The organism is Mesorhizobium sp. M0768 (assembly GCF_040320195.1).
In the GTDB taxonomy this organism is placed as follows: domain Bacteria; phylum Pseudomonadota; class Alphaproteobacteria; order Rhizobiales; family Rhizobiaceae; genus Mesorhizobium.
Window position 1 is genome coordinate 402228 of the sequence record NZ_JAMYPD010000002.1, and the last position, 55665, is coordinate 457892.

The window sequence follows — 55665 nt, forward strand, 5'->3', positions numbered from 1 at the left end:
GTCGCCACGGCCCTGGCACGTTCGCCCGACCAGGTTGCGGCGATGCAGGAGGCCGGCTGGGAGATCGCTTCGCACGGGCTGAAATGGATCGACTACCGCGACCATACCCCGGAAGACGAGCGCCGCGACATGGAGGCGGCGATCCGGCTGCATTATGAGGTGACAGGGGCGCGGCCGACCGGCTGGTACACCGGCCGCACCTCGATCAACACGGTGCGGCTGGCGGCGGAAGAGGGCGGCTTCGACTATGTGTCGGATACCTATGACGACGAGCTGCCCTACTGGTTCGAGCACGTGGTGCCGGATGGCACGGCGAAACCGCAGCTGATCATACCCTACACGCTCGACGCCAACGACATGCGCTTTGCCACGCCGCAGGGCTTCAATTCGGGCGACCAGTTTTTTGCCTATCTCAGGGATAGTTTCGATACGCTCTATGTCGAGGGCAAGGCAGGGCGGCCGCGTATGATGAACATCGGCCTGCACTGCCGCCTGGTCGGCCGGCCGGGCCGGGTCGCGGCACTGAAGCGCTTCATCGACTACGTCAAATCGCATGACAAGGTCTGGCTGGCACGACGCATCGACATTGCAAAACACTGGCAGGAGACGCATCCGTTCCGGTTGCCGGCGCTGCGCCCGTCGAAAATGGAATTCGAGGCCTTCGTCCACACATTCGGCGGCGTCTTCGAGCATTCGCCGTGGGTTGCCGAGCGCGCTTATGAGCTGGAGCTCGGCCCGGCCCATGACAGTGCCGGCGGCCTGCACAATGCGCTCTGCCGCGTCTTTCGCGCGGCAAGCGAGGCCGAGCGGTTTGCTGTGCTCAATGCCCACCCCGATCTTGCCGGAAAACTGGCACAGGCCAAGCGGCTGACGGCGGAATCGTCGAGGGAACAGGCTTCGGCAGGGCTCGACGCGCTGACCGAGAAGGAGCGCGAGCTGTTCGCAAAACTCAATGCCGCCTACGTCACCAGTTTCGGTTTCCCCTTCATTATTGCGGTGAAAGGAAAGACCAAGGCGGAGATCCTGGCCGAGTTCGAGGCGCGTATCGGCAACAGCCACGACGTCGAATTCGAAACCGCCTGCAGACAGGTCGAGTGCATCGCGCTGCTTCGTCTCAAGGACATGCTTCCGCAATAGGCTTTGGCTGCCGCCATGGGCCCTGGCTTCCGCAACAGGCTTGAATTTATGGATATGATGAAAATGGCCGAGCGAACCTATTATGCGCCGCAGGGCGGACATCCCGGCCAGAGTGAATTGCTGACCGGCCGCGCTGTGTTCACACAGGCCTATGCGGTCATCCCCAAGGGTGTGATGCAGGACATCGTCACCAGCGCCTTGCCGTTCTGGGATAGGACACGCGTCTGGGTGCTGTCGCGGCCGCTATCGGGTTTTGCCGAGACGTTTTCGCAATACATCGTCGAGCTCGCGCCCGGCGGCGGCAGCGACCGCCCTGAGCTTGACGCCGCCGCCGAAGGTGCCCTGTTCGTAGTCGAAGGCGAGCTATGCGTTTCGCTTGCCGACAAGAAACATAGCTTAAGGCCGGGCGGCTTTGCCTACCTGCCGCCGGCGAGCGGGTGGACGGTGCGCAATGAAAGCGGTGCCGCCGTCCGCTTTCACTGGATCCGCAAGACTTATGACGCAGTCGACGGCATCGACCAGCCGCAAGCGTTCTTCGCCAACGAACAGGAAATCGCGCCGACGCCAATGCCGGGTACCGAAGGCCGATGGACGACGACGCGCTTCGTCGATCCGGCCGACATGCGCCACGACATGCATGTCACCATCGTCACGCTCGAGCCTGGCGCGGTCATTCCCTTCGCCGAGACGCACGTCATGGAACACGGGCTCTATGTGCTGGAGGGCAAGGCGGTCTACCGTCTCAACCAGGATTGGGTCGAAGTCGAAGCCGGCGACTATATGTGGCTGCGCGCCTTCTGCCCGCAGGCTTGTTATGCCGGCGGGCCGGGCAAATTCCGCTATCTCCTCTATAAGGACGTCAACCGCCACGCCAAGCTTGGCAGCGCCGGCGTCGTGAGACCCACACCATGACCCGCATCGTCGCGCGGCCGCTGACCCGCGAGAATTTCGCCGAATTCGGCGACGTCATCGATATGGGCGGCGACAACCATTATCCGATCAATGGCGGCAAGGCTGAGCGCTACCATGACCTCGCCACGGCGGAAGCACGAGGGCCGAATGCGCGCGTGCTGATCTCGATGGTGCGTGGCACGCCCTATGAGCTGCCGTTGAAGCTTACCATGGTGGAGCGCCATCCGTTTGGCAGCCAGGCCTTCATCCCGCTGTCACCACGGCCGTTCCTGGTCGTCGTCTGCCATGACGGCGAAGAGGGCCCGGGCGAGCCGCATGCCTTCATCACCGCGCCCGGGCAAGGCATCAACTATCCGCGCAATCTGTGGCACGGAGTGCTGACGCCGATCGGCGATGTCCAGGATTTTGTGGTCGTCGACCGCGGCGGCGACGGCTCCAATCTCGAAGAGTGCCATTTCTCGCACGCCTACGAGATCGATCTTCCCGACGGGATTAGATGATGACCGACATTTCGCTGATCGACCGACTGCTCGACGTCATCGAGCACGACATCGTGCCGAAGACCGTCGAAGGCGTCGCGCACGGCAATAAGCTGTTCGGCGCGGCCATTCTGCGCAAGGACGACCGCTCGCTGGTGCTTGCCGAAACCAACAACGAGACCGAAAACCCGCTCTGGCACGGCGAGGTGCATTGCCTGAAGCGCTTCTACGAAATGCCTAAAGCCGAACGCGTCGACACCAAGGACGCGATCTTTCTTGCCACGCACGAACCCTGCTCGCTCTGCCTGTCGGCGATCACCTGGACCGGCTTCGACAATTTCTTCTATCTGTTCAGCCACGAAGACTCGCGCGACAGCTTCGACATCCCGCACGATTTGAAGATCCTGAAAGAGGTCTTCACCCTCGATCCCGGCGGCTACAATGCCGAGAATGCCTATTGGAAGAGCTTTTCGATCCGCAAATTGGTGCGCTCGCTGCCCGATGCCGAGCGCGAGCGGCTGGAAGCGCGTATCGGCGCAATATCAGCGCGCTATGACGAATTGTCCGCCGCCTATCAAGCAAGCAAGGCCGAAAACGACATACCGCTGAATTGACGCGGATTGACCAGCCGAATTCGTTGACTGGCCCATGACGCGCTCTCACGGGCTCCATCATCTGGCGCTCCTGGAGTTCGCCCGCATGAAAATCGTCACTGAATTCCCACGAAAGATCGTCGAATTTCCGGATATGGGGATCATCATGCCGGACGGCTGCCGGCTGTCGGCGCGGGTGTGGATGCCGGCCGATGCTGCCGACGATCCAGTGCCGGCAATCCTCGAACACCTGCCCTATCGCAAGCGCGACGGCACGATCTATCGTGATCAGCTGACGCATCCCTATTTTGCCGGCCACGGCTACGCCTCGATCCGCGTCGACATGCGCGGCAATGGCGATTCCGAAGGGCTGATGGACGACGAATATTCCGAGCAGGAATTGCAGGACGCTTGCGACGTCATCGCCTGGGCGGCGGACCAGCCCTGGTGCAACGGCAATGCCGGCATGATGGGCATTTCGTGGGGCGGCTTCAACTGCCTGCAGGTAGCAGCCAAGCAGCCGCCGGCGCTGAAGGCGGTCATCAGTCTCTGTTCGACGGTCGACCGCTATGCCGACGACATCCACTACAAGGGCGGCTGCCTGCTGATCGAGAATTTCGGCTGGGCCTCGACCATGCTGTCCTATTCGTCAAGGCCGCCGGATCCGTTGCTGGCCGGCGACAACAGATGGCGCGACCTGTGGCTGACCAGGCTGGAGAACCAGCCCTTCCTGGTACCGCTGTGGCTAAAGCACCAGCATCGCGATGCCTATTGGAAGCGCGGCTCGATCTGCGAGGACTATTCCGCCATCCATGCCGCGGTGCTGTCGATCGGCGGCTGGCATGATGGCTATCGCAATACGATTTCCCATCTCGCCGTCAATATCGAGGCGCCGGTCAAGGGCATCGTCGGCCCGTGGATCCACAAATACCCGCATTACGCCGCGCCCGAACCGCGCATCGGCTTCCTGCAGGAGGCCTTGCGCTGGTGGGACCGCTGGCTGAAGGATATCGACACCGGCGTCGAGGCCGACCCCGCCTACCGCGCCTATGTCATGGACAGCGTGCGTCCGGCGCGCTGGCATCCCGAGCGCCCGGGCCGCTGGGTCGCTGAATCGGAATGGCCGTCACCCAACATCAAGACCCAAGAGGTTGAGCTTATCGCTGAAGGTAACCACGCTATCGTCGCTTCGCCGCAAAGCTGCGGCCTCGCCGGCGGCGAATATTTCCCCTTCACCTTCGGCCCGGAACTGCCGGGTGACCAGCGCCCCGACGATGCGCTGTCGGTGTGCTTCGACCAGCCGGTGCTGACCGAAACGGTCGACATTGTCGGTGCTCCCGAAGTTGTGGTCAGCGTCTCGTCGGACCGGCGCCAGGCGAACATCGCGGTTCGGCTGTGCGACGTCCATCCGGACGGGGCATCGGAGCTGATCTCGTACGGCGTGCTCAACCTGACGCATCGCAACTCGCACGAATTTCCCGAAGCGCTGGTGCCCGGCGAAACCGTCAGCGCCCGGGTGGTGCTCGACCAATGCGCCTATCGCGTGCCGGCCGGCCATCGCTTGCGCGTTGCCGTTTCGAACGCCTACTGGCCGATGATCTGGCCGTCGCCGGAGCCGGTCCGGCTCGAATTGTCGGCCGCGACATTGATGCTGCCGGTACGCCCGCCAGCGACAGGCGACGAGGTCACCTTCCCCGCTCCCGAAGGTGCTGCGCCCTGGGCAACGGAGACGCTTCGGCCCGCCAATTCCGAGCGTCATGTCGATCGCGACGAAAAGACCGGAATGATTACGGTTTCCATCGTCGACGATTTCGGTGAGGTGCGCGACCTGGAGCATGGCCTCGCCCACGGGAGCCTCGCCAGGGAGACATGGGTGATCCATCCTGACAATCCGCTGTCAGCCTCGGGCAAGACGCATTGGAGCCAGACGCTGTCGCGAAATGGATGGTCGGTGCGCACCGAAACCTTCGCCGAAATGCGGTCCGACGCGCAAAGCTTCGTGGTTAGCGCCAGAATTGAAGCCTATGAAGGCGAGAAACTCGTCTTCGAGCGCAATTTCGAGGAGAAAATCCCGCGCGTGCTGCTTTGAGCGCTTATAGCGATTGGTCCAATTGCGACGCACGATTTACGCCACGGCATGTCGCATTCGGTCTTGCTTACCGCTTTCCCTTACGGTCATTATTCTCCCGATTGAAATGAGAAAAACGACCATAAGGTCGGACCAACAGAGTGAGGAACTCAACATGTCGAACGAACTGGAATATCTGAGCCGGCGCGTTGCGTCCGGCAAGCTGAGCCGTCGCGATTTTCTCGGCCGGGCAGCAGCGCTCGGCGTCACCGTAACCTTCGCCAATTCGCTGCTATCCAGCGCTTCCCGCGCGGCGGGTCCGGTCAAGGGCGGCACGCTCAAGGCTGGCCTGGTCGGTGGCGAGTCCACCAACAGCCTCGATCCGGCGCTGTTCATGACGCAGGTGCCGTTCGCCTTCGGCAAGATGTGGGGCGAACTGATCGTCGAACTGTCTCCCGAAGGCAAGCTCGAGAACCGCATTGCCGAGGAGATCGGCTCGTCGGACGACGCCAAGACCTGGACGCTGAAGATCCGCGATGGCGTCGAGTTCCACGACGGCAAGAAGGTGACCGCAGATGACGTGGCCGCCACCCTCGAACGCCATTCGGACGAGAAGTCGAAGTCCGGCGCGCTCGGTTACATGAAAGGCATCGAGAGCATAAAGGCCAGCGGCAAGGAAGTGGTGCTGACGCTGAAGGAGCCGAATGCCGACCTGCCCTACCTGCTTAGCGACTATCACCTGATCATCCAGCCGAACGGCGGCAAGGACAAGGCCGATGCCGGTATCTCGGCGGGTCCTTACAAGGTCACCACCAACGAGCCCGGCGTGCGCCATGGCGGCGAGCGCTTCGCCAATTACTGGCAGGGCGACAAGATGGGCCATGCCGACCAGATAGAGATCATCGTCATCAACGACGCCACGGCCCGCACGGCGGCGCTGCAGGGCGGCCAGGTCAACATGATCAACCGGGTCGAGCCGAAGATCGTCGATCTGATCAAGCGCGTGCCCGGCGTCACCATCCGCAACCATTCGGGACCCGGCCACTACGTCTTCATCATGCACTGCGACACCGCGCCGTTCGACAACAACGACTTGCGGATGGCGTTGAAGCTGGCGATCGACCGCGAGGAGATGCTGAACAAGGTGCTGCGTGGCTATGGCTCGCTCGGCAACGACTTCCCGATCAATGCATCGTACCCGCTATTCACCGAGATCGAGCAGCGCAAATACGATCCCGATAAGGCCAAGTTCCACTACAAGAAATCGGGCCATGACGGTGCCGTCCTGCTCCGGACGTCGGACGTCGCCTTCCCCGGTGCCGTCGATGCCGCACAGCTGTTCCAGCAAAGCGCGGCCAAGGCCGGCATCAAGCTGGAGATCAAACGCGAACCGGGCGACGGCTACTGGTCGGAAGTCTGGAACAAGCAGCCCTTCTGCGCCTCCTACTGGGGCGGCCGGTCGACGCAGGACCAGATGTACTCTACCGCCTATCTGTCGACGGCCGACTGGAACGACACACGTTTCAAGCGTCCGGATTTCGACAAGATGGTGCTGGCGGCTCGCGCCGAGCTCGACGAGGCCAAGCGCAAGGCAATGTACCACGACATGGCTGTGATGGTGCGCGACGAGGGCGGCTTGATCCTGCCGATGTTCAATCAGTTCATCGACGCGACGGGCGCCAAGGTCGCCGGCTGGGTGGATGATCCGCATCAGGAGTTGATGAACGGATATGCTCTGGCGAAGTGCTGGCTCGAAGCCTGAGCCCGGCCTTGCGGATATGTCCTCACCCATCGTGAAACTGGTGGCCCAGCGCATTGCGCTGGGCATTCTGCTGCTGTTGGCCGTTTCGGTCCTGATCTTCGCCGGCACCCAAATCCTGCCCGGCGACGTCGCGCAAGCCATTCTCGGGCAGTCGGCGACACCGGAGTCGCTCGCCAATCTGCGCGAGCAGCTCGGCCTCAATGATCCCGCTTACATCCGTTATTTTCGTTGGCTCGGCGGCATCCTGACCGGTGATCTCGGCACGGCTATGTCGAGCGGTCAGGATATCGCAACCTCGATCAAGGGAAGGCTGTGGAACACGCTGTTCCTCGCCTTCTGGGCGGCGATCGTCGCGGTGCCGCTGGCGATCATCCTCGGCCTGATCGCGGTGCGCTACCGCAATGGCTGGGTCGACAAGCTGATCTCCGGGTTAGCGCTCGCCTCGACCTCGTTTCCGGAATTCTTCATCGGCTATGTGCTCGTCTTTTTCTTCGCGGTGCAACATCAATGGTTTCCCGCCATTTCCACGGTCTATGACGGGATGCCTTTCGGCGAACGCATTCAGGCCATAGCACTGCCAGCGGCGGCGCTGACCCTGGTGGTGCTCGCGCATATGATGCGCATGACGCGCGCTGCGATCCTCAATGTGATGCAGTCCGCCTATGTCGAGACCGCCGAACTCAAGGGGCTTTCGGCCTTCGCGGTCATCCGCAGGCATGCCTTCCCCAATGCCATCGCGCCGATCATCAACGTCGTGATGCTCAATCTCGCTTACCTGATCGTCGGCGTCGTCGTGGTCGAAGTTATCTTTGTCTATCCAGGCATGGGCCAATACCTCGTCGACCACGTCACCAAGCGTGACGTGCCGGTGGTGCAGGCGGTCGGGCTGATCTTCGCCGCTGTCTACATCAGCCTGAACATCATCGCGGACATAGCGGCGATCGTCGCCAATCCGCGCCTCAGACATCCGAAATGAGGGGGGCGGGTATGCTCGTCATCAAACGCATCCCCATCCCGGCATTGGTCGGCATCGTGCTGACGGCGCTGTTCGTGCTGGCAGCGATCTTTGCGCCGTGGATCGCGCCGCATGGCAATGCCGAGATCGTCAGCGACGTCCCTTGGGAACCGATGTCGGCGGCGCATTGGCTGGGCACCGACAATCTCGGCCGCGATCTGTTGTCGCGCATGATCTATGGCGCCCGCATCACCCTGTTCATCGCGGTGCTGGCGACCGCGCTGTCGTTCTCGCTCGGCGCCATCCTCGGCTTCTCGGCGGCGGTTTTCGGCGGCTGGTTCGACACGCTTCTGTCGCGTCTCGTCGATCTCCTGATGTCGATCCCGACGCTGATCATGGCGCTTGTGGTGCTGTCGGTGCTGCCATCCAATCTGGTGACGCTGATCCTGGTCATGGGCGTTCTCGACTCGACCCGCGTCTACCGCCTGTCGAGGGCGGTCGCCGTCGATATCAACGTCATGGACTATGTCGAGGCGGCCAAATTGCGCGGCGAAGGCAGCGGCTGGATCATCTTCCGGGAAATCCTGCCCAATGCGCTGTCGCCGCTGGTTTCGGAACTCGGCCTGCGCTTCATCTATGCCGTACTGTTCCTGTCGACGCTGTCCTTCCTCGGGCTTGGCGTGCAGCCGCCGGACGCCGATTGGGGCGGCATGGTCAAGGAAAACAAGGATGGCATCGTCTTCGGCATAGGCGCCGCCCTCATTCCGGCGGCGGCGATCGCAGCGCTGGCGATTTCCGTCAATCTCGTCGCCGACTGGGTGCTCAACCGTACGACAAGCCTGAAGGGAGGACGCGGGTAATGGCTGACAAGCAACCGAAGCCCGGGCAACCGAAGCCCGGGCAACCAAAGTCCGGCGTGCTGCTCGACATCCGCAATCTGCGCATCGAGGCCACGGTATATCCGCCGGGTGAGGCGCCGAAGAACATCGTGCTGGTGCACGATGTCTCGCTGACGCTCGAAAAGGGCAAGGTGCTCGGATTGATCGGCGAGTCCGGCGCCGGCAAATCGACCATCGGCCTGTCGTCGATGGGCTACGGCCGCGGCGGCGTGCGCATCACCGGCGGCGAGGTCATCCTCAATGGCCGCGACATCCTGAAGGGCGGCAACGAAGGGTTCCGCAAATTGCGCGGCCGCGAGGTCTGCTATGTCGCGCAATCGGCGGCAGCCGCCTTCAATCCGGCGCACAGGCTGATGGACCAGGTGGTCGAGGCAGCACTCCTGCACGGCACGGCGACGCGGGCCGAAGCCGAAAAACGCGCCGTGGCGCTGTTCAAGAAGCTCAGCCTGCCGAACCCCGAAAGCATCGGCGAGCGCTTTCCCCACCAGGTGTCGGGCGGTCAGCTGCAGCGCGTGATGACGGCAATGGCGCTGTGCTCGGAGCCCGACCTGATCGTCTTCGACGAGCCGACCACGGCGCTGGACGTGACGACGCAGATCGACGTCTTGGCGGCGATCAAGGATGCCATCCGCGACACGCATGTCGCGGCACTCTACATCACTCACGACCTTGCCGTCGTCGCCCAGGTCTCGGACGAGATCATGGTGTTGCGCCACGGCCGGCTGGTCGAATGGGGCGGCACCCGACAGATCATCAAGGAGCCGCGCCAAGAATACACCAACGCGCTGGTTTCGGTGCATGAGATCGAACACCAGGAGCAGAAGCCCGGCACGAGCCCGTTCCTGTCGGTCAAGAACATCACCGCCGCCTATGGCCGCAGTCACATCAAGGTGCTGAAGAACGTCTCCGTCGATATTTTCCCCGGCCAGACGCTGGCGGTGGTCGGCGAGTCCGGCTCCGGCAAATCGACACTGGCGCGCGCCATCACCGGCCTCTTGCCGCCCGAACAAGGCACCGTCACCTTCGACGGACGGCCGCTCGCCAACCGACTTGCCGACCGGCCGAAGGAGGACCTGCGCCAGCTGCAGATGATCTACCAGATGGCCGACGTGGCGATGAACCCGCGCCAGACGGTCGGCACCATCATCGGTCGGCCGCTGGAATTCTATTTTGGGATGCGCGGGCTTGAGCGCGACAAACGCGTCGCCGAACTGCTCGACAAGATCGAAATGGGTAAAGGCTATGTCGACCGCTATCCGGCCGAGCTTTCGGGCGGCCAGAAGCAGCGCGTCTGCATCGCTCGTTCGCTCGCCGCCAAGCCGAAGCTGATCATCTGCGACGAGGTGACCTCGGCGCTCGATCCGCTGGTCGCCCACGGCATACTGGAGCTGCTCCTCGGGCTGCAGAAAGAGGAAAACGTCGCCTATCTGTTCATCACCCACGACCTGGCCACGGTCAAGTCGATCGCCGATTCGATCGCCGTGATGTATCGCGGCGAAGTGGTGCGCTACGGCGCCAAGAGCACCGTGCTGACGCCACCATTCGATGCCTACACCGATCTTTTGCTATCGTCGGTGCCAGAAATGGAGATCGGCTGGCTAGAGAAAGCGATCAAGGGACGGCGCATGGCCAGCGCGGGGAACTAGCGGGCCGCCCTTTGCGCCCGACGATCCTGTCCGGGCGTGGATTGAACGGCAGGCCCGCCCTGACTTTTCCGATTAAGCCGCATGGAGGCGCCCTTGGCGTTCGACACAAAACTGTTGCTCATCATCCTCGACGGCGTGCCTTACCGGAACTGGCGACGGCTGATGGGCAATCTCGAAGGCTGGGTGCAATCAGGCGAAGCCCGCGTATGGAAAATGCGTTCCGTGCTGCCGTCGACCTCGGCATCCTGCTATGCCTCGATCCACACCGGCGTGCCGCCGCAAGTGCACGGTATCCTGTCGAACGAGAACCGGTTTCGCGTCGAACAGCCGGACATCTTTTCCGAAGTCAGCAGGGCCGGCGGCAAGACCGGTGCGGTCACCCACTCCTACTGGTCCGAATTCTTCCGGGCCTATCCGTTCGACCTGGTCGAGGACATGGAGTTCGACCAGCCGGGCAGGCCGATCAGCCATGGCCGGTTCCACACCATGACCGGCTACAATGCCAGGAACCAGATGACGCCGAGCGACGTCGACCTGTTCGCGACGTTGACCATGCTGACCAGGCGCTACGGCATCGACTACGGCATCCTGCACAGCTGTACTCTGGACTCGATGGGCCACCGCTTCGGCCATGACTGCCACGAGATGGATCATGCCGTCTATGCAATGGACGCCATGCTCGCCGGCTTCCTGCCGCGCTGGCGGAAAGCCGGCTACGAGGTGATCGTCACCGCCGATCATGGCCAGACCGATCGCGGCCATCATGGCGGCCACGACGAGGAGATGCAGAATTTCGCACTTTACTACTTCGGATCCGGCGAGGGTCCGGAAGCCAATACGCTGCTCGATCAGCTGCAGCTCGCGCCGACGGTGCTTGCGCGCCTCGGCGTGCCAGTGCCGGCGACGATGAAGGCGGAGCCGTTCCTGAGTTGAGCGCGCGCCCTCTTCTCCCTCTGGCAACGCTCCCGCTCTTCAGTTAGCCTCCGCAGATATACGGGCGGATGCGGTGAACCTTTTTGGGCCGATCAGCGACAGAGCAGGCAGGAGCCAGGCGGCTCGACCGGCGATGACGGCCGCGGAGACCGATCGCGCGCTTGTCGAGCGGGTCGCGAAAGGCGACAGTGCCGCCGTGCGGCTCCTGTTCATGCGCCACCACGCGCGGGTCTACCGCTTCGTGGCACGCCAGACGGGATCGGAACTGATGGCCGACGATATCGCGAACGAGGTGTTCCTCGAACTCTGGCGGCAGGCACCGGCCTTCGAGGGGCGCTCGGAGGTCTCGACATGGCTGCTCGGCATTGCCCGCTTCAAGGCGCTGTCCCTGCTGCGCAAAAAGAAGGAAGACTGGATCGACGACGATGACGCGGCCCAGGTCGCCGACGGCGCCGACACGCCGGAAGTCGTGACGATGAAGGAAGACAAGGCCGCCGCCTTGCGACGCTCTATCGATGCCATGCCGGAAGAGCACCGCACGGTGATCGACCTTGCCTATTATCACGGGCAATCGGTGAGCGAGATCGGCGAGGTACTCGGCATCCCGGTCGCAACGGTCAAGACCAGGATGTTCTACGCCCGCAAGAAACTCGGCGAAGCCCTCAAGGCCGCCGGTTACGACAGGGGGTGGCCATGAGCGCCGCTGAAAAGATGTCACGCCGCGACGAAATGGAAATGCTGCTGCCGTTTTATCTGAACGGCTCGCTGGAGGGCACCGAGCTCGAAGCCATCGAGGAATGGCTGGCGAGCGATCCGGCGGCGATGGCCGCACTAGGCGAGGCCGAGGCCGAATTCTCCGGCACCGCTGCCGCAAACGAGGCAATCCGCCCGCCGGCCGATGCGCTCAGCCGCTTTGCCAAGGCGCTCGACGCCGAGGCCGGCCCGTCCCGCGCGCCGGCGGCATCGTCCTGGCTGGCGCAAGCCTGGAGCCGCTTCATGGCGGTGCCCGCCGGCGTCGCCTGGGCCGCGGCCGCGGTGCTGCTGGCCCTGGTCGTCGCGCAATCCTTTGTGCAGACCGGCAACAGAGGTGGCGATTTCGAGATTGCCGGATCGGAGGACGATCTGGCCAAAATGCCGTTTGCCCTTGTGAAGTTCAAACCGGATGCGAAGCTGTCCGACATCATCGCTTTTCTCGACCAGAACCAGTTGAAGATCGCCGGCGGGCCGACCGCCGACGGCGTCTTCCGCGTCGGCGTCCCGGCCGAGACCGCCGCCGACTATCAGAAGCTGCTTGGCCTTATCGCCGCCCAGCCTTTCACCGAAGCTGCCCTGGAGGGAAGGAAACCGGCTGATGGCGGCTGAGGCGGTCATTCGATTGACGGCGGCGATGACAATCTTCGCCACGTCTGCCGTTGCACAAACCAACGATCCTAACCTCACCCAGGCTGAGATCGACTGCCTGAACCGGGGAAGTGCTGCCAACGCCGACTGCCCCAAGGATGGCGGCGGCGTGAAGGATGGCGGCAAAGCGCCGGCTCATGGAACGACGGGCGCGGTGTTTCTTCCGGGCTTGATTGTCGACCTGTTCCCCAATCCTGCCGTAGTCACCGAGGCGCCGATACCTCCTGGCAATACTGCAACCCCACCCGCCGTCGCGCCGGCAATACAGGCTGCGGTGCCGGGCGGTGCGGTGGTTGCGCCGACCGATCTTGTGGCAACCGAGCCGCTGCGCGCCGTGACCGGCGATTTCGTGCCCGACGAGGTGCTGGTCACCGTCAATGGCGATGCCGGCGCGGTCCAGCAGATCGCGGCCTCGTTCGGCCTCGAGATACGCTCGCAGCGGCAGTCGCGGCTGCTCGGCAACACGCTGGTGCGCTTCGGCATTCCCGATGGCCGCCCGGTCGGCGTCGTGCTGGCGCAGCTCGCCGCCGACGGCCGCACTTTGCGGCGTGAGGCCAACCATGTCTACTCGCTGCAGCAGGCGGCCAGCATCGCCAATTATGCGTTCGAGCGCATCGCGCTCGATGCCGACAAAGCCAGCGGCGAGAATGTGCGCGTCGGCTTCATCGACACCGGCATCGACGACGGCAATCCGGCGCTCTCCGGCGTCATCGCCGGGCAGTTCGATGCCATGCCCGACGTGCCGATCAAGGCGCGCGACCACGGCACTTCGGTCGATGGACTGATCGCCGGCACCGGCGCGTTCAAAGGCATGGCGCCGGGCGCCAGGATCTATCATGCCCGCGCCTTCGAGGGCGGCAAGTCGACCATGGACGTCATCCTTTCGGCGCTTGACTGGGCGGCGGAGCAGGATGTCCGCATCATCAACATGAGCTTCGTCGGCCCGAAGAACGACCTGCTCGGCATCGCCTGCCGCAATGCGCGCGCGCTTGGCATCGTGCTGGTCGCGGCCGCCGGCAATAACGGACCGAAGGCGCCCTATGGTTATCCGGCCGCCTTCGACGCCGTGATCGCGGTGACGGCCACCGATGCCAAGGATGGGCTGATGCCGCAAGCCAATCGCGGCGCCTACGTCTTCATCTCCGCTCCCCGCGTCGAGATGGTGGCGCCGAGCGGCGCCGGCTCGGACGTGGTGACCGGGACGTCCTTCGCCGCGGCGATCGTGACCGGCGCCGTCGCCAATCTGTTGCATGCCGCGCCCGACCGCTCCGCCGACTGGGTGGAGAAAGCACTTGCCGCCACGGCAAAGGATCTCGGCGCGAAGGGGCGGGACAATGACTTCGGCTACGGGCTTCTGAACACCAAGGCGGCCGAGGCGGCGAAGGAATAGCCCGCTCAGGTCGCGTTTTGCTGAGGACGTAGGAGAAAATAGAATGCGGCGATATGCGTTATCATCAGCAGCGGTACGTAGATGATCGGGATCGCGTAGGTGGCGCCCAGTTCGCCTGCGCGTGCAGGAAGGCCGATCTGAATGGCGTGGTAATAGTCGACGATGAGGTCAACCGTCCCTGCGACGTTGAAGGCGACGACCAACGGCCAGAAGAGCGGACGTATCCTCACCGTGAGCAGCGCCAGCATGGCCAGCACGCCGGTCGCGAAATCGCCGTAGGCGGCGAACACGGCGAAATCAGCGGGCAGATTGGGGTTTACGACGCCCGGAACGAGGAAGACGAGCCCGAAGAAGCGGAAGCTGTGCAGCGTAGCAATAGCGCGTTGCGCTGCGACCCGGTCCATCGACCTGAGCAACGGCAAACCGTACGCGCCGAAGCAGAGCAGCCACGCGAGATAGCCGAGAACAAGATGGGGTTGGAACACCATTTCCGTGGACATTTGGCCTACTCTCAATAGTTGGTTCACGCGGCTTTAAGCCCGCTACCGTAATTCGACTATCCGGTGTAATCACAACAACCCATGAAGCAGAACTACACAGTCCGACATGGTGCGCTGGAGGGCGTCGAGGCGTTCCTGGCCGTCGCCAGGCGGCGTAACTTCCGCCGGGCCGCCGCCGATCTCGGGGTGACGCCATCGGCCGTGAGCCAGGCGGTGCGCGCGCTGGAAGCTCGCCTGGGCACGGCGCTGTTCGTCCGCACGACGCGGAGCGTTGGCTTAACCGAACCTGGCCAGCGGTTCCTCGACCGTGCCGGCCCGGCATTCGAGGAGCTCGTTGCGGCCGGCGAGGCTGCTCGCGATATCGGCCAACGGCCGACCGGTCTGCTGCGCCTGTCTGTGCCTCGCGCCATCGTGCCGCTGATGTTGGAGCCGGTGCTCGCGTCGTTCTGCCAAGCCTATCCTGAGATCGAACTGGAGATCGCCGTGAGCGACCAGATGGTCGATCTCGCGACCGGCGGTTTCGACGCCGGCATCCGCCTCGGGCAACTCATCGCCGCCGACATGGTGGCGGTGCGGTTGACCCCGCCGTTCTCGTTCGTAGTCGTCGGCAGCCCTGACTATCTCGAGCGCTACGGCCGTCCCGAGCGTGTCGACGACTTGCGCCACCACGCCTGCTTACGCTTGCGTCGCTCGAATGGCGCCATCGCGCCCTGGTCGTTCATCGACGGCAACGGTGCAATCGAAGCGATCGTCTCAGGCCCGCTGATCGCGCACGACTATTCGACATTGGTCGGGGCCGCGATGCGGGGCGTCGGGCTGGCGCAGACGCCGCGACCACTCGCCGAAGGTCCGATAGCCGAAGGAAAACTCCAGTCGGTGCTGGACAGCGTCGCCACGACGACGCCGGGTGTCTTCCTTTATCATCCCGGCAAGCGCCAAGTCCTGCCGAAGCTGCGCGCCTTCATCGATCACCTCAAATCCCCGACCTGAGGCCAGGACGCACCCGCTGGTGCTGGCCAACAGCCGCCAAGAGTCGACCTCGGCCGTTCAGAGTGATTGCCTCTAGGCCGGCGCGCCGGCGACCGATCCCCTGACCACCAGGTCGACCGGCCAGACTTCGCCGTGAGCGCCCTCCTCCAGGCCGGAAATTCGCGCCGCCAGCCGTTCGGCGATGCGCGCGCCGGCGAGGCGGATCGACGAACGCGTCGTCGACAATGGCACCGAAAAATTTTCCGGCTTCAGCCAGGGAAAGACGTCGTCATGGGCGATCAGCGACAGGTCGCCCGGAATGGTCAGGCCGAGATCGCGCACCGCGCGCACCACGCCGAGCGCCATGATCAGGCTGGAGCAGGCGATCGCCGTCGGCGCGTCGCTTTGTTCCAGCAGACGCCTGGCGGCGCGGTAGCCGTTCTCCTCGGTCATGGTGAGGGAACAGACATGCTGATCACGAAGCACCAGGCCGCTCGCCGCAAGCGCGCGGCGCACGCCGCGCTCGCGATGGATAGCGAAGGTCTCGCGATCGTCTCCATTGATCAGCGCCAGGCGCCTGTGACCGAGCTGAACGAGTAGCCGCGCCGCCTCGTGGAAGGCGCCCTCATTGTCGATGTCGGTGAACGGATAGTCGAAATCGAAGCCTTCGCTGCGGCCATGGACGATGAAGGGAATGCCGAGCGTGTTGACGAGTGCCACCCGCCGGTCGGCCGGCCTCGGCGACGAGATATAGACCGCGTCGACCTGCCGGTTGGCGACAATGCGGCGGTAGGTCGTCTCCTGGTCGTCGGCATCGGCCGGTGACAGCACCAGGTCGAGCTCGTGCGAACGCGCATAGTCGCCGAGGCCGGACAGGAACTCGACGAAATGCGGGTCGATGTCGACGGTCGTTCCCGTCGGCAGCACATAGCCGATCATGCCGGTCTTGCCGGTCGCCAGCCGGCGGGCGCTCGGATTGGGGCGATAGCCGTGACGCTTGGCGGCATCGACCACCCGCCGGCGCGTTTCCTCGTTGACTTCCGGGTAGCCGTTCAATGCGCGGCTCACCGTAGTCTGCGAAAGCGCCAGCATGTGGGAGAGCTGCTTGAGGTTCACCGGAGGCCTCCAACCTCAAAGCGCTTTTAATCTGAATCGAGCTAGCCGCTACGAACCGCGTTGCCGAGCGCACTGACCATACGCACGGTTCGGACCGGTTTGAAGCCGAATTTGCTGCTGCACCGCCAGAAAACTGTGCTGCAGCGCACTTTCGCCGGCACTCGACCGCAGAAATTGAATCGATTAATTTGGCTTCCTCTTGACTCGCGATCAATTCAGTGGCGAGATCAAAATCACCAAAGCGCTTTGGAAGACTCTACGAAAGGTTGCAGTTCCTTTCCGACTGAGTCACAGTCCTGCAGCGCCGGCGGACGGAATGGAGGTTTCGTTCGGTGTTTGTCACCACTGGGAGGGAATACCGATGAAGAAAATGCTTCTGCTGGGCGCTGCGTTTGCCACGCTTGCGCTCGCCATGCCGGCGCAAGCCGAACTGAAGTTCAAGCCGGGCGAAGATCCCCGTTTCAACTGGGCGAACTACGAAGAGCTCAAGAAAGTCGACCTCAAGGGCGAGACGCTGACGATCTTCGGGCCGTGGCGCGGCGAGGACGAAGGGCTTATCCGCACCGTCCTCGATTACTTCTCCGAAGCCACCGGCGCCGAGATCAAGTACTCCTCGTCGGAGAATTACGAGCAGCAGATCGTCATCGACACGCAGGCCGGCAGCCCGCCCAACATCGCCGTGCTGCCGCAGCCGGGCCTGATCCAGGATCTGGCATCGAAGGGTCTTTTGACGCCGCTCGGCGACGAAACCGCCAACTGGGTAAAGGACAATTACGGCGCCGGCCAATCCTGGGTCGATCTCGGCACGTTCAAGGACAAGGACGGCAAGCCCGGCTTCTTCGCCTTTCCGTATAAGGCCGACGTGAAGTCGCTGGTCTGGTACTCGCCGGACAATTTCGAGGAAGCCGGCTACAAGGTGCCGAAGACGCAGGAAGAGCTTGCCGAGCTCGAAAAGAAGATCATCGCCGACGGCGGCACGCCATGGTGCATCGGGCTTGGTTCGGGCGGCGCCACCGGCTGGCCGGCGACCGACTGGGTCGAAGACATCATGCTGCGCACCCAGACGCCCGAGACCTACGACAAATGGGTGAAGAACGAAATTCCGTTCAACGATCCGGCAGTGGTCAACGCCATCGACATTTTCGGCAAGATCGCCACCGACGACAAGATGGTCGAGGGCGGCGCCAAGGCGGTTGCGGCGACCGATTTCCGTGACAGCCCGAAGGGCCTCTTCTCGGTGCCGCCAAAATGTTATCTGCACCATCAGGCATCGTTCATCCCGACCTTCTTCCCGCAAGGCACCAAGATCGGCGAGGATGCCGACTTCTTCTACTTCCCGCCTTACGCTTCCAAGCCCGAGCTCGGCACTCCGGTGCTCGGCGCCGGCACGCTCGCCATGATCACCAAAGACAGCAAGAGTGCCCGCGCGTTCATCGAATTCCTGAAGCTGCCGCTCGCTCATGAGATCTGGATGGCGCAGGGCGGCTTCGTGACGCCGTTCAAGTCGGTCAACAAGGACGCCTATGCCAGCGACGCGCTGAAGAAGCAGGGCGAGATCCTGGCCAACGCCTCGACCTTCCGCTTCGACGGGTCCGACCTGATGCCGGGCAAGATCGGCGCCGGTGCGTTCTGGACCGGCATGATCGACCTGGTCGGCGGCAAGTCCGCCCAGGACGTCGCCACCGACATCCAGAAAAGCTGGGACGCGATCAAGTAAGCGGCCGGCTTGAGTTCCAAATGTGATGTGGTCCGGGCCTCAAACGGCCCGGACCTTATCCGGTGCTTGGCGTCGCGTCGATTGTCGTGAGCACAACGCATTCCGGCATGACGCGCGCCCAGTGACCTGCTTTCCGGCTGGTCGCGCTCCAGACAACTGAATCGGCGCATGATCCCGTCGCCAAAGCCATTCTCGACTGGCGGATCCGTGCGCAGGGGGAGGGACCCATGGCGGCTCAGATTTTCTCGGCGATATTCGTCATCATCATCGGCGTGGGCGGCTGCGTCGCCTATTTCTGGGGCGCCAACAAGGCACTCGACACGATCTTTCCGGCACGCGGCGTTTCCGGCAAGGCGGCGATCAACAATCTGCGCCGGCAGGGGGTGATCCGACCCTGGCTGTTCGTCGGCCCGGCGATGATCATCCTCACGATCTACCTGATCTACCCGGTAGTGGAGACGCTGAGGCTGTCGTTCCTCGATCGCGGCGGCGCCCATTTCGTCGGCTTGGCCAACTATCAATGGGCGTTCGGCGACCGCGAGTTCCGCAACTCGATCCTCAACAACATCATCTGGCTGGCGGTGGTGCCGGCCGCCTGCACCTTCCTCGGGCTGATCATCGCCGTGCTCACCGACAAGATCTGGTGGGGCACCATCGCAAAAAGCCTGATCTTCCTGCCGCTCGCCATCTCGTTCGTCGGCGCCAGCGTCATCTGGAAATTCATCTACGAATATCGCGGCGAGGGCCAGACGCAGATCGGCCTGCTCAATGCCATCATCCAGTATTTCGGCGGCCAGCCGCAGGTCTGGATCTCGCTGCCGTTCTGGAACAACTTCTTCCTGATGGTCATCCTGATCTGGATCCAGACCGGCTTTGCCATGGTCATCCTGTCGTCGGCCTTGCGCGGCATTCCGGAAGAGACGCTGGAAGCCGCCGTCATCGACGGCGCCAACCCTTTCCAGATCTTCTGGAAGATCATGGTGCCGCAGATCTGGGGCACCATCGCCGTCGTCTGGACCACCATCACCATCCTGGTGCTGAAGGTTTTCGACATCGTGCTGACCATGACCAACGGCCAGTGGAACAGCCAGGTGCTGGCCAATCTGATGTTCGACTGGATGTTCCGCGGCGGCGGCGATTTTGGCCGCGGCGCCACCATCGCCATCATCATCATGATAGCGGTCATTCCGATCATGGTCTGGAACATCCGCCAGGCAAACAAAGAGACGGAAGGGCATTGAGATGGCCGTGGCGACCGGAAAGTCCTTTGTCAGCCGTTTCGGCGTCCATATCGCCGTCTTCATCTTCGTTGCGATCTGGACGATCCCGACGCTCGGCATTCTGGTCTCGTCGCTGCGCGACAAGGACCAGATCATCGCTTCGGGCTGGTGGAACTCGTTCACCAGTTCCAGCCAGACGGAGGCCGGACGGCTGCCGCCCGCCTCGGCGCAAGTCGAGAAGGACGGCAAGTTCATCCTGCAAGGCAATATTTTCGGCGACGGTCCGGCCCGCAACATCAGCGCCTTCGGCGTCAAGTCGGCAGCGCCGACGCAATATCCCGCCGGCACGACAGCCGATCTCGGCGACGGCGTGACCCTGCAGCTCAATGCCGACGGCAGTTTCGTCATGACCTCGCCGAAGGCTTTCGAAGGCGAGCGCGGCCAGCGCGTCTATTACGCCTCGTCGGCGCCGCCGAAATTCACCACCGACAATTACGACACGGTGCTGTTTTCGGAGGGCATCGGCCGCTCCTTCATGAACTCGCTGACCGTCACCATTCCGGCGACCGTCATCCCGATCCTGATCGCCGCGTTCGCCGCTTACGCGCTGGCCTGGATGCGCTTTCCCGGCCGGGCGCTGCTCATCGCCGTCATCATCGGCCTCCTGGTCGTGCCGCTGCAGATGTCGCTGATCCCGCTATTGAAGCTCTATAACGGCGTCGGCAGCTTCTTCGGCGTGCCGTCGAAGACCTATCTCGGCATCTGGCTGGCGCATACCGGCTTCGGCCTGCCTTTCGCCATCTATCTGTTGAGGAGCTATATCGCCGGCCTGCCACGCGAGATCATGGAGTCGGCACGCATCGACGGGGCCAGCGATTTCGAGATCTTCGTCAAGATCGTGCTGCCATTGTCGTTCCCGGTGCTGGCCTCGTTCGCCATCTTCCAGTTTCTCTGGGTGTGGAACGATCTGCTGGTGGCGATGGTTTTCCTTGGTACCGAGGGCGACCAGATCGTGCTTACCGCCAAGCTCAATGCGTTGCTCGGCTCGCGCGGCGGCGACTGGGAGATCCTGACGACATCGGCCTTCGTCACCATCATCGTGCCGCTGATCGTGTTCTTCTCGCTGCAGCGCTATTTCGTCCGCGGGCTGCTTGCCGGCTCGGTGAAAGGAGGTTGAGATCATGCAATCCGCTTTGAAGGCGACCCCGAAGCCCGATCTCGCTATCGATCGCGATTGGTGGCGAGGTGCCGTGATCTACCAGATCTACCCGCGCAGCTATCAGGATTCGAACGGCGACGGCATCGGCGACCTCAGGGGCATTATCGGCCGGCTGCCCTATATCGCCTCGCTCGGCGTCGACGCCATCTGGATCTCGCCGTTCTTCAAATCGCCGATGAAGGACTTTGGCTACGACGTGTCGGATTATTGCGAAGTCGATCCGATGTTCGGCACGCTGGCCGACTTCGACGCGCTGACCGCAGAGGCGCACCGGCTTGGCCTCAAGGTGATGATCGACGAGGTGCTCTCGCACACCGCCGACATCCATCCGTGGTTCAAGGAAAGCCGGTCGAGCCGCAGCAATCCAAAAGCCGACTGGTATGTCTGGGCGGATGCCAAGCCGGACGGCACGCCGCCCAACAACTGGCTGTCTATCTTCGGCGGCTCGGCCTGGCAGTGGGACACCAGCCGCCAGCAATATTATCTGCATAATTTCCTGGCCGAGCAGCCTGACCTCAACTTCCACAGCCGCGCGGTCCAGGACGCGCTGCTCGACGTCACCCGCTTCTGGCTGGAGCGCGGCGTCGACGGTTTTCGCCTCGATACCATCAATTTCTATTTCCACAGCCAGGGCCTCGAAAACAATCCGCCGCTGCCGCCCGAGCAGCGCAACGACCAGACGGCGCCGGCCGTCAACCCCTACAACTACCAGGACCATCTGTACGACAAGAGCCGGCCTGAAAACCTCGGCTTCCTCGAACGCTTCCGCGCCTTGCTCGACGAATACCCGGCGACGGCCGCGGTTGGCGAGGTCGGCGACTCGCAGCGTGGGCTGGAAGTGGTGGCGGCCTATACGGCCGGCGGCAAGCGCGTGCATATGTGTTACTCCTTCGACTTCCTGGCGCCGGAGAAGATCAGCGCGGCAAAGGTGCGCTCGGTGCTGGAAACCTTCGGCAAGGTGGCCAGCGACGGCTGGTCGTGCTGGGCCTTCTCCAACCATGACGTGATGCGCCCTGCCTCGCGCTGGGCAGCCGGCGAGCCCGACCCGACCGCCTACCTCAAGGTCATCTCCGCGCTGCTGATGTCGTTGCGCGGCTCGGTCTGCATCTATCAGGGCGAGGAGCTCGGGCTCAGCGAGGCCGAGCTCAGCTTCGAGGATCTGCAGGACCCATACGGCATCCGCTTCTGGCCTGAATTCAAGGGCCGCGACGGCTGCCGTACGCCGATGGTTTGGGACGGCGCTGCCCGCAATGGCGGCTTCTCGACGGCAAAGCCCTGGCTGCCGGTGCCCAGCAAGCACCTTGCGCAAGCCGTCAACGTGCAGCAGGGCGACGACGGCTCGCTGCTCGAGCACTACCGGCGCTTCCTGGCTTTCCGCCGCGCCCATCCGGCACTGGCCAAGGGTGATATCGAGTTCATCGAAAGCGAGGGCGACACCGTCGCCTTCACCCGCCGCGAAGGCAACGAGCAGATCGTCTGCGCCTTCAATCTCGGAGCAAAGCCGGCCGAAGTCGATCTTGGCGGCCGCTCATTGCAGCCCTTGCCGGGACACGGGTTTTCGGGACAGACTGGCGCCGGCACTATCCGCCTCGGCGGCTACGGCGCCTGGTTCGGGCGTATCGACTGAATTCAAGGAAGAACTGGAGGGTACCATGGCCGATGTCACGCTAAGGCAAGTGAGGAAATCATATGGCAATCTCAACATTCTGCACGGCGTCGACCTCGACATAAAGTCGGGCGAATTCATCGTCTTCGTCGGTCCCTCTGGTTGCGGCAAGTCGACCTTGCTGCGCTGCATCGCCGGGCTGGAGGAGATCACCTCGGGCGAGCTCAAGATCGACGGCGAGATCGTCAACGACGTGCCGCCGTCAAAGCGCGGCATCGCCATGGTGTTCCAGTCCTATGCGCTTTATCCGCACATGACCGTCTACGACAACATGGCCTTCTCGATGAAGATCGGCAAGGAAAGCAAGGCCGAGATCGACAAGCGGGTGCGCCAGGCGGCCGAGATCCTGCAGCTGACCAAATATCTCGACCGCCTGCCCAAGGCGATGTCGGGCGGCCAGCGCCAGCGCGTCGCCATCGGCCGCGCCATCGTGCGCAATCCCAAGGTTTTTCTGTTCGACGAACCGCTATCCAACCTCGACGCGGCGCTGCGCGTCGCCACCCGCATCGAGATCGCCAAGCTCAAGGAGTCGATGCCGGCCACGACGATGATCTACGTCACCCACGACCAGGTCGAGGCGATGACGCTGGCCGACCGCATCGTCGTGCTGAAGGAAGGCCATATCGAACAGGTCGGCACGCCGATGGAGCTCTACAAGCGGCCCGGCAATCTTTTCGTCGCCCAGTTCATCGGCTCGCCGGCGATGAACATCCTGCCGGCGACGATCGACAAGACCGGCAACCCGACGGTCGTCAGCCATGTCGGCGGCCGCAAGGCAACGGTGCCGATCGCAACGCCTGCGTCGGCGAAAGGCGCAGCGGTGAGCTTCGGGGTGAGGCCGGAGGATCTGATGATTGCCACCGGCGCCGACTATTTGTTCGAAGGGACGGTCGATTACGTCGAGCAGCTCGGCGAGGTCCAGCTCGTCTATGTCGACATCGGCCGCGCCGACCTGCCGCTGGTGACCAAGCTGCCGGGCAATGTCGAGATCAAGCGCGGAGCGACACTGCGGCTGACGGCGGACGCCGGAGACCTGCATATTTTCGACGCGGACGGGCGCTCTTTCGCGCTCCATGAAGCAGAAGCAAAGGCGGCTTGAAGCAGGCATTCTTCCGCCATGCAAGGGACAAGAGCGGGGGGCATGGCCCGCCGCTCTTGTCTGGAATTCCAGTTCGGCCGTTAGAGCGGTTCATCGTTTCACGGAACGCCGAACCGCTCTATCTCCTTGTTTTGACGCAATTCCGGACGGCCGTTTCACACTTTTCCTGGAATTGCTCTAGTTGTTGCCGAAGAGGTTGCGGTCGGCGCCCTGAGGCGCGGACTTGGGCACATCGCCAGACGAATTCAGCAGCTTGTAGATCGGTGAGTTGCTGTCCCGCACCGAATACGTCTGCGTCTTGTCGACGTTGACGGTCGACTGCTTGTTGATGTCGGTCCCGCCAACATTGTCGTTGCGGGCATAAGCGCTGCCGGCGGCAATCAAGAGCGCGGCGGCAGTAAGAACAATCTTTTTCATTTTGGGTCTCCTGGATTTTCGAAATCAAGCGGCGGGCATGCCGCCGCCCTGATGCTGGGATCGGCTGTTAGTTGTTGCCGAAGAGGTTACGGTCGGCGCCCTGGACAACCGGCTGCTTTTCAGCCTGGTCCGACGTCTTGACGGAAGCCGTGTAGGAGCTGTCGACCGAGACAGCAGGCGGGTTGGCTCCGTTGGAACCAAAGTTGTCGCTGCCGGCGAAGGCGCTGCCGGTGATGGCCAAAACGGCGGCGGCAGCAAGAACGATCTTTTTCATCTTAATACTCCTGAATTTTTCAGATCCCCGGACGGCGGATATGCCCGCCGCCCTGATGCTGGGATCGGCTGTTAGTTGTTGCCGAAGAGGTTACGGTCGGCGCCCTGGACAGCCGGCTGGTCAGCATGAGCCGGCTTCTGAATGGAAGCCGTATACGAGCTGTCGACCGCAGCGGCAGGCTGGTTCGCACCCTTGGAACCAAAGTTGTCGCTGCCAGCGAAGGCGCTGCCGGTGATGGCCAAAACGGCGACGGCGGCAAGAGCGATCTTTTTCATTTTTTAGTACTCCAGTATCTTAGTTTTCCGTCCGTCTAGCGGCGTGCCTTGGGGGGAATTCGCGTCGTTCGGACAGCCCCGATGTGGGAAAGCCAATGGCCAGTTTCCAATCACGAAGTTTTTTGGTGTGGACCAAGAATCTACACCTTGAAATTGTGCCAGAGATTCCCTTCGCCACATTTTTATCGTTTAATGTCAAGCAGATAGTCTATCGCCTCGGTCTGGCTGCAAGATGACTTGGGAGGCAGCGTTCACAGCGTCCTGCACGCATTGTCAACAGAAACGAACCGTTCGGTTCGATTTTTTAAACCGATAAAAGTCGCAGCCGAGGTTCTTTGTCGAATCGTTAACCATTTCGGCCGAATGCGGCGTCGGCGTTGCGGCTGCTTTTGGCCTGCCTTATGCCGCCCAACGAAGGCAGCAACCGGGCAAGCAGAACCGGGTCAGACCCCGTAACGTTCGGTGCGGATTAGTGCCGCAGGCACCCCGGCATCGATCAGTGCCTCGGCGGCGGCCGTCACGAATGCGTTCGAGCCGCAGACAAAGGCGAGCTTCGGCGGCGCCGGCAGCCTGGTCATGGCTTGCACCATCATCGCGGCGTCGACCCGCCGCGCATAATCCGCCGGACGGCGGGCCGGCTCGCGCGTCAGCGTCAGCACCAGGTCGAAGCCATCCCGGCGCTCGGCGAGGTCGATCAGCTCATCGCGAAAGATCACCTCGTCCCAGACCCGCGCCGAAAACACCAGGGCGGCGGCGACCAGCGATCCCCGCATCGCCCGGTGGCGGAGCATCGACATCAGCGGCACCACGCCCGACCCGCCGCCGACGAGCAGGAGCGGGCCGCCATCGCCGTCGGACCAGACGAAATGGCCGCCGAGCGGCCCGCGCAATTCGACCTCGTCGCCCACCGCCGCTATCTCGTGAAAGAACGGCGAGACCTCGCCGTCCTCGAGTTTTTCAATCGCCAGCTCGATGGTCTCGCCGGTCTCCGGCGCCGAGGCGATGGAGTAGGAGCGGCGCGCCTGATAGCCGTCCGGCGCCGTCAGCCTGACATCGACATGCTGTCCGGCACGATAGACGAAGGGCCGCGACGGCTGCAGGAAGAAGCTGGTGACGCGCGGCGTGCGCTTTTGGATGCGGGTGATGGTGACCGTCTGCCAGGGCGACTGCGCCGCCGGGCCGTCGCTCATGGATCGTTCGTGTAGCGCTGCTCGCGCCACGGATCGCCATAGATATGATAGCCTCGCAACTCCCAGAAACCCGGCTCGTCACGCTCTGTGAACTGCAGCCCGTTCAGCCATTTGGCCGATTTCCAGAAATAGAGATGCGGAACGAGCAGCCGGGCCGGGCCGCCATGGTCGGGAGTGATCGGCTTGCCCTGGTAAAGCAGTGCCACCATCGCCTTGCCGCCGCTGATATCCTTCGTCGGCACGTTGGTGGAATAGCCGTCGAAACCCAGCGCCAGCGTGAAGGCGGTGGGCGGCTCGATGCCAGCGTCGGCAAGGATGTCGTCGACGAGCACGCCCTGCCACGCCGTGTCGAACTTGGTCCATGCAGTGACGCAATGGATGTCGCGCGTCATCTTGGTCAAGGGCAGCGCGTTGAACTCGGCCCAGTTCCACTTCTTGATCGGCCGCGGCCCGTGCTTAAGCGTGAACGACCAATCCTCGGTGCGGACATGCGGCGTCGGGCCGGCCGACAGGACCGGGAAACCTTGCTCGAGATATTGCCCCGGCGGGATACGTGCATCCGTATCCTTCGGCGGCTTTCGTCCGGAAGAGAAACCTCGGGTAACCATCGAGAATATCCGTTTGCGCAAGGTCCAATCGACCTTTGTCAGTTTTCTCGAAGACGCGAGCGCGGGCAACCGAAATCTTGGCTCCGGCCCAGCGGCAATGCTCTACATCGATCTTGGCAGCGCGGCGCCCGCTTCAGCCGCTGGCGAAGGGGACGGCGACGAACATCTGGGCGTCGCCGCGCTCGACAAGCAGCAGCACCGATTTCTTGCCGGATTTGGCAGCCTGCACAATCGCCTGATTTGCCTGCCTGGCGCTCCTCACCGGAGTCTGGTCGACGCCGACGATGATGTCGCCGGGCTGGATGCCGGAAGCCGACGCCGCCTTGTTCGGGTCGACGCGCTCGACCAGTGCGCCGTGCTGGTTTTCTGGCAGGTTCATTGCCTGGCGCACATCAGGAGTGACGTCCATCAGGCCGAGACCGAGCGCCGGTGCGCGAAGGCCCTGCCCCGTCGACGGCTGACCTGAATCGCCGGTCACCGATCCCGTCGCCGTGTCGTCTTCGTTGCGCCCGATCTCGACGGAGATCTGCAGGCTTTTCCCATTGCGCCAGACATTGAGGGCTTCCCTCGTGCCAGGCGCAACGTCAGCGACGGCGCGCGACAGATCCCTCGGATCCTTTATGTCCTGGCCGGCGAAGCTGGTAATGACATCGCCGGTCTCGATGCCGGCCTTGGCGGCCGGCGATCCGTCGCTGACCTGCGCGACCAGCACGCCGGTAGGGTGATCGAGGCCGATGGCGCTCGCCACATCAGGCGTCACCGGCTGAATCTGGACGCCGAGATAGCCGTACTGGATGGAGCCGCCCTTCATCAGCTTGGCGACGACCTTTTGCGCCTGGTCCGAGGGGATGGCGAAGCCGACGCCGACGCTGCCGCCATTCGGCGAAAAGATCGCGGTGTTGATGCCGACGACATCGCCGTACACATCCGTCAGCGGGCCGCCGGAATTGCCCCGGTTGATCGGTGCGTCGATCTGGATGAAGTCGTCAAACGGGCCGCTGTGCAGATCGCGGCCGCGCGCCGAGACAATGCCGGCGGTGACCGTGGTGCCAAGGCCGAAAGGATTGCCGAAGGCGAGCACCTGGTCGCCCGGCATGAGCTTGTCCGAATCGCCCCATTTGACGGTCGGCAAGGGCTTGCCGGCGTTGACCTTGAGCACGGCAAGGTCGTTCTTCGTGTCATGACCGATCAATTTGGCGGGAAGCTCGGTGCCGTCGTCGAGCATCACCTTGACCGACTGGGCGCCGTCGACGACGTGATTGTTGGTGACGATCATGCCGTCGGCGCCGACAATGAAGCCTGAGCCGAGAGCCTCGGTGCGGGGCGCCTGTTCCGGCGGTGTCTTGGGGGCGGGCAGTCCCTGGTCACCGAAGAAGCGGCGGAAATAATCGTCGAAAGGCGAGTTTCCGCCGAAGGGAGAGGCGTCGCTCATCGTGTCCGGCTGTTGTACTTTCATGACCGTCGTGATGGTCACCACTGCCGGTTTGTCGGCCGCCACGACCGGAGCGAACGAGCCGCGGGGCGCCGTCATGCCGGTGACAGGTGGGGTCACTGTTGCCGCCAGGACATCATTCAGCCTGGGAGCGAAGGACAGGGCGAAGGGGCTGACGATCAGCGCGGCGCCCAGCAGAGCGGCGACGCGATGTCTGCGAAGGGTCTGGATTGGTGACATGGCCGTTGTCCGGGCGAGAGATTGGTCTTGCGCCGCGACGTTCCGTCACCGGAACAATTCATCGGCGCGTCGGTCGTCGGCCTTGCCTGTCTCGCCTGTCACGGCAGCCGACCGGATCGACAGCCCCGCATCTAGGGCGCCGATTATGGTTTCCAGATAATATTACGAAGATTTAATTTCCAGCTGGCAACCGCCTCGCGGCGTTGGCGCCGAGACCCGAAAATACAAAACCCGCCTCGGGAGGCGGGTCGTTGGGGCGAATCAGCACCATACCCAAATTACTAGCATAGCTGCCGGCACAAAGCAAGAACAAAATAGCTGCGCAAGACAAATCGCTTCAGATTTGCGCCGCCTCAGCCGAGGCCTCCTATTCGCCTGTCCCGTCGGTCCGGCTGAGATAGGTGGTGGCGATCTCGCGCATCCGCCTGCCGTCGAAGCTCGGTCCATGACCGCCATGGCCGATCCGGATCGGCAGGTCGAGCAGCCGCTGCATCGTGCGGCGGTAGGCGGCACGATCCGAATCCGGCAGGTCGTCGATCAGCATGGCGTCGTAGATGGCGTCGCCGGCGAAGAACAGGCCGTCTGCCTCGTCGAACAGCGCGATCGAATCAGGAGAGTGGCCGGGCAGATGCAGGACGCGGAACTGCCGATCGCCGAGATCGATCCTGTCGCCCTCGTCCAGGGTCCGGGCCAGAGGCGCCGGCGGAATCCTGTAATCGGCGGCTCTCCAGCCCGGCGCCGGCAGCTTGGAAACAGCGCCTTCCAGATCATGGAACATGTACGCGTAGGTCACCGCTTCATCCATGCTGTCGAACTGCGCGGCGCTGTGGCGCGGCCCTGCCCGCAACGGAAACTCGTGCAGCGAGCCGACATGATCGAGATGGATATGCGTGGCGACGGCGAGCAGCGGCTTGCCGGACGGCGTGTCGATCTGCGGCGCCAGCGGGCAGATACCCATGCCGGTGTCGACCAGCAGGTCGACATCGCGGCCGCGCAAATGCCAGATGTTGGCACGCACGAAATCATGCACGAAGGGCTCGGTCAGCATCGTCGTCTTGGCGTCGACGATGGTTTTGCGGAACCAGCTGTCCATCAGATCAACGCCGCATCAGACGAACGGCTTGCCGACCTTGTACTTTTGCGGGACCAGCCGCTTCAGATAGGCCATCCCCGCGTCGGACAGCCGGTTGACGTCGGGCAGCATGAAATCATCCGGCATATGGCGCGTCTTGCCGGCGACGTTCTTCAGCGGCACCTTCTTCAGCACGGTTTTCTTGCCGTCATATTGCAGCGCCACCGAACCGCCGCCCTTGTCGGCCACCGTGACCGCGAAGGCACCGGCATCGAAGGCCTCCTGCGCGTCCACCGCGCTGATGGCGCCGACATAGCCGCGCGGCATATAGCCGAGCGCATCGACGCGCGCCCGCTTGCCCGGCAATCCTTCGGCGAGCGCGCGCTCCAAGGCTGCCGGCAGGTCGCTGCCCGACAGCTTGACGTTGCCGTGTTGGTCGCGCTCCAGCCTTTCCGGCGGCACCAGGCTTTCGACCAGCGCCTTGCCGTCGGCGGTGCTGACGCCTTCGGAGACGGCAACGATGCAGCGCTTGTGGCGGTCGAGCGTGGCGCGCACGTCGTCGATGAAACCGGCCGCCGAGAACGGCCGCTCCGGCACGTAGACGAGATGCGGGCCACTATCCTGATCGAGCTGCCAGGCCGCGGACGCGGCCGTCAGGAAACCGGCATGCCGGCCCATGACGATGCCGACATAGATGCCCGGCAGAGCGCGGAAATCGAGATCGACCGAAAGGAATGCTCCAGCGACGAACTCGGCCGCCGACATGAAGCCGGGCGTGTGGTCGTTCTCCTCGAGATCGTTGTCGATGGTTTTCGGCGCGTGGACGAAGGCGATCTTGCCGCCGGCGGCGTCGGTGAGGATCTGCTGCGTGCCCGAGGTGTCGTTGCCGCCGATATAGATGAAGGCGTCGGCACCGGCTTTCTTCAAGCCGTTGAGGATGAGGTCGCAATAGGCGGCATCCGGCTTGTCGCGCGTCGAACCAAGCGCGGCGCTCGGTGTCGCCGCGATCAGCCGCAGGCGGTCCTCGGGGATGGCGGAAAGATCGACGTAATTGCCGTCACGAATGCCGCGCACGCCGTGGATGGAACCAAGGACCTTGGCGCCGGGATGCCGCTTGCGGATTTCGAGCGCAGCACCCACCACCGTCTGGTTGATGACGGCGGTCGGGCCGCCGCCTTGCGCGATGACAAAAGTTCCGGCCATTGTTCACGTCTCCCGGGCGGTGAAAATCGCAGGCACATTCGCCTGTCTTGCGGCATCGCGCAACGGCAGAGTGATCACTGAAGGCGAAGCCGCCGTTCAGACGACGACGACCGGGTTTTTCTTGGAGACGCGGCTGTAGAGGTCGATGATGTCCTGGTTGATCAGGCGCACGCAGCCCGACGACATCGCCTGGCCGATGCTCCACCATTCGGGCGAGCCGTGGATGCGATAGCCGGTGTCGCTGCCGTTCTGATAGATGTAGAGGGCACGCGCGCCGAGCGGATTGTCGAGGCCGCCCGGCTGTCCGCTTTGCCATTTCACCAGTTCCGGCCTGCGGGCGATCATCTCGGGCGGCGGGGTCCAGACCGGCCATTCCTTGCCATACTGGATGTTGGCGCGGCCGGACCAGCGGAACCCGTCCTTGCCGATGCCGACGCCGTAACGGATCGCATCGCCGCCGGGCTGCACCAGATAGAGCAGCCGTTCCTGCGAGTGAACGACGATGGTGCCGGGTTGCTCGCCGGTCGGATCGACGACGATCTGGCGGCGGAACTCCGGCTTGACCTTGAGATAGGGCACTTCCGGCACATTGAAGCCACCGTCGGTGAGCGAAGCGTACATCACGTCGGGGCTGGTGATGTTCTTGTCGACGCTGATACTCGGACGGATGGGCCGGATCGAGCCGGTGGTGACGTCGTCGAGCTGAAGCGACGGCAAATCCAGCGTCTGGCTGCAGCCGGCGATGCCGAGCAGCGCCAGCGCGCCAGCGCCGGACAGCACCGTGCGGCGGGAAAGCTGCATTTCGGTTTCGATTGCGTCGCCATTGTGCGGCAGCGACAGACCGTGCGGCAACTCACGCATTTACCCAAACCCTACGCTGTCGGCGGGAAACACGCTCCGGCCGTATAGCAGGCATTTTCGCCAATCATGGTTGAAAAAGCGTGAAGGCCGGCCGCCTGGCATTAACGAGAGGCTTTTTCGACTTTGCCTCTTTACATCTGCGCGAGGCCAAGGATTTATCCTCTTCTTTGAGCTCAAGGAGAAGAAAATGTCCTTCGAAAACTGGGCCGCCTTTGCCGCCGCCTCGGCAGTCCTTCTGGTCATTCCGGGCCCGACCATCATGCTGGTGGTTTCATATGCGCTCGGCCAGGGCTGGCGCACCGCGCTGCCGATGGCAGTCGGCGTGGCGCTCGGCGACTTCACCGCGATGACACTGTCGATGCTGGGTATCGGCGCGCTGCTGGCGGCGTCCGCCACCGTATTCACCGTGCTGAAGGTGATCGGCGCCGGCTATCTGATCTATCTCGGCATCAAGCTGTTTCGCGCCGGCGGCGCGCTCCGGGCCGAACCGCGTACCGATGCGGTGTCATCGGCGAAAATGACGACGCACGCCTGGCTGGTTACCGCGCTCAATCCGAAAAGCATCACCTTTTTTGTCGCCTTCCTGCCGCAGTTCCTCGACCGGCATGCGGATTTCTGGACACAGATGCTGATCTTCGAGACGACCTTCCTGGCGCTCGCCTTCGCCAATGCCTTCGGTTATGCGCTGATCGCGGCAAGGGCGCGCAACGTGGTGCGCAATCCAAAGGCGATCCGCATCTTCAACCGCACTGGCGGCACGCTGCTGGTCGGCGCCGGCATCGCCACAGTGGCGATGCGCTCGGGCACCTGAGGGACAGACCATGGCGGTGAGCGATGCATTCGGCCTGACACTGTCTGGCGCGACGGAGGCCGGGCTCTCGACCTACAGCCGGGCCGTTCGCGAATTGCAGTGCTTCATCGGCGATCCGGTCGGTTCCATTGACCAGGCAATCGCCGAAGATCCCGGCTTCGTCATGGCGCAGGTGTTCAAGGGTTATCTCTTTGGCCTTGCCACAGAGCGTGAGGCGACGGCGGTGGCCAAGGCATGTCACGAGGCGGCGCTGCCGCTTGCCGCGACAACACGCGAGCAGGCGCATGTCGCCGCCCTTGGCCACCTTGCGGCGGGACGCTGGCACGAGGCCGCCCGCGTGCTGGAGGATATCGCCATCGAGTTTCCGCTCGATGCGCTGGCGCTGCAGACCGGCCACCAGATCGACTTCTTCACCGGCAATGCGCGCATGCTGCGCGACCGCATCGGTCGCGCGCTGCCGTCCTGGCAGAGCGACATGCCGGGCTATCACGCCATACTCGGCATGCAGGCCTTTGGCCTGGAGGAAATGGGCGATTACGCGCGCGCCGAAAAACTTGGCCGCACGGCGGTCGATATCGAGCCGCGCGACGGCTGGGCCCAGCATGCGGTGGCCCATGTCATGGAGATGCAGAGCCGGCAGAAGGACGGCATTCTGTGGATGCGCGCCAATCCCGAAGCGTGGACGCGGGAGAGCTTCCTGCAGGTGCACAATTGGTGGCATCTGGCACTGTTCCACTATGATCTCGGCGAAATCGACGAGGTGCTGGCGCTCTATGACGGGCCGATCTATGGCGAACGCTCGATGCTGGCGCTCAACATGGTCGATGCCTCGGCGATCCTGTGGCGGCTGCATCTCGGCGGCGTCGATGTCGGCGAGCGCTGGGCGACGCTCGCCGCCAACTGGTTGCCCATGGCCAGCGCCGGCCACTATGCCTTCAACGACGCCCACGCGATGATGGCGTTTGTCGGTGCCGGCCTCGAAGCGCCGGCCCGCAACTTGCTCGAGGCGCAGCGCGAGGCGATGCGCGGCAAGGACGACAACGCCGGTTTCACCAGGGATGTCGGCCATCCCTTGACGCTCGCCATCAAGGCATTCGGCGAGGGCAATTATGCCGGGACGATACGCCTGATCCGGCCGATGCGGGCAATCGCCCATCGCTTCGGCGGCAGCCACGCACAACGCGACGTCATCGACCTGACACTGATCGAAGCGGCATTGCGTTCCGGTGATGGCGCGCTGGCGAGGGCGCTTGCGGCGGAACGCGCGCTGGCACGGCCGGACAGCCCGTTGTCGGCACTGTTTTCACGGCGTGCAAACGCTCCCGCGGCGAATTGACCACGGCCACATCTTGCCTTAAAAACTGCCCCGGCCTGATTTTTTCGAGCGTCGAAAAAATCTTCGCGTGTTGCCCGGGGTGCGTTTCCGGCGGCACGATTGCCGGGATATCTTCGCCGCCCGTGTCACAGGACTGGGCAGCGAAGCAAGAAAGACCGTCGCCGCCAAGCATGACGGACATGGGAGGAAACATGTATCTCGGCCTCGATCTCGGCACGTCGGGCGTCAAGGCGCTGCTGATCGATGCAAGGCAGAGCATCGTCGGTTCCGGCCATGCGCCGCTCGACGTGTCGCGCCCGCATCCCGGCTGGTCCGAGCAGAACCCGGCCGACTGGATCCGCGCCTGCGAAGCGGCGGTCGGCGAGCTGCGGTCGATGCATGCGAAGGAACTCGCGGCTGTCAACGGCATCGGCCTTTCCGGCCATATGCATGGCGCCACTCTGCTCGATGCCGCCGACCAGGTGCTGCGCCCCTGCATTCTATGGAACGACACACGCAGCCACGCCGAGGCGGCCGCGCTCGATGCCGACCCGCGCTTTCGCAAGCTGACCGGCAACATCGTCTTTCCCGGCTTCACCGCGCCAAAGCTGGCCTGGGTCAGGAACAACGAACCGGCTGTTTTTGCCAAGGTGGCAAAGGTCCTGCTGCCGAAGGACTTTTTGCGGCTCTGGCTCGCCGGCGACCATATTTCGGAAATGTCGGATTCGGCTGGCACGTCGTGGCTCGATGTCGGCAAACGAGCCTGGTCCGCCGAACTGCTCGCCGCGACGTCGCTCGACGAAAGCCAGATGCCGTCATTGGTCGAAGGCACGGCCAAGGCCGGTGTCTTGCGCGCCGAACTGGCCGCCAAATGGGGCATGCAGCCGGGCATCCCGATCGCCGGCGGGGCCGGCGACAACGCGGCCTCGGCCTGCGGCATGGGCACGGTCGGCGCCGGGCAGGCGTTCGTTTCGCTCGGCACGTCGGGCGTGCTTTTTGCCGCCAACGCGTCGTATCTGCCCAATCCGGAAAGCGCCGTGCACACATTCTGCCATGCACTGCCCGGCACCTGGCACCAGATGGGCGTCATCCTGTCGGCAACCGATTCGCTCAACTGGCTGTCGGGGATCGCTGGAAAAAGCGCCGGCGAGTTGACCGCCGAACTCGGCGATGCGCTGCAGGCGCCGGCCGGTGTCTCCTTCCTGCCGTACCTGTCAGGCGAGCGGACGCCTCACAATGATTCCGTCATTCGGGGCGCCTTTACCGGGCTTGCCCACGAGTCCGGCCGCGCGGCGCTGACCCAGGCCGTGCTCGAAGGCGTCGCCTTCGCTTTCCGCGACAGCCTCGAAGCCCTGGCCAAAGCCGGTACGACGCTGACCCGGGTGACGGCGATCGGCGGCGGCTCGCGTTCGCGCTACTGGCTGAAGGCCATCGCCACAGCGCTTGGCCTGCCAGTCGATATCCCAGCCGACGGCGATTTCGGCGCCGCCTTCGGAGCGGCCCGGCTTGGCCTGATCGCGGCGACAGGCGCCGATCCGCGCGCCGTGTGCACGGCGCCGGCGACCGACGCCACGGTCGAGCCGGTCGCCGCCCTCGGTGACGCCTATGCGCAAGCCTATCAGCGCTATCGCCAGCTTTATCCGGCGGTCAGAGGCGCCACGGCGTGAACGGTTTCCCGCCCACGCCGCGGCCTGCCGAGAAGGCCTCACTGTGCCGGCACCTTGTCGAGAAAGCCGGTGACGCTTTTCAGCCGGCCATTTTCGATGACGCCGATATCGGTGCCTTCGATGATGGAGCCGACGCCTTCCGGCCCGAGGTTCCAGGAGAAGCGGATGGTATCGGCGAAGCCGTCCGGCTTGCCTTTCAGCGAGAACCTGAAGCCGGCAAAGCGCTGCTGAACGCCTTCGATCAGCGCGGCGATGCCGTCATGGCCGTCGCCCTGCATGATCGGATCGCGATAGCCGACGTCCTCGGTGAAGGTTGCCTCGAGCAAGGCTTTCCTGCGTGCGGCGTCGCTCTCGTTCCAGGCGGCGATGTAGTTTTCGGCAATGGTGTTGAGGTCGGTCATGGTCTGTCTCCTTCGTTGGGTGGCTTTGACATGAGCCTTTTCGACCAGCGCCAGCGCGAAACCAATTACGCCTGAGGTAATCAGGCCGAACCATGCGAGAGGAAAAGAACATGAGCAGCGGTTTTTTCGGCGACATCCAACAGATCAAATACGAGGGACCGGATTCGACCAATCCGCTGGCCTACCGGTTCTACAATCCCGACGAGATCGTCGCCGGCAAGCGGCTGGAAGACCATCTGCGCTTTGCCGTCGCCTATTGGCATTCCTTCGCCTGGCCGGGCGGCGATCCGTTCGGCGGTCAGACGTTCGACCGGCCATGGTTTCCGAAGGCCGGCGGTACCGACACCATGGAGCTGGCCAAGCTCAAGGCCGACGTCGCCTTCGAGATGTTTTCGCTGCTGGGTGCGCCTTATTTCTGCTTCCACGATGCCGACGTGCGGCCGGAGGGCCGGGACTTTTCCGAAAGTGCGGCGCGGCTCGACGAGATCGCCGATTATTTCTCGGGAAAGATGAAGCAGACCGGCGTCAAGCTGCTGTGGGGCACGGCCAACCTGTTCTCCAACCGCCGCTTCATGTCGGGCGCCGCCACCAATCCCGATCCGGACGTCTTTGCCTATTCGGCGGCGACGGTGAAACACTGCATCGACGTCACCAAGCGGCTGAACGGCGAGAACTATGTGCTGTGGGGCGGCCGCGAGGGCTATGAGACGCTGCTCAACACCGACCTTGCCCGCGAGCAGGAACAGGCCGGCCGTTTCCTCAATCTGGTCGTCGATTACAAGCACAGGATCGGCTTCGAAGGCACCATCCTGATCGAGCCGAAGCCTCAGGAGCCGACCAAGCACCAGTATGATTACGACGTCGCCACCGTCTATGGCTTCCTCAAGCGTTTCGGACTGGAGAATGAGGTCAAGCTCAACATCGAGCAGGGCCACGCCATCCTGGCCGGCCATTCGTTCGAGCATGAACTGGCGCTGGCCAATGCGCTCGGCATTTTCGGTTCGATCGACATGAACCGCAACGACTACCAGTCGGGCTGGGACACCGACCAGTTCCCCAACAATGTGCCGGAGATGGCTCTGGCCTACTACCAGGTGCTGCAGGCCGGCGGCTTCAAGACCGGCGGCACCAATTTCGACGCCAAGCTCAGGCGCCAGTCGCTCGATCTGCAGGATCTGCTGATCGGCCATATCGGGGGCATGGACTGCTGCGCTCGCGGCCTCAAGGCGGCAGCGCGCATGGTCGAGGACAAGGCGCTGTCCGCCCCGCTCGCCGAGCGCTATGCCGGCTGGGATTCGGCCGAGGCCAAGGCGATGCTTGCCGGCAAGCGCACGCTGGAGGAAATCGCCGAGCGCGTCGTCAAAGAGAAGATCGAGCCGCAGCCCAGATCCGGCCGCCAGGAATTGCTCGAAAACATCGTCAACCGGTACGTCTGAGGCGTACCCGGTTCGCGGCCGCATTGTTCAGCGGCCGCCGGCTAAGACGGCTTTCTGCGGGGCTGAACCGACGAAGGTTTTGCCTCGTGTGAAACTCGCGTGGCCTGTTCGCTGACCGGGTCTGGCGCGCCTTAGCCGTGATCGAGGCCTCTCAGGTAGGCGCAAAACATGTCGGCCATGGCGTTGGCGTAGACTTCAATCTCCTTGGGGGTTCGAGGCGTCTCCGAGAACTGCTTCCCCACCGTGCTGAGCGTCGTCATGACCAGGTCGCCGGCCAATTCGCGAGTCGCTTGCGCGGCGCTCGGCAACGCCTCCTGCATGAAGAGCTGGATGGTGCGGTCTCCGGACGCCCTCGCCGCCTGCGCCTCGGGCGCGTCGCGGTAAAGCGGGGCGGCGTCGTCGAGCGCCACACGCACCGCAGCCTCCTCACACTCCGAGCGGAGGAAGGCGTGGACCAGGTCGCGCAGCCGGTCAAGCGGCGGTTTCCTGATATCCTCGAGGATATCGCGCAGCAAACTGGTCGTCTGCCGCCATTCGTCGCTCTGGAGCCGGAACAGGATCGCCGCCTTGTTCGGAAAATACTGATACAGCGATCCGACGCTGACGCCGGCCTTCTCGGCCACCCGCGCCGTGGTGAAGCGCTGCGCGCCTTCCCTCGCCAAAACCTGAACAGCAGCCTGCAAAATCGCAGCGACGAGCTCCGCCGAGCGGGCCTGCTTCGGCTGTTTTCGCGAGGAAATCCGCGGACTTCGGTTGTCGCTCATTGAGAGCCGCGCCAATGCGATTAGTGAATGCGAATGATTAGTCGTATTTTGAATGTCGCACAAGAACGCATTCAATTCCGACTGGAGACCGATATGACCACACTGACGACAACGCCGCTCGCGCCCCTGCTGGACCGCCTGTTCGAGGAAGCCGCTGCGGCAACAAGCCCTGCAGTGGCGGAACTCTCCGCCGAGGAGCGGATGCGGCTGGTTCGAAGCAAGACCGAATACCTCGATTTCTATGGGCGGCTAAGGGATCTCTGGCTTCCCGTTTCGCGAGAGACCGGCACGCTGCTCTACATGCTGGCACGAGGCAGCGGCGCACGGACGATCGTCGAATTTGGAACCTCGTTCGGCATCTCGACCCTGCACCTTGCCGCAGCCTTGCGGGACAATGGCGGTGGCCGCCTGATCACCAGCGAGTTCGAGCCATCCAAGGTCGCGCGCGCGAGGAGTAATCTGACAGCAGGCGGTCTCATTGACATGGTGGAAATCCGCGAAGGAGACGCGCTGCAAACATTAAGCGTCGATCTTCCCGAAAGCGTCGACCTGCTTCTGCTCGACGGCGCCAAAGCGCTCTATCCTGAGATCTTGAGTCTGGTTGAAAGCCGCCTCAGACCGGGCGCCTTCGTCGTTGCCGACAACGCAGATCTTTGCCCCGAATACCTCGAGCGGGTGCGCTCGACTGGGAGTGGCTACATGTCCACGCCGTTCGGCGAGGATGTTGAACTGTCGATGCGGCTTGGCTGAAGCACTGCCTGACCTGCCGGAACGATCGTGCCCAAGATGGGCGGCGGCGGACAAAACTTTGCCCGGCATCGCCCATCAATCGCCTCGCTCTTGCCTTCAAACAGCCGTCACGAACCTCCTATAGTGTGGTTCGTGGCGGGATTCAGAAAGAAGGAGGCGAAACGATATGCAGCACGAACGCGAAATCGACGCCCTGCTCTCATCTGGCGAGGCTGGATCGATCATCGACCGGCTGATGGCGCTGCCGCACCCGAAACAAGGTGCGCTGAGTGCAAACGAATGGGATCGCGCGGTCGCCAGCCGCTTCGAGACCCATCTTGCGAGACAGATGCGCTCGCAGATCGACGGCAGCAGCGACCGCCAGGACGCTGCCTGATCTACCTTTGCCTATGGATGTCGTTATCGCAAAACCGCTACGCACCCTCGGGTCAAGCCCGTGGCCAGGCTTTTGGGCGACATGCATTATCCCCGACGCAGCCTGACCGGCGCTTCGCCGAACGCTCTTGAAAACGCTCTGGAAAATGCCGCGGCGGACGAAAACCCCGTTCGCCCGGCAATGTCCGCCATGGCGATGCGCGTGTCGACCACCAGCCGGCGCGCGGCGCCGAGGCGCAGCCTGAGGTAATAAGCGCCGGGCGTTTCGCCGATCGACTTGCGAAAGATGCTTTCCAGCGTCCGTGCCGTCACCCCGGCGCGCTTTGCCACGGCCGCGATAGTCAGCGGCTGGTCGACATGCGCTTCCATCAGCCGGATGGCTTGCGCCAGCCTGGGATCGTAGCCGTCAAGACGGCCGAGCGAGACCAGCGGTTGCGCGTCCGTCGCGGCGCGCGCCTGGTCGTAGATGAAGACGCTCGCGACATCGAGCGCCACGGCCATGCCGAGCCGCGTGCGGATCAGATGCAGCATCAGGTCGAAGGTCGGCGAGGCGCCGCCGGTGGTGAACACCGGGCCATCGATGACGTAGCGGTCGGGGCGCACGTCGACGCCGGGAAAGGCCGACGAGAAATCCTCCATGTCCTCCCAGTGGGTGGTGGCGCTGCGCCCCTCCAGCAGACCGGCGCGGGCAACCAGCCAGGTGCCGGCCTCGACGCCGCCGCAGGCGCGTGCCGCGCGCGCCGCCCGGCGCAGTCCGGACAGCAAGGCCGATGTGGCATGGTTCTGCGTGCCGAAGCCGGCGACAACGACCAGCATATCGGTTGTGTCAGCCGCATCGAAGCGGCCGCTGACCGCCACCGGCAGGCCGCATGTGGTGACCGGCGCCTCGCCTGTCACCGAGACCAGCCTGAAATCGAACAGCGTCTCACCGGCAATGCGGTTGGCGGCGCGCAACGGATCGACGGCCGACGCGACGCACATGATCGACGAGCCGGAGAATACCAGCAGCGTCACCTTGAGCGGCAAACGCTCGGCCCGAAAGATCGTCGGTTTTTCGTTTTTGATCACATGCTCTTCGTAAAACGCAAAACAGTTTCCGGCAAGTCAGGCATTCTTGCCCTACGTTCTATTGGGAGAGAGTCCGATGCCGTTAGCGATGAACCGTGAGCTTTTCATTACCTGTGCCGTGACCGGGTCCGGCGGTTCGCAGGACCGCAGCCCGCATGTGCCGCGCTCGCCCAGAGAGATCGCCGATTCGGCCATCGAGGCGGCAAAGGCGGGTGCGGCGATCGTGCACTGCCATGTGCGCGATCCCGAGACCGGCAAGCCTAGGCGCGACGTGCATCTCTATCGCGAAGTAACCGAGCGCATCCGCGCGGCAGACGTCGACGTGGTGCTGAACCTGACCGCCGGCATGGGGGGTGACATGGTATTCGGCCCGCCGGAGAAACCGCTGCCGCTGAACGAAAAAGGCACGGACATGGGCGGCGCGAGCAACCGCATGGAGCACGTCCGCCAGTGCCTGCCGGAAATCTGCACGCTCGACTGCGGCACCATGAATTTCGCCGAGGCCGACTATGTCATGACCAATACGCCCGGCATGCTGCGTGCCATGGGCGGCATGATGACGGCGCTCGGCGTCAAGCCGGAGATCGAGGCCTTCGACACCGGGCATCTGTGGTTCGCCAAGCAATTGGTCGAGGAAGAAGTGCTGAAGCCGGACGCCTTGGTGCAATTGTGCATGGGCGTGCCGTGGGGCGCGCCGGACGACCTCAACACCTTCATGGCCATGGTCAACAATGTACCGTCGACCTGGAACTGGTCGGCCTTTGCCATTGGCCGCAACCAGATGGCCTATGTCGCGGCCGCGGTGCTGGCCGGCGGCAATGTCCGCGTCGGACTGGAGGATAATCTCTGGCTCGACAAGGGTGTGCTGGCGACCAATGCGCAGCTGGTCGAGCGGGCGGTCAGCATCGTGTCGAATATGGGCGCCAGGGTCATCGGCCCGAACGAAGTCCGCAAGAAGCTGAACCTGACGAAGCGCGCACCGCTTTGAAAAGCCGGTAGCCGGTTGGGAGGAGCCGCCGATGAAGACCGTGAAATTCACCGCCATGAAGGACGGCGACCGCGAGGACTATGCCTTCCTCACCGAGCACGAGATCGACTATGCGGCAAAGACCGGCGAGCGGCTGCTCGACGCGCTCGTCCAGCTTGATGCGGGCCTCTCGGGCTACAAGATCACCCGGCTCGGCCATTCGCTGCAAGCGGCAACGCGGGCCTGGCGCGACGGCGCCGATACCGACTGGATTGCCTGCGCCTTGCTGCACGATATCGGCGACATCTACGCGCCCTATAACCACGACGAGTATGCGGCGTCGATCCTGAAGCCTTTTGTGCGCGAGCAATGCACCTGGGTGGTGGAAAAGCACGGCGATTTCCAGCGCCTCTATTACGCCCACCACCTCGGCGGCAATCCGCACGCCCGCGACCGTTTCGCCGGGCACATCTACTTCGACGATTGCGATGAGTTTTGCGAACGCTGGGATCAGTCGAGCTTCGACCCGGATTACGAGACATTGCCGATCGATTTCTTCCGGCCCTTCCTACTCGAAGTGTTCGCGCGCAAGGCCTATGACGCGTCCGTGATCCGTGCCGGCGAGCGCGTCGCCCTCACCGACCCCGCAACAGCCCGCACAAGAACCGGAGCTTCCGCATGAGCATCATCAACAAGGCGGCCGCCATCGGCGGCGGCGTCATCGGCGCCGGCTGGGTGGCGCGGCTGCTGCTCAACGGCATCGACGTGTCGATCTTCGATCCCGACCCCGAGGCGTCACGCAAGATCGGCGAGGTGATGAAGGGAGCACGACGCGCCTACAAGCAGATGCTGCCCGGCGGCCTGCCGAAGGAGGGCAAGCTTACCTTCGCCAAGACGATCGCCGAGGCGGTGGCCGACGCCGACTTCATCCAGGAAAGCGTGCCGGAACGGCTCGACCTGAAGCACCGCGTGCTGGCCGAGATCGACCTTTATGCGCCGGCCAACGCAATTGTCGGCTCCTCCACTTCCGGCATCAAGCCGACCGACATGCAGGTGGCGATGAAGAAGCATCCGGAGCGGCTGGTCGTCGGCCATCCGTTCAACCCCGTCTATCTGCTGCCGCTGGTCGAAATCGTCGGCGGCGAACAGACCTTTCCCGAGGCGATCGAGGTCGCCAAGGAGATCTATGCCTCGATCGGCATGAAGCCGGTGGTGATCCGCAAGGAGATCGAAGCCTTCGTCGGCGACCGGCTGCTCGAAGCGGCCTGGCGCGAGGCGCTGTGGCTGGTCAAGGACGGCATCTGCACGGTCGAGGAGCTCGACGACATCATGCGCTACGGCTTCGGCCTGCGCTGGGCGCAGATGGGCATGTTCCAGGTCTATCGCGTCGCCGGCGGCGAGGCCGGCATGCGCCACTTCATGGCGCAGTTTGGCCCGTGCCTGAAATGGCCGTGGACCAAGCTGATGGACGTGCCGGAGTTCAACGATGAGCTGGTCGAGCTGATCGCGACCCAGTCGGACGATCAGGCGCACGGTCTGTCGATCCGCGAGCTCGAAAAGATCCGCGACGACAATCTGGTCGCCATCATGGAGGCACTGTCGAAGCAGAACAAAGGCAAAGGCTGGGGTGCCGGCGCCCTGCATAAGGACTACACCAGGCAGCTAGCCAAGCTCGCGGCCAAGAAGCCCACCGCCTCCAAGGCGGCCGAAAAGGCAAAGGCTGAAAAGCCGAAGAAAAGGAAGAAAGGCTGAGACCATGGATTTTGGTCTTTCGGAGGAGCAGAAGCTCATCGTCGAGACGACGCGGGCCTTCGTCGAGAACGAGCTTTACCCGCATGAGCGCGAGGTTGAACGCACCGGCGTGCTGCGCCGCGAGCTGATCGAGGAGATCAAGGCCAAGGCGATCGGAGCCGGCCTCTATGCCGCCAACATGCCGGCCGACGTCGGCGGCGCCGGGCTCGATACGGTGACCTGGCTGCTCTATGAAAAGGAACTCGGCCGCGCCAATTACGCGCTGCATTGGACCTGCGTGGCGCGGCCTTCGAACATCCTCCTTGCCGGCACGCCGGAGCAGCGCGAAAAATATCTGTTTCCCTGCATTCGCGGCGAGAAATGGGATTGCCTGGCAATGACCGAGCCGGGCGCCGGCTCCGATCTGCGCGGCATGAAGGCAACCGCCGTGCAAGACGGCGACGACTGGGTGCTGAACGGCACCAAGCATTTCATCAGCCATGCGGATCTCGCCGATTTCGCCATCGTCTTCATGGCCTCGGGTGAGGAAGAGTCTTCGCGTGGAAAACGCAAGAAGATCACCGCCTTTTTCGTCGACAAGGGCACCAAGGGCTTCACCGTGCGCGACGGCTACCGCAACGTCTCGCATCGCGGCTACACCAACGCCATCCTCGAATTCGACGATTGCCGGTTGCCGGCGAGCCAGGTTCTGGGCGAGGTCCACAAAGGCTTCGAGGTCGCCAATTCCTGGCTCGGCGCAACGCGCCTGCAAGTCGGCGCCACCTGCCTTGGCCGTGCCGAGCGGGCGCTTCGCCATGCCATCGAATACGCCGCGCAGCGCCAGCAATTCGGCCAGCCGATCGGCAAGTTCCAGGGCGTGTCGTTCAAGCTCGCCGACATGGCGACCGAGCTGAAGGCCGCCGACCTGATGGTGTTCGAAGCCGGCTGGAAGTACGATCAGGGTACCGTCACCGACCAGGACATGGCCATGGCCAAGCTGAAGGCCACCGAGATGCTTGCCTTCGTCGCCGACGAGGCGATCCAGATCCATGGCGGCATGGGGCTGATGGACGATTTGCCGCTCGAGCGCATCTGGCGCGACGCCCGCGTCGAGCGCATCTGGGAAGGCACTTCGGAAATCCAGCGCCACATCATCTCGCGGGCGCTGCTGCGCCCGTTCGGGGGCTAGAGCATGATCCCAAAAAGTGGAAACCGGTTTTTGGAAAAGATCATGCTCCAACGAAAAGATGACGATGCACAAACTTGAACGTCTTTTGCGCCCACGAACGATCGCGGTCTTCGGTGGCGCGCAGGCTGCCGCCGTCGTCGCGCAATCGATCAAGATGGGCTTTGCCGGCCAGATCTGGCCGGTGCATCCGAGCAAGGCCGAGGTCGCCGGCCGCAAGGCCTATCGCTCGGTGGCCGAATTGCCCGGCGCGCCGGATGCCGCTTTCGTCGGCGTCAACCGGCACTTGACCATCGAAGTGGTCAAGGCACTGGCCGAGCGCGGCGCCGGCGGTGCGGTCTGCTTCGCCGCCGGCTTCCTCGAAACCGAGGCCTATGACGAGGACGGCGAGCGGCTGCAGGCCGAACTGGTCGCGGCGGCCGGCCAAATGCCGATCATCGGGCCGAACTGCTACGGGCTCATCAACTATGCCGACGGCGCGCTTTTGTGGCCCGACCAGCATGGCGGCATCAGGCTGCCAGAAGGCAGTCGCGGCGTTGCCATCATCACCCAGTCGTCGAACATCGCCATCAATATGACGATGCAGAAGCGCGGCCTGCCGATCGCCTTTCTGATGACCGCCGGCAACCAGGCGCAGACCGGGCTTTCCGAAATGGCGCTCGGCCTGATCGAGGACGACCGTGTCACCGCGCTCGGCTTGCATATCGAGGCTTTCGATTCGGTAGCCGGCTTCGAAAGGCTGGCGGCACGGGCGCGCGAGCTGAAAAAGCCTGTCATCGCCATGAAGGTCGGCCGCTCCGAGCAGGCGCGGCAGGCGACCGTTTCCCATACCGCGTCGCTGGCCGGCTCGGACGCAGCGTCCGGCGCCTTCCTGAAGCGGCTCGGCATCGCCCGCATCGATTCAATTCCCGCCTTCATCGAGGCGCTCAAGCTGCTGCACATCACCGGCCCCCTGCCCGGTTACCGGCTGTCGTCGATGAGCTGTTCAGGCGGCGAGGCGTCGGTCATGGCCGACAGCGCCGAAGGCCGCTGGGTGACGTTTCCGCCACTCACCCCCGAGCACCGCGCGCATGTCAAATCGACGCTCGGGCCGCTGGTCGCGGTGGCCAACCCGCTCGACTACCACACCTTCATCTGGAACAACGAGCCGGCGATGACCGCCACCTTCACCGCGATGGTGTCGGGGGGCTTCGACCTCAACATGCTGGTGCTCGATTTCCCGCGCCCCGACCGCTGCTCGGACACCGACTGGTGGGCGACGCTGCGCGCCTTCGAATCGGCGCTGAAGACCAACAGCACGCAAGGCGCGATCGTCTCCTCGCTGCCGGAGAACCTGCCCGAGGAATACACTGCCGGCCTGATGGCGCGGGGCATGGTGCCGCTGTTCGGCATCTCCGAAGCCATGGACGCCGCCCAGGCGGCGGCCTTCATCGGCTGGGCCTGGCGCGAGCCGCAGGCGCAGCCGATCGACACTTCGGCGTCCGGCGCGCCGGCCGGCGACCATGTTACGCCGGACGAGGCCGAGGCGAAGGCGCGGCTCATCGAGGCCGGCCTCCCCGTGCCGAAGGGCGAGCGCGCCGGCAACGCGGTCGAAGCTGTCATCTCCTCGATGGCGCTCGGCTTCCCGGTGGCGCTGAAGGCCCTTGGCGTCATCCACAAGTCCGAGCTCGACGCGGTCCGGCTCAATTTGAGGGATGCCGAATCCGTCAGCACCGCCGCCCACGATCTCGGCCCGCTCGGCACGGGCCTTTATGTCGAGCGCATGGTGCGCGACGGCGTCGCCGAGCTGCTCGTCGGCTTCACCCGCGACCCGATGTTCGGCGCCGTGATGACGCTCGGCACCGGCGGCGTGCTGGTCGAGCTGTTGCGCGACAGCGTCACGCTGATGCTGCCGGCGACCCGCGACGATATCGAGGCCGCTTTGCGCGGGCTGAAACTGTTCCCGCTGCTCGACGGCTATCGCGGTCGGCCGAAGGCCGATGTTGCAGCGGCAATCGGTGCGATATCGGGCATTGCCGCTTTCGTGCAGCAAAACGCCGGCGAGATCGAGGAACTCGACATCAATCCGCTGATCGTCTGCACCGAAGGCAAGGGCGCCTGGATCGCCGATGCGCTGCTGGTGCTTGGAGAGAACAAAAATGTCTGACGTCATCACCACCCGCCGCGAGGGCACTATCCTCGAAGTCACGCTCGACCGGCCCAAGGCCAATGCCATCGACCTGAAGACGTCGCGGCTGATGGGCGAGACTTTCAAGGCGTTTCGCGACGATCCCGACTTGCGCGTCGCCATCGTCAAGACCGCCGGTGACAAGTTTTTCTGCGCCGGCTGGGACCTGAAGGCCGCGGCCGGCGGCGACGCCGTCGACGGCGACTACGGCGTCGGCGGCTTCGGCGGGCTGCAGGAACTGCGCGACCTCAACAAGCCGGTGATCGCCTGCGTCAACGGCATGGCGGTCGGCGGCGGCTTCGAACTGGCGCTATCCTGCGACCTCATCTATGCGTCGGACCACTCCTCCTTCGCGCTGCCCGAAATCCGTGCCGGCACGCTGGCCGATGCGGCGACGATCAAGCTGCCGAAGCGTATCCCCTACCATGTCGCCATGGACCTTCTGCTCACCGGCCGCTGGATGGATGTCGCCGAGGCGCATCGATGGGGCCTGGTCAACGAGGTGCTGCCCAAGGAAAGACTGGAGGACCGCGTCTGGGAGATCGCGCGGCTGCTCGCCAGCGGCCCGCCGCTGGTCTTCGCCGCGATCAAGGAGACGGCCCGGGTCGCAGAATCGCTGACGTTCCAGGACGCGATGAACCGGGTGACGCGCCGGCAACTGTCGACGGTTGACGCACTCTACGGCTCGGAGGACAATCTCGAGGGCTTTCGCGCCTTTGCCGAGAAGCGCGATCCGGTGTGGAAGGGGAAATGAAGGTATTGCCGAAATGACGGCACTCCGTCACGCCCCCCTCTGGCCTGCCGGCCATCTCCCCCTCAAGCGGGGAGATCGGATGTCGCTTCGGTTTTCGCCAATCTCCAACGTTGCAAGATGGGCTGCAAGGCCGAAGCTGCCAATCTCCCCACTTGAGGGGGAGATGGCCGGCAGGCCAGAGGGGGGTGTTCACGCGGATTCATTGCGATCCATTCAGCGCCCATGACCGACTACAAAACCCTCATCGACGCCGAGACCTGGGCCTTCATCGAGCGGACCAATTCTTATTATCCGCCCGATACGATCGACTACACCGTCGCCGAGCAGCGCCAGATCTATAACCGGATGTGCCGCGAGTTCCTTGCCGGCTATCCCCAAGGCGTCACGGCGGAAACCACCGCCATTGCCACACCCTGGCACATTCCGATCCGCATCTACCGCGCCCCGGCGCCGGAAGCTTCGGCGATGGTGCTTTATTTCCATGGCGGCGGTTTTATCCTCGGCGGGCTCGACAGCCATGACGACCTCTGCGCCGAGCTTTGCAGCCGCACCGGCTACGAAGTGGTTTCGGTCGACTACCGGCTGGCACCGGAACACCTTCATCCGGCCGCCTTCGACGATGCCATCAGCGCCTTCGAATGGGCGGCGGCGACTTACGAGCGTCCTGTCCTGCTCTGCGGCGACAGTGCCGGCGGCAATCTCGCCGCCGCCGTCAGTCACGCAACGCGCGGCCATGCGCGCAAGCCGATCGGCCAGATTCTGGTCTATCCCGGCCTTGGCGGCGACAGCTCCGCCGGTTCCTACGTCACCCACGCGGAAGCGCCGATGCTTACGGCGCGCGACCTCGTTTTCTACAGGGACATCAGGACCGGTGGCGAGGATCGCACCGGCGATCTCACTCTGTGGCCGCTCGCCGACGCCGAGTTCGCCAATCTGCCGCCCACCGTCGTGATCACCGCTGAATGCGACCCGCTGTCGTCGGACGGCGAAGCCTATCGCGACCGCATCGTTGCCGCGGGCGGGCGCGCCTGGTGGCTCGAGGAGCCGGGGCTGGTGCATGGCTATTTGCGCGCCAGGCACACGGCCGGCCGCGCCCGCTCGAGCTTTACCCGGATTGTCGATGCGGTAGCGGTTTTGGGAAGGGGCGAGTGGATCTGGTGAGGGATGTCTTCCCGACCAGAACGGGCCTTTGTCGGCCGGTACAGCTCTATTTGCGGCGGCGTCGCCGGCCGGAAACCTGCTTCAGCCAAGGTCCTAAATGAAAGCCGCTCATCAGCAGGTACATCGGGACCATGCCGCCCAGCAGTGACGCCTCTTGCCCGGTCGAGCACATCATGTCCGGCGCGCCGCCGAGAAGCGTCAGCAGCGCCATGGTTGCGAAGGTCGGCGCGGCCGCAAAGGACAGCCAATCGGCTGCACTATGGTCGGCCGGGCTCGCATCGCCGGTGGATCCGCCTGCATGAATCTCGCTCATGTCCGTAGTCCTGCATAGCGAGCGGGATGCGTCGAATTGAACCGTGCATCCCGCTCCTCCAATTGTCCTGGCTGCATTTCCGCGACGCCAAAGACGTTCTATTCGGTGCGATTCCGGAACGCGGCCTCTCCGGCGTCCGATATCTCGACCCATTTTTTATCGGGGACGGCTTCGGCGCCGTAATTGTCGTGCCAATTCCACCACTTGTACGTCGGCGTCTGCGGATAGCCCTCGGGCGAATCTTCCCAAACCTCCTGGCGGCCGAGCGGCGACAGGTCGAGATAGCTCCATACGGTCCCCATCGCCTCGTCACCGCGGTTGTTGATGAAGTAGGTGCGGAAGACGCGGTCGCCGTCGCGGATGAACACGTTATGGCCGTGCCATTCGTCAACGCCGAAGTCGGCATCGAAGCTGTCGGTGATGGTGTACCAGGGCATCTTCCAGTCCATCCGCGCCTTCAGCCGCGCAATGTCGGCCTGCGGTGCGCGCGAGGCGTAGGCAAGCGTGGTGTCGCGGGCGTTCAGATGGGCGAGGTTGCCGACCTGGTCCGCCCCCAACGAACAGCCGCGGCAAGCGTGGTCGGGCCAGCCGAATACGCCGGGCTCGAAGAAGGCGCGGTAGACGATCAGCTGACGGCGGCCCTCGAACAGGTCGAGCAGGCTCACCTTTCCGTCAGGCCCTTCGAACGTATAGGTCTTCTCCACCGCCATCCACGGCATCCGCCGGCGCTCGGCGGCCAGTGCGTCGCGAGCCCGGGTCACGGTCTTCTCCTTCACGAGCAGCTGCTGGCGCGCGGCCTCCCACGCGTCAGGCGAAACGACCGGTGGTGTCTTCATCGCGAGCCGCGTCGTCTGCTCGCCTGTGCCATTCTGATGTGCCGTCATTGTGCATCTCCCTTGCTGGTTTGTCGCCGCAGCCGCGACGTGTTGGGTCGTCAGATAGGATAGGGGCGATAGCGGATTGGCGAGAGTGACAAGTGTGACGCGATTCCGACAGGTCCGCTGATCACGGCCAATTTCGCCGCCCGCGACGCCTCTGCTCATTCGTGCCCGGACTGCTGAATGGGCCGAGCGCCGGCCAGATAGCGGTCATTGTCAAACGGCTCGGCCTGGTTGCTATCCGGACTCCACAGCTGCCGGTGGGTTCGTGTGAGATCGCCGAGGTAGACATGCAGCGCACCCGATCGCGCACCGCCCGTATTCGCAACCGCATGAACGGTATTTGACGCCATGTGCACCACGGCAGGTGCGGCGATGTCCTGCCTTTCGGGAACATCGAGTTCGCTGCCGGCAACGGGATAGATGAAGTTCGTCTCGCTGCCCTTGTAGATGCCGATCAAGGCATCCATCAGGTGGTTGTGAGGCGGGTACTGCAGGCCGGGCGACAGCGTGATGTGATAGATCGTCAGGTTCGGACTCGCATGCAGAAGCACCTCGTCGTCGTCTTCTTCGTGAGCGAGTGTTCCCGATGCGTGAAAGCGGTTGGTATAGTCGCCCAGGACCGTCCTTACCGCTTCGAGGGGATCTGGCCCCTTCGCGGCATTGACGATATCATCGGCAGCGGCGTAGAGAGGCGAGTTGGCGGGTAAAGGCATATCAGTTATCCTCCCTGAGATGCTCAGATCATCAATCTGAGATGCTCACGCTAGCGAATGCTGATGCCAGCGTCAACGGGACAGCCAGACGGACAGAATATGAAAACGACGAAGTTGACCGCCGAACCGGCAAGGCCGGCCACGGTCGAGGCGACAGCACTGTCGGCCGCCGACGTCCTTCGCAGGGAACAGGCATATGAGCAGCTGAGGAACGACATCATCGCCTGCGTGCTGCGCCCCGGTGAAGCGCTGACGGAGAAACAGATCGGTGATCGATACCAGATCAAAAAGGCGACGATCCGCGCGGCGCTGGCCCGACTGATGCAGGAAGGACTGGTCAGGAGCGAGCCGCGCCGCGGCTACGTCGTTGCTACGCTCAGCCTGCGGGATGTCAACGAGATCTTCGATGTCCGCAGCTTGATCGAGCCGGAAGTGTTCAGGGTGGCGGCATCGAACATGACCGAGCGCGGGCTCGAGGATGTCAGGCTGGCAGCGCAAAAAGTGCTGAAGCCGGAGACGCTACGCAGCCACGTCGCCTTCCTTGCGGCCGACCGTGCCTTTCGTCTGGCCCTTGCGGAGCTCTCGGGAAATTTACGACTGGCGCATCTCCTGGACCAGATACTCGACCAGTCGGCGCGGGTTCTCCACCTCGGCTTCAAATCCCGCGACTTCACCCAGTTGATCATCGCCCAGCAAAAGGAGCTGGTCCTTGCCTGCGAGGCAGGCGAGGTTTCCGCCATCGTCAAACTTGCCCGTTCGCAATGCCTGTCTCTCAAGAAGCAGGTGCTCGAGGCTTTGCTTGCCGGTTCCAAGCTTCAAGACGTCAATTTGCAGCCCTTCGCCTAGAGCCGGTTCCGGTTCTCCTGGAACCGGTAACCCGCTCTAACTATCTGTTTTGCCGCATTTATGCGGACGCCAAATGATTCCATTTGGCTGCAAAATGCTCTAAGGGAAGTTGGCCACTCGGTGCGACTCGCCACCTTGGCGCAACGACTGTCCCCGGCCTTGTTTTATGCCACAATCCGCGCGGCCGCCCGTCCGGCACTGCGGCCGGAAAAGATGCAGCCGCCGAGAAACGTGCCTTCGAGCGCTGCATAGCCGTGCATGCCGCCGCCGCCGAAACCGGCGGCCTCGCCCGCCGCGTACAGCCCCTCGACTGGTTGGCCGCCGGCGCCCAGCACGCGGCTGTCGAGGTCAGTCTCCAGCCCACCGAGCGTCTTGCGGGTCAGGATGCTGAGCCTGACGGCAATCAGCGGGCCATTGGCGGGATCGAGCAGCTTGTGCGGTCTTGCGGTGCGGATCAGCCGGTCGCCGAGATAGGCTCGCGCGCCGCGCAACGCAGTAATCTGCATGTCCTTGGAGAACGGATTGTCGAGCTGCCGGTCGCGGGCGCGGATTTCGCGCTCAACCTGCGCCAGTTCGAGCAGCGGCTCGCAGCCGGCCACTGCGTTCATGCGGGCGACCAGCGCCGGCAAATCAGGCTCGACGATGAAATCCTCGCCCTTCTCCATGAACGCCTTGACCGGCGCGGGCACGCCGCTGGTGGCGCGGCCGAGCACCTGGCGCCAGCTCTTCCCCGTCAGATCGGGGTTCTGCTCGGAGCCCGACAGCGCGAACTCCTTCCGGATGATCTTTTTGGTCAGGATGAACCAGGAATGATCGAAGCCGGTGCTCATGATGTGGCTGAGCGTGGCCAACGTGTCGAAACCGGGATAGAGCGGGACCGGCAGGCGCTTGCCGCGCGCATCGAGCCACAGCGATGACGGGCCGGGCAGGATGCGGATCGCATGATCGGTCCAGATCGGTGCCCAGTTCCTGACGCCCTCGACATAGTGCCACATGCGGTCGCGGTTGATCAGCCGGCCGCCGGCGGCTTCGGCGATCGCCAGCATGCGGCCGTCGACATGATCGGGAACGCCAGTGATCATGCGTTTCGGCGGCGCGCCCATCCGCCTCGGCCAATTCTCCCGGACCAGCTGGTGATTGGCGCCGATGCCGCCGGAGGCGACGATGACGGCCTGCGCCTTCAGCTCGAAATCGCCGGTGATCTCGCGCGAGCTCTTGCGGCCGCGCTCGACGTCGCTCGCCGCCAATAGGTCGCCGCGCACGCCGTCGACGACGCTGCCCGTCCGCGTCAATTCGTTGACCCGGTGACGGAATTTGAAGCGGATCAGCCCGCGCTTCTCGGCCTCGCGTACGCGCTGCGCGAACGGTTCGAGCACGCCAGGGCCGGTGCCCCAGGTGATGTGGAAGCGCGGCACCGAATTGCCGCGGCCGACGGCATTGCCGCCGCCGCGCTCAGCCCAGCCGACCACCGGAAAGAATTTCAGGCCGCGCTGCATGAGCCAGGAGCGCTTCTCGCCGGCGGCGAAGCCGAGATAGGCCTCGGCCCAGCGGCGCGGCCAGAGATCTTCCGTGCGGTCGAAGGCTGCGGTGCCCAGCCAGTCCTCGAGCGCCAGCTCATACGAATCGCGGATGCGCATGCGACGCTGTTCGGGCGAATCGACAAGGAAGATGCCGCCGAGCGACCAGAATGCCTGGCCGCCAAGCGACTGCTCCGGCTCCTGCTCGACGATGATGGCCTTCTTGCCGGCCGCAGTCAGTTCGGCCGCCGCGACAAGGCCGGCAAGGCCGGCGCCGACAATGATCACATCCGCATCGTCGGACATCTATTTGGCCATGATCTCGTCCAAAAACCGGTACCCACTTTTTGGGATCATCGCCGGCCTAGACTGTTTCCCAGCCTTCCTTCTCGCCTGCGCGGAAGATGGCATCGATGACCTTCTGGTTGAGCACCGATTCTTCCAGGGTGAAGACACGATCCTTGCCGCCCCGTGCCGCCCGCGCGAAGGCCTCGACTTCCAGCCGGTACTGTTGCGTGCCGGGAAAGCGGAAAACCTGCGCCTCGCTGTGGTTCTGGTTGTGCAGTTCGACGCGGTGATGGTCGTAGAGGCCGGCGTTGAACGGTGAGAACACCTCGATGAAGCCCTTCTCGCCGTGGAAGACCATCACCTGGCGTGCCGCCATCTGCGTCGACAGGTAAAACGACAGCTCGAAGTCGCCGAAATCGGCGCGGATCGAGGAATAGATGTCGGTCCCGAATGTCTTGTCGCGCTCGATCGTCGCCTGGACGCGCAGAGGCTCCTTGCCGGTCGAAAAGCGCGTCGATACCGTCGGATAGACGCCGATGTCGGGCAGCGCGCCGCCGCCGAGATCGAGCTTGTTGCGCATGTTGTTGGGGTCGACATTGTAATAGGAGAACGCGCCCTGGACATGGCGCAGCCGGCCGATGGCGCCGTTGGCGATGAGGTCGCGCACCTTGATCCATTGCGGATGGTAGACGACCATGAAGGCTTCGCAGACCAGCACGTTCCTGGCATCGCGCAGCTTGATCAATGGCGGAATGTCCTTGGCGTCGAGCGCCAGTGGCTTTTCGACCAGAACATGCTTGCCGGCCTCGATCGCCTTGGCTGTCCATTCGACATGCTGCGAGGTCGGCAGCGGAATGTAGACGCCGTCGATGTCGCTGGAGGCGAGCAGCTCCTCATAGGAGCCGAACGCGTGGCTCGCACCGAAGCGTTCGCCCAGCGCCCGCGCTTTCGACAGATCGCGGCTGGCAATCGCGGACAGCACGCCGTTCTCCGCTTCGACGATTGCCGGCAAAAGCTGCTCGCGGCCGATCTTGGCCGTCGACAAAACTCCCCATCGGAACATCAGATTTCTCCTCTCGATTGCAGGCCTGGAGGTTTGCCCTAATTCAGGAGAAAAGCCAATGCGGGAGCATGGCGGCGAACAGGGCGATCATCTGCGGCTTGTCCGGATGCCGGCGCTGCCCCCTGCGGAACCTGCAAAGGCTATCCCCTTCTACCCATCAGCGTCATGTCGAAATCGACGACGTTGGAATAAATCGGCGTGCCGACATCCATGCCGTAGCGCGACCGCAGCACCTTGCCGGTGACGTGGAATTTTATCGTGCCCGCCCTGAGCCCGCCGAGCTCGGCCGTGAATTTTTCCTGAAAGGTCTTGCCGCGCGCCGTCAGCCGGCCGGTGACAAGGGCCGACGTGTCGCCGGTGCGTTTGACGCTGGTCGAACGGAACTGGATCTCCGGATTGTTGGCCGCGTCGAAAACGGCGTCCGAGCGGAGAAAGGCATCGATGCGGCTTTGGCCGGTACCGACGCTTTCGGGGAAGATGGTGAAATTGACCCGGGACCGGCCGACATCACTGTTGTCGATGAGGATACTGCCCTTGAAGCGGGAGAAGGCACCGTCGAGCCCGCCGCCGCCGAGCTTGGCGATGGAGAAATGGATGCTGGAACTCCCCGGGCTGATCGTGTAGCTGCCGGCCGCCTCGCCAAGGGCAACGGCGGCGAAAACAGGCATGGCAAAACAAGCGGCGGCTGCCGCAAATCCGAAGATGCGCGCGTACATGGAAATGGTCCTCTTGGCAGGCAACGCTTTCTTGCGTCCTCGCCCCATCAACGAATGAGCCGTCCGCTCTATTCCCTGTCGTGATGTGACGAAGCCGTGATCATGCGCGTCAGCACGGTATCCCTCAGCCAGAAATGATGGCGCAGCGCTGCGGCGACATGCAAAGCGACAAGTCCGATGCCGGCATAGGCGAGATACCAGTGCGTCGCTGCCCAGAAGCTTTCTGCCGTGTCCGATTCACCGAGCGGCAGATTGGGCATGACGAACAGATTGAACGGCACGCTCGGGATCTCCAGCACCGAGACCGAGACCAGCGCCCAGCCGGACAGCGGCAGAGCGAGCTGAAACGCATAAAGCGCGAGATGGACCAGCGGCGCCATCCGGCGCTCGAAAGGGCCGACCGAGCGCGGCAGCGGCGGGGCCGGTCTGCCTAGGCGCCAGGCGATGCGCAGGATGACCAGTCCAAGCAGCAGGAAGCCGAAGGATTTATGCAGCTGGATCAGCTCGAAGGCGGTGCGCTGGCTGGACAGCCGCACCATGACGAAGCCGAGCACGAACTGGCCGATAAAGAGCGCCGCGATCAGCCAGTGAAGGATGATCGCCGTCCAGCCGTAGCCGGCCGTCTGGTTTTTGGGCAGTGCTGACATGGTCGGTGAACGAATGCCAGGTCGGCTTTCTTCCACCTCTCCCTTGTGGGGAGGGTTGGCTTACTCGCCGACCTTGAAAAAATCGACAAAGGCCCTGAGCGCCGGCCGCATCTGGCGGCGGCTGGGGTAATAGACGAAGAAACCGTCAAAGCGCGGGCACCAGTCCTCCAGCACGCGAACGAGCTTGCCGCCGGCGAGCGGGTCGCGGACATAGTCCTCGAACACGAAGGCGAGCCCGGCGCCGTCGACCGCGGCATTGGCAATCAGATGGTCCTCGTCGAGGATCAGCGGCCCTTGCACCGGGATTTCGATCTCCTCGCCGTTTTTCTCGAATTCCCAGCGGTAGAGAATGCCGCTGGAGAAGCGGAAGCGGATGCAGCGGTGAGCGGCGAGATCGCGCGGATGCTGCGGCTTCGACCTGGTCTCGAAGTAGGATGGCGTGCCGACCACGGCGCCGCGAAGGTCTGGTCCGATGCGCACTGCGATCATGTCGCGCTGCAGGCTCTCGCCCAGCCGCACACCGGCATCGAAGCCGCCCTCGACGACGTCGGTGAAGCGGTCCTCGATGACGATCTCCAGCACGATGTCGGGATAGGCAGCAGCAAAGGCGCCGAGCCTTGGCGTCAGCGCCAGGTGGGCGGCGGTGCGCGGCACGGTCAGCCTGAGATTGCCCGCCGGCCGGTGGCGCGCCTCGATTGCCGATTCAAGCGCAAGGTCGATTTCCGACAGCGCCGGCCTGAGGCGCTCGAGCAGTTGCGCGCCCTCCTCGGTCGGAGCGACGCTGCGCGTGCTGCGCGCCAGAAGGCGCACGCCGAGGCGCGCTTCGAGGCTGGACACCGCGTGGCTGACCGCCGACGGCGCGATTGCCAGTTCCT

55 protein-coding genes (2 of these 55 running past the window's edge) are annotated in these 55665 nt (G+C 63.7%); 33 read left to right on the plus strand and 22 right to left on the minus strand.

All coding sequences use genetic code 11. The annotated features are described in order from the left end of the window. The 13 genes from puuE to NKI08_RS04215 all read left to right on the plus strand — a co-directional run. Positions 1-1137: the 3' portion of an allantoinase PuuE gene (gene puuE / locus NKI08_RS04155; protein WP_352681526.1), read on the plus strand. The gene continues 297 nt to the left of window position 1, outside the view; 1137 of the gene's 1434 nt are visible here — the last part of the coding sequence; the start codon falls outside the window, past its left edge; its stop codon occupies positions 1135-1137. Positions 1138-1200: 63 nt separating this feature from the next. After that, complete coding sequence (locus NKI08_RS04160) at positions 1201-2049, plus strand: bifunctional allantoicase/(S)-ureidoglycine aminohydrolase (protein WP_502896444.1); 849 nt, start codon at positions 1201-1203, stop codon at positions 2047-2049. After that, the gene (locus tag NKI08_RS04165; RefSeq protein ID WP_352767343.1) at positions 2046-2549 is read left to right on the plus strand and encodes an ureidoglycolate lyase; all 504 of its coding nucleotides are present in this window, start codon (positions 2046-2048) and stop codon (positions 2547-2549) included. The genes NKI08_RS04160 and NKI08_RS04165 overlap by 4 nt, the downstream gene beginning before the upstream one ends. After that, a complete protein-coding gene (locus NKI08_RS04170; protein WP_352540356.1) occupies positions 2549-3142 on the plus strand; it encodes a nucleoside deaminase in 594 nt (197 codons plus the stop codon). Before NKI08_RS04165 ends, NKI08_RS04170 begins: the two co-directional genes overlap by 1 nt. An 85-nt stretch (positions 3143-3227) precedes the next feature. Then, the gene (locus NKI08_RS04175) at positions 3228-5210 is read left to right on the plus strand and encodes a CocE/NonD family hydrolase (protein WP_352767345.1); all 1983 of its coding nucleotides are present in this window, start codon (positions 3228-3230) and stop codon (positions 5208-5210) included. A 154-nt stretch (positions 5211-5364) separates the two neighbouring features. Continuing rightward, entirely contained in the window at positions 5365-6951 is a 1587-nt protein-coding gene (locus NKI08_RS04180) for an ABC transporter substrate-binding protein (protein ID WP_352767346.1), read from the plus strand. A 16-nt stretch (positions 6952-6967) separates the two neighbouring features. After that, positions 6968-7927 (plus strand): ABC transporter permease, encoded by a 960-nt coding sequence (locus tag NKI08_RS04185; RefSeq protein ID WP_352469849.1) that lies wholly within the window; start codon positions 6968-6970, stop codon positions 7925-7927. 11 nt (positions 7928-7938) lie between these two features. Continuing rightward, positions 7939-8766, plus strand: a complete 828-nt coding sequence (locus tag NKI08_RS04190) for an ABC transporter permease (protein WP_352469848.1) — start codon at positions 7939-7941, stop codon at positions 8764-8766. Next, entirely contained in the window at positions 8766-10451 is a 1686-nt protein-coding gene (locus tag NKI08_RS04195; protein WP_352540352.1) for an ABC transporter ATP-binding protein, read from the plus strand. The genes NKI08_RS04190 and NKI08_RS04195 overlap by 1 nt, the downstream gene beginning before the upstream one ends. A gap of 93 nt (positions 10452-10544) precedes the next feature. Continuing rightward, positions 10545-11384 (plus strand): alkaline phosphatase family protein, encoded by an 840-nt coding sequence (locus NKI08_RS04200; protein ID WP_352767349.1) that lies wholly within the window; start codon positions 10545-10547, stop codon positions 11382-11384. Positions 11385-11517: 133 nt separating this feature from the next. Next, entirely contained in the window at positions 11518-12081 is a 564-nt protein-coding gene (locus NKI08_RS04205; RefSeq protein ID WP_352767351.1) for a sigma-70 family RNA polymerase sigma factor, read from the plus strand. Continuing rightward, complete coding sequence (locus NKI08_RS04210) at positions 12078-12746, plus strand: anti-sigma factor (RefSeq protein WP_352767353.1); 669 nt, start codon at positions 12078-12080, stop codon at positions 12744-12746. Before NKI08_RS04205 ends, NKI08_RS04210 begins: the two co-directional genes overlap by 4 nt. Beyond that, positions 12736-14175: a S8 family serine peptidase gene (locus NKI08_RS04215; RefSeq protein WP_352767355.1), complete on the plus strand. Its 1440-nt coding sequence runs from the start codon at positions 12736-12738 to the stop codon at positions 14173-14175. Before NKI08_RS04210 ends, NKI08_RS04215 begins: the two co-directional genes overlap by 11 nt. A 5-nt stretch (positions 14176-14180) precedes the next feature. Here the strand turns inward: NKI08_RS04215 and NKI08_RS04220 are convergent, their stop codons facing one another. Next, on the minus strand, positions 14181-14675 hold the full coding sequence (locus NKI08_RS04220; RefSeq protein ID WP_352767357.1) for a DUF8737 domain-containing protein: 495 nt from the start codon (positions 14673-14675) through the stop codon (positions 14181-14183). Between the two features lie 81 nt (positions 14676-14756). Here NKI08_RS04220 and NKI08_RS04225 point away from each other — a divergent pair, with 81 nt between their 5' ends. After that, positions 14757-15665, plus strand: coding sequence for a LysR family transcriptional regulator (locus NKI08_RS04225; RefSeq protein ID WP_352767359.1), 909 nt, complete (start codon positions 14757-14759; stop codon positions 15663-15665). Between the two features lie 72 nt (positions 15666-15737). Here the strand turns inward: NKI08_RS04225 and NKI08_RS04230 are convergent, their stop codons facing one another. Beyond that, positions 15738-16760, minus strand: coding sequence for a substrate-binding domain-containing protein (locus tag NKI08_RS04230; protein ID WP_352469840.1), 1023 nt, complete (start codon positions 16758-16760; stop codon positions 15738-15740). 361 nt (positions 16761-17121) lie between these two features. On the opposite strand from NKI08_RS04230, the gene NKI08_RS04235 reads away from it, so the two are divergent. The 5 genes from NKI08_RS04235 to NKI08_RS04255 all read left to right on the plus strand — a co-directional run bounded on the left by NKI08_RS04235 (position 17122) and on the right by NKI08_RS04255 (position 23681). After that, positions 17122-18477 (plus strand): ABC transporter substrate-binding protein, encoded by a 1356-nt coding sequence (locus NKI08_RS04235; RefSeq protein WP_352469839.1) that lies wholly within the window; start codon positions 17122-17124, stop codon positions 18475-18477. A gap of 227 nt (positions 18478-18704) precedes the next feature. Then, positions 18705-19718, plus strand: coding sequence for a carbohydrate ABC transporter permease (locus NKI08_RS04240; protein WP_352540346.1), 1014 nt, complete (start codon positions 18705-18707; stop codon positions 19716-19718). A gap of 1 nt (position 19719) precedes the next feature. Further along, positions 19720-20874, plus strand: a complete 1155-nt coding sequence (locus tag NKI08_RS04245) for a carbohydrate ABC transporter permease (protein ID WP_352767362.1) — start codon at positions 19720-19722, stop codon at positions 20872-20874. Positions 20875-20878: 4 nt separating this feature from the next. After that, positions 20879-22543: a beta-galactosidase BglA gene (gene bglA, locus NKI08_RS04250; protein WP_352767364.1), complete on the plus strand. Its 1665-nt coding sequence runs from the start codon at positions 20879-20881 to the stop codon at positions 22541-22543. A gap of 25 nt (positions 22544-22568) precedes the next feature. Beyond that, positions 22569-23681 (plus strand): ABC transporter ATP-binding protein, encoded by a 1113-nt coding sequence (locus tag NKI08_RS04255; protein WP_352469836.1) that lies wholly within the window; start codon positions 22569-22571, stop codon positions 23679-23681. Between the two features lie 177 nt (positions 23682-23858). Here NKI08_RS04255 and NKI08_RS04260 read toward each other — a convergent pair whose 3' ends face one another. From NKI08_RS04260 to NKI08_RS04300, 9 genes are all read right to left on the minus strand, one after another. Then, complete coding sequence (locus tag NKI08_RS04260) at positions 23859-24098, minus strand: DUF680 domain-containing protein (protein ID WP_352454766.1); 240 nt, start codon at positions 24096-24098, stop codon at positions 23859-23861. 67 nt (positions 24099-24165) lie between these two features. Continuing rightward, positions 24166-24372 (minus strand): DUF680 domain-containing protein, encoded by a 207-nt coding sequence (locus tag NKI08_RS04265; RefSeq protein ID WP_352743858.1) that lies wholly within the window; start codon positions 24370-24372, stop codon positions 24166-24168. A gap of 71 nt (positions 24373-24443) precedes the next feature. Beyond that, the gene (locus tag NKI08_RS04270) at positions 24444-24647 is read right to left on the minus strand and encodes a DUF680 domain-containing protein (RefSeq protein ID WP_352767367.1); all 204 of its coding nucleotides are present in this window, start codon (positions 24645-24647) and stop codon (positions 24444-24446) included. A gap of 443 nt (positions 24648-25090) precedes the next feature. Then, positions 25091-25837 carry an FAD-binding oxidoreductase gene (locus NKI08_RS04275; protein ID WP_352472528.1) on the minus strand — a complete coding sequence of 249 codons (747 nt, stop codon included), beginning with the start codon at positions 25835-25837 and terminating at the stop codon, positions 25091-25093. After that, on the minus strand, positions 25834-26445 hold the full coding sequence (locus NKI08_RS04280) for a molybdopterin-dependent oxidoreductase (RefSeq protein WP_352767369.1): 612 nt from the start codon (positions 26443-26445) through the stop codon (positions 25834-25836). Before NKI08_RS04280 ends, NKI08_RS04275 begins: the two co-directional genes overlap by 4 nt. A 133-nt stretch (positions 26446-26578) precedes the next feature. Further along, positions 26579-28117, minus strand: coding sequence for a DegQ family serine endoprotease (locus NKI08_RS04285; protein WP_352767371.1), 1539 nt, complete (start codon positions 28115-28117; stop codon positions 26579-26581). 367 nt (positions 28118-28484) lie between these two features. Further along, positions 28485-29210 (minus strand): MBL fold metallo-hydrolase, encoded by a 726-nt coding sequence (locus NKI08_RS04290; RefSeq protein ID WP_352767373.1) that lies wholly within the window; start codon positions 29208-29210, stop codon positions 28485-28487. A 15-nt stretch (positions 29211-29225) separates the two neighbouring features. After that, positions 29226-30392 (minus strand): diphosphate--fructose-6-phosphate 1-phosphotransferase, encoded by a 1167-nt coding sequence (locus NKI08_RS04295; protein ID WP_352767375.1) that lies wholly within the window; start codon positions 30390-30392, stop codon positions 29226-29228. A 96-nt stretch (positions 30393-30488) separates the two neighbouring features. Further along, the gene (locus tag NKI08_RS04300) at positions 30489-31253 is read right to left on the minus strand and encodes a L,D-transpeptidase (RefSeq protein WP_352767377.1); all 765 of its coding nucleotides are present in this window, start codon (positions 31251-31253) and stop codon (positions 30489-30491) included. Positions 31254-31440: 187 nt separating this feature from the next. On the opposite strand from NKI08_RS04300, the gene NKI08_RS04305 reads away from it, so the two are divergent. The 3 genes from NKI08_RS04305 (at position 31441) to xylB (ending at position 35046) form a co-directional block, all read left to right on the plus strand. Then, positions 31441-32064, plus strand: coding sequence for a LysE family translocator (locus NKI08_RS04305; protein WP_352767379.1), 624 nt, complete (start codon positions 31441-31443; stop codon positions 32062-32064). 10 nt (positions 32065-32074) lie between these two features. After that, positions 32075-33400, plus strand: a complete 1326-nt coding sequence (locus NKI08_RS04310) for a tetratricopeptide repeat protein (RefSeq protein ID WP_352767381.1) — start codon at positions 32075-32077, stop codon at positions 33398-33400. A gap of 191 nt (positions 33401-33591) precedes the next feature. After that, complete coding sequence (gene xylB, locus NKI08_RS04315) at positions 33592-35046, plus strand: xylulokinase (protein ID WP_352767443.1); 1455 nt, start codon at positions 33592-33594, stop codon at positions 35044-35046. A gap of 38 nt (positions 35047-35084) precedes the next feature. Here xylB and NKI08_RS04320 read toward each other — a convergent pair whose 3' ends face one another. Continuing rightward, positions 35085-35447 (minus strand): nuclear transport factor 2 family protein, encoded by a 363-nt coding sequence (locus tag NKI08_RS04320; protein WP_352767383.1) that lies wholly within the window; start codon positions 35445-35447, stop codon positions 35085-35087. 110 nt (positions 35448-35557) lie between these two features. On the opposite strand from NKI08_RS04320, the gene xylA reads away from it, so the two are divergent. Next, a complete protein-coding gene (gene xylA / locus NKI08_RS04325) occupies positions 35558-36883 on the plus strand; it encodes a xylose isomerase (protein WP_352767385.1) in 1326 nt (441 codons plus the stop codon). Between the two features lie 131 nt (positions 36884-37014). Here the strand turns inward: xylA and NKI08_RS04330 are convergent, their stop codons facing one another. After that, positions 37015-37647: a TetR/AcrR family transcriptional regulator gene (locus NKI08_RS04330; protein WP_352454840.1), complete on the minus strand. Its 633-nt coding sequence runs from the start codon at positions 37645-37647 to the stop codon at positions 37015-37017. Positions 37648-37740: 93 nt separating this feature from the next. Here NKI08_RS04330 and NKI08_RS04335 point away from each other — a divergent pair, with 93 nt between their 5' ends. Together NKI08_RS04335 and NKI08_RS04340 are read left to right on the plus strand one after the other, a co-directional pair. Further along, a complete protein-coding gene (locus NKI08_RS04335; protein WP_352767387.1) occupies positions 37741-38397 on the plus strand; it encodes an O-methyltransferase in 657 nt (218 codons plus the stop codon). Positions 38398-38563: 166 nt separating this feature from the next. Continuing rightward, complete coding sequence (locus NKI08_RS04340; RefSeq protein WP_023680243.1) at positions 38564-38773, plus strand: hypothetical protein; 210 nt, start codon at positions 38564-38566, stop codon at positions 38771-38773. Positions 38774-38859: 86 nt separating this feature from the next. Here NKI08_RS04340 and NKI08_RS04345 read toward each other — a convergent pair whose 3' ends face one another. After that, a complete protein-coding gene (locus NKI08_RS04345) occupies positions 38860-39840 on the minus strand; it encodes a GlxA family transcriptional regulator (protein ID WP_352767389.1) in 981 nt (326 codons plus the stop codon). 76 nt (positions 39841-39916) lie between these two features. On the opposite strand from NKI08_RS04345, the gene bcoG reads away from it, so the two are divergent. The 7 genes from bcoG (at position 39917) to NKI08_RS04380 (ending at position 47806) form a co-directional block, all read left to right on the plus strand. Beyond that, complete coding sequence (bcoG, locus tag NKI08_RS04350) at positions 39917-40828, plus strand: 3-dehydrocarnitine:acetyl-CoA trimethylamine transferase BcoG (RefSeq protein WP_352767391.1); 912 nt, start codon at positions 39917-39919, stop codon at positions 40826-40828. A 31-nt stretch (positions 40829-40859) separates the two neighbouring features. Further along, on the plus strand, positions 40860-41489 hold the full coding sequence (locus tag NKI08_RS04355) for an HD domain-containing protein (protein ID WP_352767393.1): 630 nt from the start codon (positions 40860-40862) through the stop codon (positions 41487-41489). Continuing rightward, the gene (locus NKI08_RS04360; RefSeq protein ID WP_352767395.1) at positions 41486-42559 is read left to right on the plus strand and encodes a carnitine 3-dehydrogenase; all 1074 of its coding nucleotides are present in this window, start codon (positions 41486-41488) and stop codon (positions 42557-42559) included. The genes NKI08_RS04355 and NKI08_RS04360 overlap by 4 nt, the downstream gene beginning before the upstream one ends. A 4-nt stretch (positions 42560-42563) precedes the next feature. After that, complete coding sequence (locus tag NKI08_RS04365) at positions 42564-43727, plus strand: acyl-CoA dehydrogenase family protein (RefSeq protein ID WP_352540008.1); 1164 nt, start codon at positions 42564-42566, stop codon at positions 43725-43727. Positions 43728-43791: 64 nt separating this feature from the next. Next, the gene (locus NKI08_RS04370; protein ID WP_352767397.1) at positions 43792-45870 is read left to right on the plus strand and encodes an acetate--CoA ligase family protein; all 2079 of its coding nucleotides are present in this window, start codon (positions 43792-43794) and stop codon (positions 45868-45870) included. Beyond that, complete coding sequence (locus NKI08_RS04375; RefSeq protein ID WP_352472543.1) at positions 45863-46645, plus strand: carnitinyl-CoA dehydratase; 783 nt, start codon at positions 45863-45865, stop codon at positions 46643-46645. The genes NKI08_RS04370 and NKI08_RS04375 overlap by 8 nt, the downstream gene beginning before the upstream one ends. A 222-nt stretch (positions 46646-46867) precedes the next feature. Continuing rightward, the gene (locus tag NKI08_RS04380) at positions 46868-47806 is read left to right on the plus strand and encodes an alpha/beta hydrolase (protein ID WP_352767400.1); all 939 of its coding nucleotides are present in this window, start codon (positions 46868-46870) and stop codon (positions 47804-47806) included. Between the two features lie 46 nt (positions 47807-47852). Here the strand turns inward: NKI08_RS04380 and NKI08_RS04385 are convergent, their stop codons facing one another. The 3 genes from NKI08_RS04385 to NKI08_RS04395 form a co-directional block, all read right to left on the minus strand. Then, positions 47853-48119, minus strand: coding sequence for a hypothetical protein (locus NKI08_RS04385; protein WP_352767402.1), 267 nt, complete (start codon positions 48117-48119; stop codon positions 47853-47855). A gap of 98 nt (positions 48120-48217) precedes the next feature. Further along, a complete protein-coding gene (locus NKI08_RS04390) occupies positions 48218-49003 on the minus strand; it encodes a DUF899 domain-containing protein (protein WP_352576294.1) in 786 nt (261 codons plus the stop codon). Positions 49004-49158: 155 nt separating this feature from the next. Beyond that, on the minus strand, positions 49159-49713 hold the full coding sequence (locus tag NKI08_RS04395; protein WP_352767404.1) for an autotransporter: 555 nt from the start codon (positions 49711-49713) through the stop codon (positions 49159-49161). Between the two features lie 99 nt (positions 49714-49812). Here NKI08_RS04395 and NKI08_RS04400 point away from each other — a divergent pair, with 99 nt between their 5' ends. Next, entirely contained in the window at positions 49813-50559 is a 747-nt protein-coding gene (locus NKI08_RS04400; RefSeq protein WP_023677587.1) for a GntR family transcriptional regulator, read from the plus strand. A gap of 164 nt (positions 50560-50723) precedes the next feature. Here NKI08_RS04400 and NKI08_RS04405 read toward each other — a convergent pair whose 3' ends face one another. The 5 genes from NKI08_RS04405 to NKI08_RS04425 all read right to left on the minus strand — a co-directional run. After that, the gene (locus tag NKI08_RS04405) at positions 50724-52382 is read right to left on the minus strand and encodes an FAD-binding dehydrogenase (protein WP_352767406.1); all 1659 of its coding nucleotides are present in this window, start codon (positions 52380-52382) and stop codon (positions 50724-50726) included. A 58-nt stretch (positions 52383-52440) separates the two neighbouring features. Further along, the gene (locus tag NKI08_RS04410) at positions 52441-53427 is read right to left on the minus strand and encodes a Gfo/Idh/MocA family protein (RefSeq protein ID WP_352767408.1); all 987 of its coding nucleotides are present in this window, start codon (positions 53425-53427) and stop codon (positions 52441-52443) included. A 140-nt stretch (positions 53428-53567) separates the two neighbouring features. Beyond that, positions 53568-54143 (minus strand): YceI family protein, encoded by a 576-nt coding sequence (locus tag NKI08_RS04415; protein ID WP_352767410.1) that lies wholly within the window; start codon positions 54141-54143, stop codon positions 53568-53570. A gap of 68 nt (positions 54144-54211) precedes the next feature. Beyond that, positions 54212-54790, minus strand: a complete 579-nt coding sequence (locus tag NKI08_RS04420) for a cytochrome b (protein WP_352767412.1) — start codon at positions 54788-54790, stop codon at positions 54212-54214. A gap of 60 nt (positions 54791-54850) precedes the next feature. Continuing rightward, on the minus strand, positions 54851-55665 hold the 3' portion of the coding sequence (locus NKI08_RS04425; protein ID WP_352540002.1) for a LysR family transcriptional regulator. The gene runs 76 nt beyond the window's last position; 815 of the gene's 891 nt are visible here — the last part of the coding sequence; its start codon lies off the right edge, out of view; its stop codon occupies positions 54851-54853.

Excerpts from the sequence above, each read along its gene's own strand:
- NKI08_RS04210 (WP_352767353.1), top strand. The coding sequence starts at position 12,078 with ATGAGCGCCGCTGAAAAGATGTCACGCCGCGACGAAATGGAAATGCTG.
- NKI08_RS04390 (WP_352576294.1), bottom strand. The coding sequence starts at position 49,003 with ATGACGGCACATCAGAATGGCACAGGCGAGCAGACGACGCGGCTCGCG.
- NKI08_RS04240 (WP_352540346.1), top strand. The coding sequence starts at position 18,705 with ATGGCGGCTCAGATTTTCTCGGCGATATTCGTCATCATCATCGGCGTG.
- NKI08_RS04405 (WP_352767406.1), bottom strand. The coding sequence starts at position 52,382 with ATGTCCGACGATGCGGATGTGATCATTGTCGGCGCCGGCCTTGCCGGC.
- NKI08_RS04330 (WP_352454840.1), bottom strand. The coding sequence starts at position 37,647 with ATGAGCGACAACCGAAGTCCGCGGATTTCCTCGCGAAAACAGCCGAAG.
- NKI08_RS04175 (WP_352767345.1), top strand. The coding sequence starts at position 3,228 with ATGAAAATCGTCACTGAATTCCCACGAAAGATCGTCGAATTTCCGGAT.
- NKI08_RS04310 (WP_352767381.1), top strand. The coding sequence starts at position 32,075 with ATGGCGGTGAGCGATGCATTCGGCCTGACACTGTCTGGCGCGACGGAG.
- NKI08_RS04170 (WP_352540356.1), top strand. The coding sequence starts at position 2,549 with ATGACCGACATTTCGCTGATCGACCGACTGCTCGACGTCATCGAGCAC.
- NKI08_RS04295 (WP_352767375.1), bottom strand. The coding sequence starts at position 30,392 with ATGGCCGGAACTTTTGTCATCGCGCAAGGCGGCGGCCCGACCGCCGTC.
- NKI08_RS04195 (WP_352540352.1), top strand. The coding sequence starts at position 8,766 with ATGGCTGACAAGCAACCGAAGCCCGGGCAACCGAAGCCCGGGCAACCA.
- NKI08_RS04375 (WP_352472543.1), top strand. The coding sequence starts at position 45,863 with ATGTCTGACGTCATCACCACCCGCCGCGAGGGCACTATCCTCGAAGTC.
- NKI08_RS04285 (WP_352767371.1), bottom strand. The coding sequence starts at position 28,117 with ATGTCACCAATCCAGACCCTTCGCAGACATCGCGTCGCCGCTCTGCTG.
- xylA (WP_352767385.1), top strand. The coding sequence starts at position 35,558 with ATGAGCAGCGGTTTTTTCGGCGACATCCAACAGATCAAATACGAGGGA.
- NKI08_RS04190 (WP_352469848.1), top strand. The coding sequence starts at position 7,939 with ATGCTCGTCATCAAACGCATCCCCATCCCGGCATTGGTCGGCATCGTG.
- NKI08_RS04235 (WP_352469839.1), top strand. The coding sequence starts at position 17,122 with ATGAAGAAAATGCTTCTGCTGGGCGCTGCGTTTGCCACGCTTGCGCTC.
- NKI08_RS04340 (WP_023680243.1), top strand. The coding sequence starts at position 38,564 with ATGCAGCACGAACGCGAAATCGACGCCCTGCTCTCATCTGGCGAGGCT.
- xylB (WP_352767443.1), top strand. The coding sequence starts at position 33,592 with ATGTATCTCGGCCTCGATCTCGGCACGTCGGGCGTCAAGGCGCTGCTG.
- NKI08_RS04400 (WP_023677587.1), top strand. The coding sequence starts at position 49,813 with ATGAAAACGACGAAGTTGACCGCCGAACCGGCAAGGCCGGCCACGGTC.
- NKI08_RS04270 (WP_352767367.1), bottom strand. The coding sequence starts at position 24,647 with ATGAAAAAGATCGCTCTTGCCGCCGTCGCCGTTTTGGCCATCACCGGC.
- NKI08_RS04385 (WP_352767402.1), bottom strand. The coding sequence starts at position 48,119 with ATGAGCGAGATTCATGCAGGCGGATCCACCGGCGATGCGAGCCCGGCC.
- NKI08_RS04260 (WP_352454766.1), bottom strand. The coding sequence starts at position 24,098 with ATGAAAAAGATTGTTCTTACTGCCGCCGCGCTCTTGATTGCCGCCGGC.
- NKI08_RS04220 (WP_352767357.1), bottom strand. The coding sequence starts at position 14,675 with ATGTCCACGGAAATGGTGTTCCAACCCCATCTTGTTCTCGGCTATCTC.
- NKI08_RS04355 (WP_352767393.1), top strand. The coding sequence starts at position 40,860 with ATGAAGACCGTGAAATTCACCGCCATGAAGGACGGCGACCGCGAGGAC.
- NKI08_RS04335 (WP_352767387.1), top strand. The coding sequence starts at position 37,741 with ATGACCACACTGACGACAACGCCGCTCGCGCCCCTGCTGGACCGCCTG.
- NKI08_RS04185 (WP_352469849.1), top strand. The coding sequence starts at position 6,968 with ATGTCCTCACCCATCGTGAAACTGGTGGCCCAGCGCATTGCGCTGGGC.
- NKI08_RS04300 (WP_352767377.1), bottom strand. The coding sequence starts at position 31,253 with ATGCGTGAGTTGCCGCACGGTCTGTCGCTGCCGCACAATGGCGACGCA.
- NKI08_RS04275 (WP_352472528.1), bottom strand. The coding sequence starts at position 25,837 with ATGAGCGACGGCCCGGCGGCGCAGTCGCCCTGGCAGACGGTCACCATC.
- NKI08_RS04180 (WP_352767346.1), top strand. The coding sequence starts at position 5,365 with ATGTCGAACGAACTGGAATATCTGAGCCGGCGCGTTGCGTCCGGCAAG.
- NKI08_RS04280 (WP_352767369.1), bottom strand. The coding sequence starts at position 26,445 with ATGGTTACCCGAGGTTTCTCTTCCGGACGAAAGCCGCCGAAGGATACG.
- NKI08_RS04160 (WP_502896444.1), top strand. The coding sequence starts at position 1,201 with ATGGCCGAGCGAACCTATTATGCGCCGCAGGGCGGACATCCCGGCCAG.
- bcoG (WP_352767391.1), top strand. The coding sequence starts at position 39,917 with ATGCCGTTAGCGATGAACCGTGAGCTTTTCATTACCTGTGCCGTGACC.
- NKI08_RS04265 (WP_352743858.1), bottom strand. The coding sequence starts at position 24,372 with ATGAAAAAGATCGTTCTTGCTGCCGCCGCCGTTTTGGCCATCACCGGC.
- NKI08_RS04360 (WP_352767395.1), top strand. The coding sequence starts at position 41,486 with ATGAGCATCATCAACAAGGCGGCCGCCATCGGCGGCGGCGTCATCGGC.
- NKI08_RS04395 (WP_352767404.1), bottom strand. The coding sequence starts at position 49,713 with ATGCCTTTACCCGCCAACTCGCCTCTCTACGCCGCTGCCGATGATATC.
- NKI08_RS04410 (WP_352767408.1), bottom strand. The coding sequence starts at position 53,427 with ATGTTCCGATGGGGAGTTTTGTCGACGGCCAAGATCGGCCGCGAGCAG.
- NKI08_RS04225 (WP_352767359.1), top strand. The coding sequence starts at position 14,757 with ATGAAGCAGAACTACACAGTCCGACATGGTGCGCTGGAGGGCGTCGAG.
- NKI08_RS04370 (WP_352767397.1), top strand. The coding sequence starts at position 43,792 with ATGCACAAACTTGAACGTCTTTTGCGCCCACGAACGATCGCGGTCTTC.
- NKI08_RS04245 (WP_352767362.1), top strand. The coding sequence starts at position 19,720 with ATGGCCGTGGCGACCGGAAAGTCCTTTGTCAGCCGTTTCGGCGTCCAT.
- NKI08_RS04420 (WP_352767412.1), bottom strand. The coding sequence starts at position 54,790 with ATGTCAGCACTGCCCAAAAACCAGACGGCCGGCTACGGCTGGACGGCG.
- NKI08_RS04320 (WP_352767383.1), bottom strand. The coding sequence starts at position 35,447 with ATGACCGACCTCAACACCATTGCCGAAAACTACATCGCCGCCTGGAAC.
- NKI08_RS04255 (WP_352469836.1), top strand. The coding sequence starts at position 22,569 with ATGGCCGATGTCACGCTAAGGCAAGTGAGGAAATCATATGGCAATCTC.
- NKI08_RS04290 (WP_352767373.1), bottom strand. The coding sequence starts at position 29,210 with ATGGACAGCTGGTTCCGCAAAACCATCGTCGACGCCAAGACGACGATG.
- NKI08_RS04305 (WP_352767379.1), top strand. The coding sequence starts at position 31,441 with ATGTCCTTCGAAAACTGGGCCGCCTTTGCCGCCGCCTCGGCAGTCCTT.
- bglA (WP_352767364.1), top strand. The coding sequence starts at position 20,879 with ATGCAATCCGCTTTGAAGGCGACCCCGAAGCCCGATCTCGCTATCGAT.
- NKI08_RS04365 (WP_352540008.1), top strand. The coding sequence starts at position 42,564 with ATGGATTTTGGTCTTTCGGAGGAGCAGAAGCTCATCGTCGAGACGACG.
- NKI08_RS04415 (WP_352767410.1), bottom strand. The coding sequence starts at position 54,143 with ATGTACGCGCGCATCTTCGGATTTGCGGCAGCCGCCGCTTGTTTTGCC.
- NKI08_RS04380 (WP_352767400.1), top strand. The coding sequence starts at position 46,868 with ATGACCGACTACAAAACCCTCATCGACGCCGAGACCTGGGCCTTCATC.
- NKI08_RS04205 (WP_352767351.1), top strand. The coding sequence starts at position 11,518 with ATGACGGCCGCGGAGACCGATCGCGCGCTTGTCGAGCGGGTCGCGAAA.
- NKI08_RS04215 (WP_352767355.1), top strand. The coding sequence starts at position 12,736 with ATGGCGGCTGAGGCGGTCATTCGATTGACGGCGGCGATGACAATCTTC.
- NKI08_RS04165 (WP_352767343.1), top strand. The coding sequence starts at position 2,046 with ATGACCCGCATCGTCGCGCGGCCGCTGACCCGCGAGAATTTCGCCGAA.